This is a genomic window from Pseudomonas sp. 22490 (assembly GCF_052044465.1).
GTDB lineage: Bacteria > Pseudomonadota > Gammaproteobacteria > Pseudomonadales > Pseudomonadaceae > Pseudomonas > Pseudomonas aeruginosa.
The window spans coordinates 111,664-166,587 of the sequence record NZ_JBQENS010000013.1 but is presented as its reverse complement, the minus strand read 5'-3'; the positions used below and the strand labels follow the sequence as shown (position 1 = coordinate 166,587).

Below are 54,924 nucleotides of genomic sequence, written 5' to 3'. Positions count from 1 at the left end.
ACGGCAACCAGGATCAGCCATCACTGGTCTGCCCTCGCATGGAACCGGCCGCGCCCCCGGCGCCCCATGTCCGGCCCCACCCGCTAAGTCCAGAGGACCGAAGATGAACGACTACATCGCCCGGCTGCGCGAGAAATACGACGCCCATTTCGGTTGTGCGCCCGCCATGACCCTGGATTGCCGGGACTTCTGGAGACACTGCGTAGCGGCGCCGGAAATGGCGGTCTTCGCTTATCGCCTGGAAAGCACCCGGCGGCCGCACCATGTGGTGATCACCGCCGGGATGAGCCAGGCACCGATGCATTTCGCGCCCTACATGGGCAAGGCGCGCTGGTCCGCCGAGCTGATCTGCTATCTCGACGAACTGGGCGGCGATGACCTGCGCCACCTGCAATGGCTCGCCGGCCTGCCATTCCACGAGCGCCTCGCCCTGGGACATGGACATGCGGTGGCGTTCGGCTTCCCGCTCTACGAGCAGAGCCTGCTGCGGCACTTCCTTCTCCTCCCGGCGCCGCTGGAGGAGGATGCCTCCCTGTTCGACGGCTTCGCCCTGTCGGCGCATCCGGTCGACCTGCTGTGGGTCGTGCCGTTGACCGAGCAGGAATACCAGGTGAACGTCAAGGAACACCTCGAGGGCATCGCCAGGCTGCTGACCGACGCCGGCCACCCGCTCAGCCTCGACCGGCACCGCCATTGCTACGTCACCGGCCAGTCGCCGGAAGGGCTCGCACGGGTGCTGCACTAGCCCCGCAGGGAAAGACTAATAGCGCGGGCCCTACCTTCGTCAGGAAAGCGATGATGACGTTTTTCAATCGGTTCGATGCCGTTTTCCCCGCTTGCCGATCCGCTCGCCGTCTACGATTCTTGCTGGACGTGAGAACGGCTCCGGAGGGGCGCGCATGAAAACCGTGGCACAACTGTTGAACGCCAAGCAGAACCAGCAGGTGTACACCATCGGAGCGGACGAGATGGTGCTCGACGCCCTGCGCCTGATGGCGGAAAAGAACATCGGCGCGCTGCTGGTGGTGAACCATGGCGAGGTGGTCGGGGTGGTCAGCGAGCGCGACTATGCGCGCAAGATGGTCCTCAAGGGCCGTTCGTCCATCGGTACGCCGATCAGCGCGATTATGAGCGCGCCGGTGGTCAGCGTGGACTCGAAGCAGAGCGTCGACACCTGCATGAACCTGATGACCGATCGCCACCTGCGCCACCTGCCGGTCGTGGAAGACGGCCAGTTGCTCGGCCTGCTGTCCATCGGCGACCTGGTCAAGGCGGCGATCGCCGAGCAGGCCGAGCTGATCCAGCAACTGGAACAGTACATCCGCGGCGACTGAAGCGTACATGCCGGCCCTGCCCTTTTCCCGCCGGCTCACGCGATAATCCGCGGCTGTTCCCGTTGCGAGCCGCCGCCATGTCCTCTCCGCCGAAGATCCGCCGCTACATTCCCGCCGACCGCGATGCCACCCTGGCCATCTGGCTGGAGGCCTCGCGCGTCGGCCACGGTTTCCTCGGCGAAGCCGAGTTGCAGAAGCAGAAGGCACTGGTTCGCGATCATTATCTGGATGCCTCGGAAACCTGGCTGGCGCTGGACGGCGATACGCCGCTGGGCTTCATCGGCCTGCTCGATGCCTTCATCGGCGGCCTTTTCGTCGCTCCGGCGGCCCACGGGCGCGGGATCGGCCGGCAACTGGTGGAGCACGCGGCAACCCTGAAGGGCGCGCTGGAAGTCGAGGTCTACGCCGCCAACCGCGAGGCGCTGGGGTTCTACGCGCGCTGCGGCTTCGTCGAGAGCGGCCGACGCCCGCGTGATGATGAGGGACGCGCGCTGGAGATCGTCCAGTTGCGCCGCGAACACTAGTCGCCCTTGCGGAAAGCGCTCGGCGAGACGCCGCTCAGGCGCTTGAAGAAACGGGTGAAGTAGGCCGGCTCGCTGAAGCCGAGGCGGTCGGCGATCTCGTTCACCGTCATCGCCGTGTAGACCAGGTCGCGCTTGGCCTCCAGCAGCAGGCGCTGGTGCACGATGCCCAGTGCGGTCTGCCCGCTGAGGCGGCGCGCCACGCTGTTCAGGTGTGCCGGGGAGATGCCCAGGCGACGCGCGTACTCGTCGATTCCCAGGTGCTCGCGGAAATGCCGCTCGACCAGTTGCGAAAAGGCCGATAGGTATTCCTGACCACGACCCGGCCGTGCCTCCGCCCGCCGGACCATCACCTGCCGCCCCAGCCACACCGCCAGCACGCCGATCAGCGACTGCAACAACAGCTCGCGCGCTGGCGCTGCGCCAGCATACTCACCGTCTATGGCGTCGAACAGCGTGTCGATATAGCGCCGGTCCGCGCCCACCGGGTACAACCCCGGCGCCTCCAGCGCCTGGCGCTGCGCGCCGAGGTGCGCCTGCAAGCGCGCCAGCAACGGTGCGGCGAGCGTCAGCACGTAGCCGTCGATGCGCTCGGAGAACTGGAAGCCATGGATGCACAACGGCGGTACGAACTGGATGGAAGGCTGCTCGACGCGAGTCGGCTCGCCCTCGACCTGGAGCTGCGCCCAGCCCTTGCGCACGTAGAGCAACTGAGCGAGATCGGCGTGCCGGTGCGGCTTGATCTCCCAGTCGTGCAGACGACTGCGGGCGGGGATCGACTCGCAGTGCAGCAGGTCCGGGGTCGGCCATTCGAGGGGAGCGCCGTAGAGCTTGAACACCGGGACGTCGCGGATGGAGTCCGTCATCGAGCCCTCCGAGCGAAATGGCCGATTGCCGAACAGACTTTATAAAAGTCCAGAAATAGATCGGCAATTTGCCTTCTATAGCACTCCATGGCAAACAAAAATACAGCCACCTCCAGACAAGATCAGCGCCGGCGCATGCGCCGCCGGCCAGCCATAACAGCGAGAGGGCTATCCGCAATGAAGACTCAAGTCGCCATCATCGGCGCCGGTCCGTCCGGCCTCCTGCTCGGCCAGTTGCTGCACAAGGCCGGCATCGACAACGTGATCCTCGAACGCCAGACCCCGGACTACGTGCTCGGCCGCATCCGCGCCGGCGTGCTGGAACAGGGTATGGTCGACCTGCTGCGCGAGGCCGGCGTCGACCGGCGCATGGCGCGCGACGGGCTGGTCCACGAAGGCGTGGAAATCGCCTTCGCCGGGCAGCGCCGGCGCATCGACCTGAAGCGCCTGAGCGGCGGCAAGACGGTGACGGTCTACGGCCAGACCGAGGTCACCCGCGACCTCACGGAGGCCCGCGAAGCCTGCGGCGCCACTACCGTCTACCAGGCCGCCGAGGTGCGCCTGCACGACCTGCAAGGTGAGCGCCCCTACGTGACCTTCGAACGCGACGGCGAACGGCTGCGCCTGGATTGCGACTACATCGCCGGCTGCGATGGCTTCCACGGCATCTCGCGGCAATCGATCCCGGCGGAGCGGCTGAAGGTCTTCGAGCGGGTCTATCCGTTCGGCTGGCTCGGCCTGCTCGCCGACACCCCGCCGGTGAGCCACGAACTGATCTACGCCAACCATCCGCGCGGCTTCGCCCTGTGCAGCCAGCGTTCGGCCACCCGCAGCCGCTACTACGTGCAGGTGCCATTGTCGGAGAAGGTCGAGGACTGGTCCGACGAGCGCTTCTGGACGGAACTGAAGGCGCGACTCCCGTCCGAGGTGGCGGAGAAACTGGTGACCGGACCTTCGCTGGAGAAGAGCATCGCGCCGCTGCGCAGCTTCGTGGTCGAGCCGATGCAGCATGGCCGGCTGTTCCTCGCCGGCGACGCCGCGCACATCGTGCCGCCCACCGGCGCCAAGGGACTGAACCTGGCCGCCAGCGACGTCAGCACGCTCTACCGGCTGCTGCTGAAGGCCTACCGCGAAGGGCGCGGCGAACTGCTGGAACGCTACTCGGCAATCTGCCTGCGGCGGATCTGGAAGGCCGAACGCTTCTCCTGGTGGATGACTTCGGTGCTGCATCGCTTCCCCGACACCGACGCGTTCAGCCAGCGCATCCAGCAGACCGAACTGGAGTATTACCTGGGCTCCGAGGCGGGCCTGGCGACCATCGCCGAGAACTATGTCGGCCTGCCCTACGAGGAAATCGAGTAGGCCGCGCCACCTCGGCGCAACGCCGGGGCACCTTTCCCAAGGCGGGACGCAACGTTGGCGCAGGCGGATATCGACGAAAGACGGCCCACGGATCGATTCTCCCCGGCACCTGTCCTACCCCAGGCGCAGTATGATGCCCGCTGCCTTCGCGTTCCGTCCGCCCCAGGTGCCGTCTTGTCCGATCTCGCCCAGAACCCGCCCGCCGTCCGTACCGTCCTCGCCGGCCTGATGCTGTCGATCTTCCTCAGCGCCCTCGACCAGACCATCGTCGCCGTCTCCCTGCCGGCGATCTCGGCCGACTACGCCGACCTCGACCTGCTGGCCTGGGTGATCTCGGCCTACATGGTGGCGATGACCGTATCGATGCCGATCTACGGCAAGCTCGGCGACCTCTACGGCCGCCGCCGTCTGATGCTCTTCGCCATCGTCGTGTTCACCGCCGCCTCGCTGCTTTGCGGGCTCGCGCAGAGCATGGGCCAACTGGTGCTGGCGCGAGTGCTGCAGGGGATCGGCGCGGGCGGGCTGATGGCGGTGAGCCAGGCGATCATCGGCGACATCGTCCCGCCGCGCGAGCGCGGCCGCTACCAGGGTTACTTCAGCAGCATGTACGCCATCGCCAGCGTCGCCGGCCCGGTGCTCGGCGGCCTGCTCACCGAGTACCTGTCGTGGCGCTGGGTGTTCTGGATCAACCTGCCGATCGGCCTTCTCGCGCTGGCCATCTCGCGGCGGACCCTGGTCGGCCTGCCGGTGCCGCGCCGGCAACCGGTGATCGACTACCTGGGCATCGTGCTGATGGTGGTGGGCCTCACCGCGCTGCTCCTGGCCATCACCCAGATCGGCCAGGGCGCAGCCTGGAGCGACCCGGCGCTGCTCGGCCTGTTCGCCCTGGCGGCGCTCGCCCTGCTGCTGTTCGTCGCCCAGGAGCGGCGCTTCCGCGAACCGCTGGTGCCGATGCAACTGTTCGCCGTCCGCGCCGCCACCCTCAGTTGGCTGGTTGCGTTCTTCGCCAGCTTCCAGGCCATCTCGCTGACCGTGCTGGTGCCGCTGCGCTACCAGAGCGTTACCGGCGCCGGCGCCGACAGCGCCGCGCTGCATTTGCTGCCGCTGGTCATGGGCCTGCCGCTGGGCGCGTACTGCTGCGGGCGGCTGACCGCCAGCCTGGGACGCTACAAGCCGCTGATCCTGCTCGGCGCCGTCCTGTTGCCCTGCGGCATCGCCGGCCTGGCCCTGGTCCCGGTCGGCGACCACTGGCTGTCCGGGCTGTGCATGCTGCTCACCGGGATCGCCATCGGTACCCAGTTCCCGACCAGCCTGGTGGCCGCGCAGAACGCCGTGGAGCAACGCCACATCGGCGTCGCCACCAGCAACGCGACGCTGTTCCGCTCCCTCGGCGGGGCGGTCGGGGTGGCGCTGATGTCGGCGATCCTGCTGGCCCTGCTCAAGCACCTGCGGATCGGCGGCGGGCTCGACCACGGCTTTTCCGAGAGCGCCCTGCTGAGCAGCCTGGACGCCGCCAGCGGGCCGGCCCGGGTGATCCTCCAGCATGTCCTCGCGGATGCCTTCAAGGTGCTCTTCCTGATCAACGCGGCGGTGGCGCTGCTCGGCCTGGCGGTGGCCTCGGCACTGCCCGACATGACCCTGCGCGGCCGCGGCGCGACGCAACCGGCGGCAGGCGAGTGAGCGGACGCCGATAATCGAACGCTTTCGTCCCGTTGGCGACGGCGTCCGGTTTACAAAAGTAACCGTTCGGTACATTTTCCCGGCATCGATGACATCATTGCTGTGGAGGCTGCGCCATGACGCGCACGGTATTGGTCCTGAACGGCCCCAACCTGAATCTGCTCGGCACCCGCGAGCCGCAGACCTACGGCCGGCGGACCCTGGGCGAAATCGCCGCCGAATGCGCGGCCTTCGCCGAAACGCGCGGCTTCGCCGTGGACTTCCGCCAGACCAACCAGGAAGGCCAACTGCTCGACTGGATCCACCAGGCCCGCGGCCGGGTCGCCGGCATCGTCATCAACCCCGCCGCCTGGACCCACACCTCGGTGGCGCTGCGCGACGCCCTGGCCGCGGTGGAACTGCCGGTGGTCGAAGTGCACCTGTCCAACGTCCACCAGCGCGAAGCGTTCCGCCACCACTCCTACGTCTCGCCGGTGGCGCTGGGGGTGATCTGCGGATTCGGCAGCCTCGGCTACCGCCTGGCCCTGGAACATTTCGCCGAGCGTTTCGAGGCGGCCGCATGAGCGCGCTGCGATCGGTTCTCGCCGGCCTGATCGGTGCCGGCATCCAGGCGTCGCGGACCCCTGCCCTGCACGAGCGCGAGGGCGACGCCCAGGGCATCCGCTATCTGTACCGGCTGATCGATCTCGACCCGCTGGGCAAGTCGGCGGACGACCTGGAGTTCCTGCTCGCCGCCGCCAGCGACCTCGGCTTCACCGGGCTGAACGTCACCTTCCCCTGCAAGCAGGCGATCATCCCCCTGCTCGACGAACTCTCCGCCGAGGCGCGCGGCATCGGCGCGGTGAACACCGTGGTGCTGCGCGATGGCCGGCGCATCGGCCACAACACCGACTGCCTGGGCTTCGCCGAGGGCTTTCGGCGCGGCCTGGCCGACGCGCCGCGCCAGCGCGTGGTGCAGATGGGCGCGGGCGGCGCCGGCGCGGCAGTGGCCCATGCCCTGCTCGCCGAGGGCGTCGAGCGGCTGGTCCTGTTCGACGTCGACCCGGCGCGGGCCCAGGCCCTCGCGGACAACCTCAACCAGCACTTCGGCGCGCCACGAGCGCTCGCCGGCAGCGACCTGGCCGGCGCCCTGGGCGACGCCCAGGGATTGGTCAACACCACCCCGGTGGGCATGGCCAAGCTGCCCGGCATGCCGGTGCCGGCGGAACTGTTGCGCGCCGACCTGTGGGTCGCTGAGGTGATCTACTTTCCGCTGGAAACCGAGCTGCTGCGCCAGGCCCGCGCCCTCGGCTGCCGCACACTGGACGGCGGCACCATGGCGGTGTTCCAGGCGGTGAAGGCATTCGAACTGTTCAGCGGGGTGGCGGCCGACGCCGCGCGCATGCAGGCGCACTTCGCCAGCCTGGGCGACTGAGTGGCGCCCCTCTCCCACCAAGGGGAGAGGGGACCGGAGTCAGGCACGGATGTAGCGCAATACCGCCTCGCCAATCATCCGCCGGTGCCGCTGGCGAACCTCGGCGTCGTGCAGGTCGGTGCGAAAGATCCGCGACACGGTGTAGCGATTGGACACCCGGTAGAAGCAGAACGAACTGATCAGCATGTGCACGTCGAGCGCCTCCAGCCCGGCGCGGAACACCCCTTCCGCTTCGCCGCGGCGGAGAATCTCGGCGATGCTCTGGACGATCGAGCTGTTGACGCTCTGCACCAGTTCGCTGCTGGCGATGTGCTCGCCCTTGTGGATGTTCTCGATGCTGATGATGCGCACGAAATCCACGTGCCGGTCGTGGTAGTCGAAGCTGAACTCCACCAGCTTCTCCATCGCCTTGGCCGGCGGCAGCGCGCCCAGCCGCAGGGTGCCCTCGATACCGCGGATGTCGCTGTAGAGCTTCTCCAGCACGGCCTGGTAGAGCTGCTCCTTGCTGCCGAAGTAGTAATAGATCATCCGCTTCGAGGTATGCGTGCGCTCGGCGATGGCGTCCACCCGCGCACCCGAGAGGCCCTGGGCGACGAACTCGTCGATGGCGGCGCGGAGGATGTCCTGGCGGGTCTTCTCGGGATTGTTCTTGCGTCCCTTGCCGCGCGGAGCGGATTCCTCCACGACGGCGGGATCAGGCTTGGACATCGGTGACTCACTCGTGGCCGGCGGGAATTGCGGCCGATTATGCGGGGCCCGCCCGGCTGTAGGAAGAGCACCTGCCGGAGCCCCGACAATTCTCACAGCTTGACCCGGCGCACACCCCGCCGCGCTTGCGCCATCGCCGCCAGGCGCACCGGCACGTTGGCCGCGCCGTAGCCGGCGTAGTCGTGGCGGCGCTGGAGGATCTCGAAGAAGAAGCGCTCCTCGAACGGCTCGGTGAACACATGGAACAGCTCGCCGCCCTGGGCGTCGCGGTCGTAGAGGACGTTGTAGTAGGCCAGTTCGCTGAGGAACTCGTCGTCGAAGTCGAAGCGCGCGGCGAGGTCGTCATAATAGTTCAGCGGGATTTCCAGCAGTGCGACCCCGGCCTCCTTGGCCTGGGCCACGGCGGCGAAGATGTCGGCGCAATCGAAAGCGATGTGGTGCACGCCGGAACCGCGATAGCTGGACAGCGAACGGGCGATGGCGGTGTTGCGGTCCTCGGAAATGTTCAGCGGCAGGCGCACGCTGCCGCAGGGGCTACGCACGGCGCGACTGGTGACCAGGCCATAGGGGTCGGGCAGCACCACCTCGTCATCGGCGCCGAAGTCGAACAGGCTCTTGTAGAACAGCACCCAGCTGTCCAGGCCTTCGGCGGGCAGCGCCAGGGCCACGTGGTCGACGCGCCGCAGGCCGAGGCCGGAGGTGTCGGCGTCGTTCGTCACGAAGTCGCTGTCGTAGATGCTGCGGCCCTCGGTGTGCCGCTCGACCAGATACAGCAGGCTGCCGTCGAGGGCGCGCACCGCCGGGATTTCCCGCTCGTTGGGGCCGAGCAGTCCGCGGTACGGCTGGCCTCCGTACGCACGAGCGCGCTCCAGCGCCTGGCCGGCGTCACGCACGCACAGCGCGGTGGCGCACAAGGACGGTCCGTGGGCCTCGAAGAAACCGTGGGCGAAGGAATAGGGCTCGGCGTTCAGCACCAGGTTGATGTTGCCCTGGCGCAACAGGCTGACATTCTTCGAACGGTGCTCACCGGCCCTGGCGAAGCCCAGTCGTTGCAACCACTGGCCAAGGCGCGCGCCGAGCGTCTCGTCGACGGCGAACTCGAGGAACTCGATGCCGTCGCAGAGGCTCGCCGGCGGCGGCGCGAACAGCTCGTCCACCGCCACGTGCGGCGTCTGGCGTTGCAGGCGCTCGCGGGTCTTCTCCTCGAGGTAGAGCAGCGAGCGCAGGCCGTCGACGGCGTTGGCGCGGGTCGGCGCGGCGCGGAAGCCGTCGTTGAAGACCTCCAGCGACAGCGGACCGCGATAGCCGGACGCGACGACCGGCGCGAGGAAGCCTGCCAGGTCGAAGCCGCCCTGACCCGGGAAGCAGCGGAAGTGCCGGCTCCATTCCAGCACGTCCATTGCCAGCAAGGGCGCGTCGGCCATCTGCACGAAGAAGATCTTTTCCCCCGGAAGATCGGCGATGCCGCGGGGATCGCCGTCCAGCGAGAGGGTGTGGAAGCTGTCGAGGATCAGCCCGAGGTTCGCCTGGTCGGCCCGCCGCACCAGGTCCCAGGCCTGCTCCCAGGTGTTCACCTGGCGCCCCCAGGCCAGCGCCTCGTAGCCGATGCGCAGGCCGCGGACGGCGGCGCGCTCGGCCAGCTGCCAGAGGTCATCGGCCAGCAGCGCCGGTTCGCCGAGGGCATCGGCAGCGACGTTGCTGCACACCAGCACCAGGTCGGTGCCGAGTTCCTGCATCAGGTCGAACTTGCGTTCGGCGCGCTCCAGGTTTCGCCCCAGGCGTTCCCGGCGGCAGCCCTCGAAGTCGCGGAACGGCTGGAACAGCAGGATCTCCAGGCCCAGGTCGGCACACAGCCGGCGTACGTCGCGCGGGCTGCCGTCGTAATGAAGCAGGTCGTTCTCGAAGATTTCCACCCCGTCGAAACCGGCGGCGGCGATGGCCTCGAGCTTTTCCGGCAGGGTGCCGCTCAGGGATACGGTGGCGATCGAACGCTGCATGCTTCGACTCCTCAATGCGCCCTACGGCGCCTGGCGCCGCGCGAGGGCCGGCGGCGGAACGGCGGAGGCGCGGATAGCCCGCGCGGGATGCGCCGGGAAGCCACTTCGGGTCGCTGAGACCGCTCGCCCGGCAAGCCGATTATTGGTTTGCGCCAACTGCCGGGCAACGCAAAATGTACGAACTGGTTAGTATTCCGTTCGAATATCGAACGGAAGCACGATTATCGAATTGACGCTTTTTCGACCAATCGCGCACCATCGCTGCCACCCGTGCAGGCCGTCCCGATCTGCCGGAAGCGCTCCGCGCTTCTTTCCGGGCACCTGCGCAACCCACGCGACATAACAATTTCAAGAATCGGGTACCCGCTCATGTCCATCGCCGACCTCTCCGTCCGCCCTCCATCCCGTCCGCTGGCCGCTCGTCCGGCCCGTCCGCCCCTGGCCCGCTGACACCGGCGCGGCCCCTGGCCCGCCCGCGTGCAACCCAGAACGACAAATCCAGGCCGGGCGCCCAGGCACCGGCCGCCGAAAGGATGGCCCCGTCAATGATCCACTCTTCCAGCTCTCGACTGCTCGCCGCCGACGCCCCGCGGGAATCCCGCGGCGGCAGGATCCGCAACGCCTTCGCCGTCGGCCGGACGCGCTGGGGCATGCTCGCCCTGGTGTTCTTCGCCACCACCCTGAACTACATCGATCGCGCCGCCCTCGGCGTGATGCAGCCGATCCTTGCCGAGAAGATGAGCTGGACGGCAATGGACTACGCCAACATCAACTTCTGGTTCCAGGTCGGCTACGCCATCGGCTTCATCCTCCAGGGCCGCTTCATCGACAAGGTCGGGGTCAAGCGCGCGTTCTTCCTCGCCGTGCTGCTCTGGAGCCTGGCCACCGGCGCCCACGGCCTGGCGACCTCGGCGGCGGGCTTCATGGTCTGTCGCTTCATCCTCGGCCTGACCGAGGCGGCCAACTACCCGGCCTGCGTGAAGACCACCCGCCTGTGGTTCCCCGCCGGGGAACGGGCGGTGGCCACCGGCATCTTCAACGCCGGCACCAATGTCGGCGCAATGGTCACCCCGGCCCTGTTGCCGCTGATCCTCGGCGTCTGGGGCTGGCAGGCGGCGTTCCTCTGCATGTCGGCGCTGGGCCTGGTCTGGCTGGTGTTCTGGTGGCGCAACTACTACAACCCCGAGGAGCATCCGCGGGTGAAGCAGAGCGAGCTGGAATACATCCAGCAGCAGGAGGAGCCGCCCGCCACCCGCGTGCCCTTCTCGCAGATTCTCCGCCGCCGCGGCACCTGGGCCTTCGCCCTGGCCTACTCGATCACCGCGCCGGTGTTCTGGTTCTACCTCTACTGGCTGCCGCCGTTCCTCAACCAGCAGTACGGCCTGGGCATCAGCGTGACGCAGATGGGCATCCCGCTGATCCTGATCTGGTTGACCGCCGACTTCGGCAGCGTCGGCGGCGGCATCCTTTCGTCCTGGCTGATCGGCCGCGGCATGCCGGCGATCCGCGCGCGCCTGCTGTCGATGCTGCTGTTCGCCTGCACCATCGTCGGCGTGGTGTTCGCCGCCAACGCCAGCGGCCTGTGGATCGCCGTGCTGGCCATCGCCCTGGCGGTCGGCGCACACCAGGCGTGGACGGCGAACATCTGGAGCCTGGTGATGGACTACACGCCCAAGCACCTGATGAGCACGGTGTTCGGCTTCGGCGGCATGTGCGCGGCGCTGGGCGGGATGTTCATGACCCAGATCGTCGGCGGCGTACTGACCGCGACGAACAACAACTACGCGGTGCTTTTCACCATGATCCCGGCGATGTACTTCATCGCCCTGACCTGGCTGTACTTCATGGCCCCGCGCCGGATCGAAGCCTGAGTCCAAGCGCCCGGCGCTCGCCGGGCGCCTCCCTGCCTAGAGAACAAGAACGAAGGGACACTCCCATGTCGCACCCGAGCCACGTCCGCGCGCTCTGCGCTTCCCTCTGCCTGGGCGCCGGCCTGCCAGTCCATGCCGGGCACGTCCACGCCGGGCAAGGTTTCCTCGAAGACGCCAAGGCCAGCCTCACCGCGCGCAATTTCCACCTGCACCGCAACTTCGTCGGCGATGCCAGCCAGGGCAAGGCCGAGGAGTGGACGCAGAGCTTCATCCTCGACGCCCGCTCCGGCTTCACCCAGGGCAGCGTCGGCTTCGGCCTCGATGTCCTTGGTCTCTACAGCCTGAAGCTGGATGGCGGCAAGGGAACGGCCGGCACCCAACTGCTGCCGATCCACGACGACGGCCGCCCGGCCGACGACTTCGGACGCCTGGCGGTGGCCGGCAAGCTGCGCGTCTCGAACAGCGAACTGAAGATCGGCGAATGGATGCCGGTGCTGCCGATCCTCCGCTCCGACGATGGCCGCTCGCTGCCGCAGACCTTCCGCGGCGGCCAGCTCAGCGCCAACGAGATCGCCGGCCTGACCCTCTACGCCGGCCAGTTCCGCGGCAACAGCCCGCGCAACGACGCAAGCATGCAGGACATGTCGTTGTTCGGCCGGCCAGCCGCCACTTCCGACCGCTTCGATTTCGCCGGCGGCGAATATCGCTTCAATGGCGAACGCAGCCTGCTCGGCCTGTGGAACGCCGAGCTGAAGGACATCTACCGCCAACAGTACCTGCAACTGCAACACAGCCAGCCGCTCGGCGACTGGCTGCTGGGCGCCAACCTCGGCGGATTCCGTGGCCGCGACGCTGGCAGCGCGCGCGCCGGCAAGCTCGATAACCGCACCGTTTCCGCGCTGTTCTCCGCGCGCTACGGGCTGCATACCCTCTATCTCGGCCTGCAGAAGGTCAGTGGCGACGACGGCTGGATGCGGGTCAACGGCACCAGCGGCGGAACCCTGGCCAACGACAGCTACAACGCCAGCTACGACAATCCCGGCGAGCGCTCCTGGCAACTGCGCTACGACTTCGACTTCGTTGGCCTCGGCCTACCCGGCCTGACCTTCATGACCCGCTACCTGCATGGCGACCATGTGCGCCTGGCCGGAGTCACCGACGACGGCAGCGAATGGGGACGCGAGAGCGAGCTGGGCTACACGCTGCAGAGCGGCGCCTTCAAGCGTCTCAACGTCCGCTGGCGCAACTCCAGCCAGCGCCGCGACTGGGGCAGCAATACCCGCTTCGACGAGAACCGGCTGATCGTCAGCTATCCGCTGAGCCTGTTGTGAAGCCTACGCGCCGACCCCGTTGCGTTCAGCGGCCACGGCGCCAGGCGACCACCAGGCCGCTGGCGCAGATGACGAGGATGCCGAGCAGCGCCCAGGCATCCGGCACGTGGCCGAACACCAGCAGGCCGAGCAGGCCGGCGAAGATGATCTGGCCATAGCTGAACGGCGCCAGGGTCGCCGGCGGCGCATGGCGGAAGGCCTGGGTCAGCAGCAGGTGGCCGCCCATGCCGCAACCGCCCAGGGCGATCATCATCAGGCCGTGGAGAAGACTTGGGGTCTGCCAGAAGAACGGCACCAGCAGGCTCATGATGAGCGTGTTGAAGATGCCGGCGAGGAAGTTGCTGGTGGTCGGGCTGTCGCTGTTGGCGAGCATCCGCGTGAGCAGTTGGTAGAGCCCGAAGCACAGCGCCGAGCCGAGCGGGAACAACGCCGCCGGGGTGAACAGCGCGCCACCGGGACGCACGATGAAGAGCACGCCGATGAAGCCGGTGAGCACCGCCAGCCATTGGCCGAGGCTGACCTTCTCCTTCAGCAGCGGCACGGATAACGCGGTCACCAGCAGCGGTGCCAGGAAGTTCACCGCGGTCGCCTCGGCCAAGGGCAGGTAGCGCAGGCCGGTGGTGAAGAACAGGCTGGTGCCGATCAGGCACAGCGCCCGCGCCAACTGCATGAGCGGACGGCGGCTGCGGATCACCGCGAGGCCGTTGCGCGGCACGAACACGGCGACCATCAACAGGGTGTGCACCAGGTAGCGGGCCCAGACCACCATGACGATCGGGTAGAAACCGGAAAGGAACTTGGACAACCCGTCGTGGCTGGCGAACAGGAACACCGCGGCACAGATCAGCAGGATGCCGCGCAGGGTCTGGTCGCTGGCGGGCAGCGGGGAGGTGGATGCGTTCATCGGAGGGTCCGGGCACCAGGGCAAATCGATAGCAGGCTATTTATTCTGACGGTACCCGCCATCGAGGAAAGAAACGATCGGCTTCAACGTTTGGAAACTATAGAACCCCGTTCCATTATGCAAACGGGCAACCTGCCTGCGCGGTGGCGCTACAGGCGGGCGAGCAGCGCCCGGGTCCGCTCGATCGCCAGCCGCGCCCGCTCCGCGCCATCCACGCCGCGCGCGAGCAGATCCAGCGCGGGCACCTCCAGGCTCAGCGGCAGGTTCTCCGGCAAGGCGCGCAGCAGCGCCAGCAGATCGAGCCCGCCATCGCCAGGGAAGCGCCGTTCCTCGCGGGCCTGGCGAAGGATTTCGTCCATCGACGTCGGACGCGGCCCGACGACATCGCAGAGTTGCGCGTAGCCCAGGCGCGCAGGCGGGATCGCCCGCAGGTCTTCCAGGCTGCTGGCCGAGCGGTCGAAATGGAAGGCGTCCAGCAACAGGCCGGCGTTATCCCGCGCCGCCGCCTCGACCACCCGCGCGGCCTGCCGCAGGTCGCGGATCCCGGTCCAGGGCATGAACTCCAGGTGCGGGTCGAGGCCGAGCGGCCGCGCCAGGTCGCACAACGCGGCGAAATTGTCCGCGCTGCGCCGTTCGTCGTCATCGTTGCCGGCCACCAGCACATAGCGCGCGCCGAACTCGGCGCCGACCTCCAGCACCGCGGCGAACTCGCCGACGCGGGTGTCCGGACGCAGGCGCAGGATCTCCACGTCCAGCGTGCGCACTCCGCTGTCGCGCAGCCGCGCCAGGGTCCGCCGGCGCAGGCCGGCATCGGCCAGCAGCGGATAGTGGTGCTCTTCCACGGCGGCCGGCACCAGGCGCAGGCCGACATGACTGTAGCCGGCGCGGGCGGCAGCCTCGACCATGTCCGGGGGCGACAGCTCGAGCACGGTGAGCGCCGCCAGGGAAAGAATCCTCGATTCCATGCACTACCTCATCGTCAGCGGTTCAGAAACTGGCCGGCGCGCAGGCCCGGCCACTGCGCGCGGCCTCGCGAACCGCCTCGACCAGCGCCAGGGTGCGAGCGGCGTCGGTGGCATCCATCAATGGCGCTTCCTCGCCCCGCGCGACCCGGACGAAGTGCTCTAGCTGGCGTTGCAGGGGATCGCCTGTCGCCACGGCCTCCTCGCTGGCCGCCAGCGGGTCGTGCCAGCCCTGCCGGGCCTCGGCGTAGCGCCAGCGGCGGAGCTGGGGAAGGCTCAGGGCACCCTCGGTGCCGGCCAGCAGGTAGCAGGGTTGCTCGGCCTGGCGCGGATAGACCGGGTTCTCCCCGGCTGCCAGCTCCCAGCTCCAGGGCGCCGCCGCAGCGTCGCAACCGGTCAGGCTGCCCAGGGCGCCATTGGCGAAGCGCAGGAGCAGCGCGATGTTGTCTTCGTTGGGCAGGCCACGGATAGCGTTGCCGGCCAGCGCCTGCACCTCCCGCACTTCCCCGCACAGGTGGCGGAGCAGGTCGAGGTCATGGATCAGGTTGGTCAGCAACATTCCCGCGCCGGGCTCGCGACGCCAGGCCACCTCGAAATAACTGTCGGGCTTCTTCAACTGCCAGAGCGCGGTGACCGACAGCAACCGACCGAGCGCGCCCTCGGCGATCAATTGGCGCGCCCGCACGACCAGCGGATTGTGCCGACGATGGTGACCGACCAGCAGCGGAACGCCAGATCGCCGGGCGACGGCCACCAGCTCGCTCACTTCGTCGAGCTGCACGCCGACCGGTTTTTCCAGCAGCAGCGGCACCCCGGCGGCGAGGCAGTCGAGGGCGGTGGCGACATGCAGGTTGTTCGGATTGGCGACGATCGCCGCTTGCGGCCGGGCTTCTTCCAGCAACCTCCGATGATCGCCGAACCAGGGCACGCCGGCGTCCGCGGCGAACGCCTGGCCCTGCGGATCGGCCACCGCACACAGGCGCGCGCCGGCGATTCGCTGCAAGCGGTGGTAATGCTGGCGGCCCATATTGCCGGCGCCGATGAGGGCGATGCGAAGCGGTGCGTCCAAGGCGGTCCCCAATCGTTGTTTTCTTGTTCGCTTCAAGATTCCAGAACGTCGTTCCAGATTTAGCGAGGGAGATTATTTGAACGAATGGCTGGCCCCGCGCAAGAGCGGTTCGAGACGGCACTACCGCCGGGGCATCCATGGAAGTGCGGAAAGGCCCGCCGCATGCGGGCTCGTGACAGGCAAGAAAGCGTTCGCTATTCGAACGCTGATGTCGGGAAAGGACTGGGGCCGGGCCGGATGGCTCAGCGGAACAGCTCGGACGCCTGGCTGGCGTGGGACAGGTCCTGCGCCGCGGCCAGGAGCAGGGGCGCCAGTTCGTGCATGCGCGCCTCGCCGAAGCGTGCGCTCGGCCCGGCCACGCTGAGCACGCCGAGAGCCCGTCCGTCCTCGGGGTGGCGCACCAGTGCGGCCATCGCCGCCATGCCCGGCGCCGAGCATTCGATCTGCCAGGCATAGCCGTGCTCGCGGGCGCGCTTCAGGTAGCGCAGCAGCTCGCTCCTGGAGCGCGGCGCGTTGGGACCGAAGTCCCGCGCCGCCCCTACGCCCTGGCGCTCCACCAGCGCCAGCGCCGCCTTGTCGCTCAGGCTGGCCAGCCAGGCGTGCCCGGATGCGGTGTAGAACAGCGGCGCCTCGCGCCCCATGTCGGGGTCGTAGCGTAGCCCGGAGGTGGCGCCCTGGGACTTGGCGATCCAGGTCTGGCGATCGCCTTCGATCACCCCCAGGCGCACCAGTTCGCCGGTCTCCCGGGCGAGCCCGTCGAGCACCGGCTGGACCAGGTCGACCACCCCGCTGGAAGCGAGGAAGCGGAAGCCCAGCGCGGCCAGGCGGGTGCTGAGGCGGTAGCGGCTGGTGTCGTCGTCCTGGCGCACGTAGCCGAGCCGGATCAGCTCGGCGAGCATGCGGTGCGCGGCGCTCTTGGGGATATCCAGGCGGTCCGCCAGTTGTTGCAGGGGCAGGCCACGGGCATCGCTGGCGAGGAGTTCGAGCAAGCCGAGGGCGCGTTCGATGAGGCTACCGGCCATGGAGGGGCGTTCCTGAGTCGAGGAAAGGCAGGATTCTAGAATCTGGTTCCGGATTTTCACAGCCTGGCGAAGGTCGAGATTTCACAGGGTTTCGTTCGATCAGCGAACCGATAAACGATTATCGGATTGCCACTCCCCATGGCCCTCCGTAATGTGTCTGCACCCCGGCAGGCCGAGCGCCTCCGCTACAAAAACAACAGGGGAATCCCGACATGCCGCAGCACGCCTTGCCTTCCGCCGCCTGCACCTGAGCCACGCGTCCGACCCTCGTCCCACGCCCTCACTCTCGCCGCGGAACCCGTCCCATGAACAGCCCCAGCCTGCCCGCCGTCGAACGACTCGACGTGCAAGCCTTCATCAATGCCCAGCCGCTTTCGCCGTACCAATGGCGGATCGTCCTGCTGTGCTTCCTGATCGTCTTCCTCGATGGCCTCGACACCGCCGCGATGGGCTTCATCGCTCCGGCGCTGACCCAGGACTGGGGCATCGACCGCGCCAGCCTCGGGCCGGTGATGAGCGCCGCGCTGATCGGCATGGTCTTCGGCGCCCTCGGTTCCGGACCGCTGGCCGACCGCTACGGACGCAAGCTGGTATTGGTCGCGGCGGTCTTCCTCTTCGGCCTGTTCAGCCTGGCCTCGGCCTACAGCACCAACGTCGAGCAACTGCTGGCGCTGCGCTTCCTCACCGGCCTCGGCCTCGGCGCGGCGATGCCCAACGCCACCACCCTGCTTTCCGAATACACCCCCGAGCGCCTCAAGTCGCTGCTGGTGACCAGCATGTTCTGTGGCTTCAACCTGGGCATGGCCTGCGGCGGATTCGTCTCGGCGAAGCTGATCCCGCTGTTCGGCTGGCACAGCCTGCTGCTGCTCGGCGGCCTGCTACCGCTGGTCCTGGCGGTAGTCCTGCTGTTCCGCCTGCCGGAATCGGCGCGCTACCTGGTGGTGCGCAACCGCGGCAGCGAGCGGGTACGCCAGGTGCTGGCCCCCATCGCCCCGGCGCAGGTGGCGCTGGCACGGAGTTTCCACGTCCCCGAGCAGCAGACGGTGCAGGCCCGCAACGTGTTCGCGGTGATCTTTTCCGGTACCTACAGCGCCGGCACCCTGCTGCTCTGGCTGACCTACTTCATGGGCCTGGTGATCGTCTACCTGCTCACCAGCTGGCTGCCGACCCTGATGCGCGATAGCGGCGCGAGCCTGGAGCAGGCCGCGTTCATCGGCGCGCTGTTCCAGTTCGGCGGGGTGCTCAGCGCCGTAGCGGTGGGCTGGGCGATGGATCGCTTCAACCCGCACAAGGTGATCGGCCTGTTCTACCTGCTGGCGGGGGTGTTCGCCTGGTGCGTCGGCCAGAGCCTCGGCCAGGTCACCCTGCTGGCGACCCTGGTGCTGCTGGCCGGCATGTGCATCAACGGCGCGCAGTCGGCGATGCCGTCGCTGGCGGCGCGCTTCTATCCGACCCAGGGGCGGGCCACGGGGGTCTCCTGGATGCTCGGTATCGGCCGCTTCGGCGCCATCCTCGGCGCCTGGATCGGCGCCACCCTGCTGGGCCTGGGCTGGAACTTCGAACAGGTGCTGACCGCCCTGGTGCTGCCGGCTGCACTGGCCACCGCCGCGGTGCTGCTGAAGGGGTTGGTCAGTCACGCGGATGCGGGGTGAAACTGCCCCATCGCGTAGGACGCATAACCGCTTGCGGTTATCCGCCGCCGGGCTTCGGTGTATCGGCGGATAACGCCGATGGCGTTATTCGCCCTACCCCAGGGGTCGGCATCGCGTAGGGCGCATAACCGCTCGCGGTTATCCACCGCCGGGCTTCGGTGTATCGGCGAATAACGCCGATGGCGTTATTCGCCCCACCCCAGGGCTGCGACATCGCGTAGGGCGCATAACCGCTCGCGGTTATCCGCCGCCGGGCTTCGGTGTATCGGCGGATAACGCCGGTGGCGTTGTTCGCCCTACCCCAGGGTTGGCGGCATCGCGTAGGGCGACGGCGCTTCGCTTCAGAAGGTGAATTCCATATTCAACGTCGGCGTCGAGGTGCGGCTGCCGGTGCCACCGTCGACGCCGAACTTGTTGTGCCAATACTCGTAGCCGACGCCGAGCCACAGGTTCGGCTGGCGCTTGTCGCCTGGCAGGGCGGCGACCATCAGGGCGGTGCGGACCAGGGTTTCCGCCGCGGTGTCCTTGTCGTTGTAGTCCTCGCCCTTCTCTCCCACGTAGTTGACGAAACCCTGGAACTTCGCCGCATGGTTGCCGACCTTGAACGGCCGCATCCAGGTCAGGTTGAGCATGTAGGTGGTGTCGAAGGTGTGGTCGGGATGGCGCGCGCCGGGCACGCCGAAGTGGTTCTTCTCGCGGTAGTAGAGCAGGCTCAGGTCGAGCACGCCGGGACCGTTGAACTTGAGGGTCGGGCCGAACACCAGGGCGCGCTTCTTGGCCGAAGCCAGGTTGTTGTTGCGGCTGGCGTCGAAGCCCAGGGTGAAGGCGTAGTCCTTGACCAGGCCGGTGCCCAGCGGCCGGTCGAACACCCGCGAAGCGTAGAGCTGGTGGCGGTAGACCGCATAGACTTCGCTGCCACCATGGTCGGTGCCCTTGCGCGGGTCGCGGTTGTCGGAAAGGAACACATCGAGATTGAAGAAATTGCTGCCGTAGCGATAGCCGTCGGCGTGGGTGAAGCTGTAGATGCGCTTGGCGAACTTGTCCGGGTTGTTCGGGTTGGTGAATTGCTGGCCGTAACGGAAACCGACGCTGTTGCTCATCCATTCCAGCGCCATGCTCTCCCCGGCGCCGACGAGCGCGATCAGGGCGGCGGCGCCCTGCATCATCTTCTTCATGCTGTGTGTCCTGCTGGTTGCTTGTTGTTCTTGTGGCGACTCAGCCCCCGGTTTCGCGCCGGGGTCGCGGGGCAGTATCGGCACTTCGCCGCGCTGACCAAAGAACAGAATATCGAACATGCCGATGCCGAAACGGCATCAGCGGACGGGCAAGCTCGGGCAAGCCGTCTGGCATCGGCGCGAGCGCCGCTCAGGCCTCGTTCAGGCGCGCTTCCTCGCGCTCGCGCAGGCGCACTTCCTCGGCGATCTGCCGGGCCAGGGCGCCCACCGCCACCGGCAGGTAACGGCCGGTACGCACGTAGAGGCCGAGGTCGCTGTGGATGCCGCCATTGTCTTTCAGCGGCAGGAAACGCAGCTCGCCCTGGGCGATGTCGGCCTCGATCCCCAGGCGGGTCTGGAAGGCGACGCCGAGCCCGCGCCGCGCCAGTTGTCGCGACAGCTCCAGGGAGCTGCTCTCCAGCACCGCCCGGCGCGGTTCGCGCAAACGGCGCTGGAGCGGCGCCAGCAGGTGATGGATGGACAGCTCGCTCTTGGCCATGATCAGGCCATGTTCGACGCAATCGGCGAAGGCGATGGCCTGGTGTCGCGCCAACGGGTGCTGCGGGGAGACGATGGCACCGAGGCGGAAATGGCCGACGCTGACCTGTTGCAGGTCGGCGCTGCGCGGCAGGGCGAAGGCCAGGCCGAGGTCGACCGCGCCGCTGCTCACCGCCTCGGGTATCGCCTGGGAACCGAGCAGGGTGACGCCGACGGTGATGTCCGGGTAGCGTTCGCGCATCGCCTTGAGCACGCAGGGCAGCAGATCGCTGGTCACCGCCTCGATGGTGGCGATCTCCACATGGCCGGTGCGCAGGCCTTGCAGCGCGTCCAGTTCGGAACGCACGCGCTCCATGTCCTGCAGGACCACGGTGACGTGGCGCGCGAAGATCTCCCCGGCTCCGGTCAGGCGCAGGCCGCCGGGCAGGCGGTCGAACAGCGGCGCGCCGATCTCGTCCTCCAGCTTGAGGATCTGCCGGTTCACCGCCGACGAGGCGACGTTCAGGCGTCGCGCGGCTTCGCGGATCGAATGGCAGCGGCGAACCATGTCGAAGTAGTGGATCGCGGGCGCGTGGATATGCAGCTTGCGGCTCATGGCGGACCGAAGGGATGACGGAGCTGTCGACCTTCCGGGAAACGCCGGCGAATGGCAAGGGGAAGCGCCGCCTCGGCGGATAACGCCTGCGACGCCATTCGCCCTACCGCTAGCGCCGCCGGCGACCTACCGGGACGCCTGCTGCGACTCCACGCCAAGCTCGTCCCACACCGATTCGGCCAGGTGGAAGGTCGCGTTGGCCGCGGGAATACCGCAGTAGATGGCGCTCTGCATGATCACTTCCTTGATCTCGTCGCGGCTCACCCCGTTGTTCTTCGCCGCGCGCAGATGCAGCTTGAGTTCCTCGTTGCGGTTCATGCCGATCAGCATGGCGATGGTGACCAGGCTGCGGGTGTGTCGCGGCAGCCCCGGACGGGTCCAGATGTCGCCCCAGGCGTGGCGGGTGATCATCTCCTGGAACTCTTCGTTGAACGGCGTCAGGTTGGCCAGGCTGCGCTCGACATGGGCGTCGCCGAGCACCGCGCGGCGCACTTGCATGCCGGCTTCGTAGCGTTGTTTCTCGTCCATCGGCGGCTCCTCAGGCGGACAGCAGGAAATCGACCAGGCGGCGGCTGAAGGCGTCGCCCGCTTCGACGTTGGACAGGTGCGCGGCGGCGAACTCGACCAACTGCGCGTCGGCGATGCGCGCCTGCATGAAGCGGGCGTTGTCCGGAGTGGTCACGGCATCGTGGCTGCCGGCGACGATCAGCGTCGGCGCCTGGACCAGCCCGAGCTGCTCGCGGAAATCGGCGTCGCGTACCGCAGCGCAGTTGGCCGCGTAGCCCTGCGGCGAGGTGGCCGCGAGCATCGCGACGATGTGCTCGACCTGCGCCGGTTCGCGCTCGGCGAAGCCCGCGGTGAACCAGCGCGCCACCGAGGCGTCGCGCAGGTCACGCATGGCCTGCTCGCCGCCTTTCAGGACGGTATCGATGCGGGTGTTCCAGACCTCGTCGCTGGCAATCTTCGCCGCGGTGTTGCACAGCACCAGCCGGCCGAGCCGCTCGCCGGCGTGGATGCCCAGCCACTGGCCGATCAGGCCGCCCATGGACAGCCCGCAGAAATGCACGCGCGGCAGCTCGAGGGCATCGAGCAGGGCAAGCACGTCGGCGCCGAGCTGGCCGATGGCGTACGGTCCGGGGGTGACCAGCGAGGCGCCGTGGCCGCGGGTGTCGTAGCGCAGCACGCGGAAATGGGCGGTGAGTGCGGGGATCTGCGTGTCCCACATGCCCAGGTCGGTGCCCAGCGAGTTTGACAACAGCAGGACCGGCGCGCCGGCCGGTCCTTCCAGGGAGTAGTTCAGGTCGCCGTCGGCGAGGCGTACGGTTGGCACGAAGGGATCTCCAGTCAGGCGGGATGGGGTTCGAAGCCCAGGGCATGGTGTTCGGCGAGCGCGCGCTCGACCCAGGCGCGGGCCTGGCCGAGGTAATGGGCGGGATCGAGCAGGCGGTCCAGTTCGTCGCCGGACAACTCGGCGCTCACCCGCGCCTCTTCGCCGAGCACCGCGCGCAACTCGCGGCGCTGCTCGACGGCGCGGCGGCAGCACTGTTCCACCAGATGGTGCGCGGCTTCGCGGCCGATACGGCGGGCCAGGGCGATGCTCACCGCCTCGGCGAGCACCAGGCCGTGGGTCAGGCCAAGGTTGCGGCGCATCCGCTGGGCGTCCACCTCCAGGCCTTCGAGCAGGCCGATCGCCTGTTGCAGCGCGCCGGCAACCAGGCAACAGAGTTCCGGCAGGGTTTCCCACTCGGCGTGCCAGAGACCGAGGCTGCGCTCGTGTTCCTGCGGCATCGCCGCGAACAGGGTCGAGACCAGCCCCGGCGCACGGGTGGCGGCGGCGATCAGCACCGCGCTGCTCACCGGGTTGCGCTTGTGCGGCATGGTCGAGGAACCGCCGCGCCCGGCGCCGGCCGGCTCGAAGACCTCGCCGGCCTCGGTCTGCATCAGCAGGCTGACATCGCGACCGAACTTGCCGAGGCTACCGGCCACCAGGCCGAGCACGCTGGCGAATTCCACCAGGCGGTCGCGCTGGGTGTGCCAGGGTTGTTCGGGCAAAGCCAGGCCCAGCTCCTCGGCCAGCGCCGCGGCCACCGGCAGGGCCTGTTCGCCGAGCGCGGCGAGCGTCCCCGAGGCGCCGCCGAATTGCAGCACCAGCAGGCGCGGGCGCAACTCGCGCAGGCGCTGGCGGTGCCGGGTCAAGGCACCGAGCAGGCCGGCGAGCTTCATGCCCAGGGTCACCGGGGTGGCGTGCTGCAACCAGGTGCGCCCGGCCAGCGGCGTGTCGGCATGCCGTTCGGCCTGGTCCGCCAGGACCTCGGCAAGACGTTGCAGATCCTGCTCGAGCAAGGCCAGCGCACGGCGCAGTTGCAGCACCAGGCCGCTGTCCATGGCGTCCTGGCTGGTGGCGCCGAGATGCACGTAGCGCTCGGCCTCGGCGTCGCCAGCCGCCACCTGGCGGCCCAGCGCCTTGACCAGCGGGATCGCCGAGTTGCCGGCAGTGGCGACCGCCTCGGCCAGCGCCAGCGGGTCGTACAGTTCGGCGCGGCAGGCCGCCTCGATCGGCGCCACCGCCGTCGCGGGAACCACCCCGGTGCGCGCCTCGGCGCGGGCCAGGGCGGCCTCGAAGTCGAGCATGCCTTGCAGGCGGCCGCGGTCGGAGAACACCGCGCGCATCGGCGCCGCCGTGAAATAGGCATCGAACAACTGGTTGGCGGGTACGTCGCTCATCGGTTTTCCTTTTCCCGGCCCGTCAGGGCTCGTCGTTCAGGTAGCTGACCTTGCGCAGGTCCGGCAGGCTCACGCAGACCAGCAGCGCCAGCAGGCACATGGCTGAAACATACCAGTAGAAGACGTTCTCCATCCCTACCGACTTCAGCCCCAGGGCGACGTACTCGGCCGAGCCGCCGAAGATCGCGTTGCCCACCGCGTAGGACACTCCGACGCCGAGGGCGCGCACCTCCGGCGGGAACATCTCGGCCTTGATCAGGCCGCTGATGGAGGTGTACAGGCTGACGATGGCCAGCGCCAGGATGATCAGGAAGAAGGCCATGTAGGGACTGCTCACGGTCTTCAGCGCGAGCAGGATCGGCAGGGTGCAGAGCGTGCCCAGGGTGCCGAACCAGAGCATCGAGGTCTTGCGCCCGATGCGATCGGAAAGCATGCCGAACAGCGGTTGCATCAGCATGTACGCCAGCAGGGCGAAGGTCATCACCGCGCTGGCGGTCTTGGCGCTCATCCCGGCGGTGTTGACCAGGTACTTCTGCATGTAGGTGGTGAAGGTGTAGAAGATCAGCGAGCCGCCGGCGGTGAAGCCGAGCACGGTGAAGAAGGCCCGCTTGTGCTTGAACAGCTCGGCGAAGGTGCCGGATTCCTTGCGCTCCAGGGTCGACTTCGAAGCGGTCTCGTTCAGCGAGCGCCGCAGCCAGAGGGCGATCACCGCGGTGATCGCGCCGATCACGAAGGGAATCCGCCAGCCCCAGGCGCGCAGTTCGTCTTCGCTCAGCAACTGCTGCAGGATCACCACCACCAGCACCGCCAGCAACTGTCCGCCGATCAGGGTGACGTACTGGAACGAGGCGAAGAAGCCGCGCTGGCCCTTGAGCGCCACCTCGCTCATGTAGGTCGCGCTGGTGCCGTACTCGCCGCCCACCGACAGGCCCTGGAACATCCGCGCCAGCAACAGCAGCGCCGGCGCCAGGGTGCCGATGCTGGCGTAGGTGGGCATGCAGGCGATCGCCAGGGAGCCGGCGCACATCATCACCACCGAGATCAGCATGGCGGTCTTGCGCCCGTGCTTGTCGGCGATGCGGCCGAACATCCAGCCGCCGATGGGGCGCATGAGGAAGCCGGCGGCGAAGACCCCGGCGGTGTTCAGCAACTGCACCGTGGGGTTGTCGGAGGGGAAGAAGGCCGGTGCGAAGTAGATCGCGCAGAAGGCGTAGACGTAGAAGTCGAACCATTCCACGAGGTTGCCGGAGGAGGCGCCGACGATGGCGAAGATGCGCTTGCGGCGTTCTTCGTTGCTGTACTGGTGAACAGGGGCAGTCATGCTGTTGTTCTCTCGACAGGGTCCGTTTCATCCTGACCGTGCGACGGAGCGTCCTGTTCCGCTGCACACGCGCCGCGCCGCCGCCGAAACATGGGCAGCGCCGCGCGACGCGCGCTCTTGATACCGGGCGGGCGACCCGGTTGTGCCAGTCAGACCCGCTCGATGGCCAGCGCCAGGCCTTGGCCGACGCCTACGCACATGGTCGCCAGGCCGCGCCGGCCGCCGCTCTTCTCAAGTTGATGGAGCGCGGTGAGGACCAGCCGCGCACCGCTCATCCCCAGCGGGTGGCCGAGGGCGATGGCACCGCCGTTCGGGTTGACCTTCTCACTGTCGTCGGCCACGCCCAGTTCGCGCAGGCAGGCCAGGCCCTGGCTGGCGAAGGCTTCGTTGAGTTCGATCACGTCGAAGGCGTCGATCGCCAGGTCCAGGCGCCGCAGCAGCTTGCGCACCGCCGGCACCGGGCCGATGCCCATGATCCGTGGGGCGACGCCGGCGCTGGCCATGCCCAGCACCCGCGCGCGCGGAGTCAGGCCGTGCTTCTCCACTGCCTCGGCGGAGGCCAGGACCAGCGCGGCGGCGCCGTCGTTGACCCCGGACGCGTTGCCGGCGGTGACGGTCTTCTCCGGCCCGTTGACCGGCTTGAGCCGGGCCAGCGCCTCCAGGGTGGTGTCGGGACGCGGATGCTCGTCGTGCTCGACCAGGGTGTCGCCCTTGCGCCCGCGAATCGTCACCGGGACGATTTCCTCGGCGAAGAAACCGGCCTCCTGCGCCCTGCCGGCGCGCTGCTGGCTGCGCAGGGCGAAGGCATCCTGGTCAGCACGCGACACGCGATAGTCGTCGGCGACGTTGTCGGCGGTCTGCGGCATCGGGTCGATGCCGTACTGCTCCTTCATCAGCGGATTGACGAAGCGCCAGCCGATGGTGGTGTCCTCGATCTTCTGGCCGCGCCCGAAGGCGCTATCGGCCTTGCCCATCACGTACGGCGCGCGCGACATCGACTCGACGCCGCCGGCGATGGCCAGCTCCATCTCGCCGCAGGCGATGGCGCGGAACGCCGTGCCGATGGCGTCCATCCCCGAGGCGCAGAGGCGGTTGAGGGTGACGCCGGGCACGCTCTCCGGCAAACCGGCCAGCAGCAGCGCCATGCGCGCCACGTTACGGTTGTCCTCGCCGGCCTGGTTGGCGCAGCCGAGGAACACCTCGTCCAACGCCGACCAGTCGACCCCCGGGTTGCGCTCGACCAGGGCCTTCAGCGGCACCGCCGCGAGGTCGTCGGCGCGCACCGCGGAAAGACTGCCGCCGAAACGGCCGATCGGCGTGCGCACGGCATCGCAGATGAATACCTCGCGGCTCATTCGTCGCTCCCCTTCTGTCCATGGGCGGCCGCGGTGCGCGCCTCGAGGTCGCGCAGCGCGGCGAGTTCGACCTCGCTCGGCGCGGGCGTCTCGTCGACCCGCTCGGCGAAGCGGATCGCCCAGCCGGTGGCCTCGACCACCTGCTCGCGGGTCACGCCCGGATGCAGCGAAGTGACCACGAACTCGTTGCTGCCGGCTTCCGGCTCCATGATGCACAGGTCGGTGATGATCGCCACCGGCCCCTTGCCCGGCAGGCCCAGGCGCTGGCGCGAGTCGCCGCCCTCGCCATGGCCGACCGAGGTGACGAAGGCCAGCTTGTCGACGAAGGTGCGGTGCGACTGCTTGAGGATGATCAGCACTTCTTTGGCGCTGCCGGCGATTTCCGGCGCGCCGCCGGCTCCCGGCAGGCGCACCTTGGGCTGGCGGTAGTCGCCGATCACGGTGGTGTTGATGTTGCCGAAGCGGTCGACCTGGGCCGCGCCGAGGAAGCCGACGTCGATCCGTCCGCCCTGCAGCCAGTAGCGGAAGATCTCGCCGGTGGGGACCACGGTATCGGCGGTCTCGGCCAACTCGCCGTCGCCGATGGACAGCGGCAGGACGCTGGGCTTGGCGCCGATCGGCCCGGACTCGTAGATCAGCACGACGTCCGGCGAGGAAGTCAGGCGCGCCAGGTTGGCGGCCTTCGACGGCAGGCCGATGCCGACGAAGCACACCGCGCCGTTGTGCAGGCGGCGGGCGGCGGCCACGGTCATCATCTCGTTGGTGCTGTAGCTGCTCATCGCTTGCCCTCCGCGAGCTTGGCCTGGAAGGCGCCGAAATCCTCGGTCCCCCGGATGTATTCGTCGATCCACGCGGTGAAGCTTTCGCGGTCGCGGGCGATCGGGTCCCAGTCCTGGTAGAAGCGGTTGTCGCGCTCGTAGTAGCCGTGGGCATAGGACGGATGCGCGCCGCCGGGCACCAGGCACACGGCGCTGAGCGCCCAGCTCGGCAGGACGCAGGCGTTCATCGGGGCGTCCAGTTCGTCGACGATCTCCTCGACGGTGACGATGCAGCGCTTCGCCGCCAGGGCGGCTTCCTTCTGCACGCCGAGGATGCCCCAGAGCAGCACGTTGCCCTTGCGGTCGGCCTTCTGCGCGTGGATCACGCTGACGTCCGGACGCACCGAGGGCACCGCCGCCAGCACTTCGCCGGTGAACGGGCAGGTGACGCTGCGGATCAGCGGGTTGACCTTCGGCAGGTCGGAGCCGGCGTAGGCGCGCAGCACCGCGAAGGGCAGCCCGGAGGCGCCGGCGACATAGGCGTTGGCGAGGTCGGCGTGGCTGTGTTCCTCGATCTCCAGCGGTTGCGGCCAGCCCTTCTCCACCGCGTCGCGCAGGCGGTGCAGCGAACCGACACCGGGGTTGCCGCCCCAGGAGAACACCAGCTTCTTCGCGCAGCCTGCACCGATCAGCAGGTCGTAGACCAGGTCGGGAGTCATGCGGATCAGCGTCAGGTCTTTCCTGCCCTGGCGGATCAGCTCGTGGCCGGCGGCCGTCGGGATCAGGTGAGTGAAGCCTTCGAGGGCGACGCTGTCGCCATCGTGGACGAAGCGTCGCACCGCTTCGCGCAGGGAGAGGATTTCAGCCATCGGTCGGGTCTCGTCTTGTTGTGCGCTGCCTGGACGGCACGTGACGAGAACCTTACGCCGGGGTCCGAGGGCTCACAATCCGATAATCGATTAACAGTTCGATAATCGAACAGAACGTTAGCAAGCATCCGATCGACCGAAGCCGCCGCCTCATTCGTCGCTGTGGATCACCACCAGCAATTCCGCCTGGGTCTCCCCCAGGGAGCGGATGCGGTGCGGCTTCTGTGCGTTGAAATGCAGGGCGTCGCCGCGCTCGAGGATGATCCGCTGGTTCATGAAGTCGACCTCGACCTGGCCCTCATGGACGAAGATGAACTCTTCGCCGAGGTGCTCCTTGAACGTCGAGTGACTGAAATCGCGCGGGGGGTGGACGATGAACGGCAACAGCGCGCGGGCGCCGATCTGCTGCGCGAGGGAGGCGTAGGCCGGGCCGTCGTCGCCGCTGGACAGCGACTTGCGCTGGTCGCGACGAACGATGCTGTAGCCGTCGACACCGTCGCTTTCCTCGGAGAACAGCTCCTCCACCTGCACGTTCAACGCCTTCGCCAGCTTCAGCGCGGCGGCAATGGACGGCGTGTTCAGCCCGCGCTCGACCTTGGACAGGTAGCTCTTGGTCAGGCCGGTCTTCTCGGCCAGGGTCTCCAGCGTGACCCCGAGTTTTTTTCTCAGCAATTTCAAGCGCATGGACATTGAGGACAGCCTTCTCCCGATGGCGATGAAACTTTTCTCTTGCTAATGACACTTTGTGTCATATAACTTGATCCGTGTCATTTACAGCCGGGTCGTTGCGTGGCGCGCAACTGCCTGGCGTTTCCCCCGACTCGCTCCGTCAAAGGAACCTCGCATGGCTACGACACTGGAATTACCCAAGGATCAACTGATCCAGCACGCGCTGAAGCAGATGAAAAGCAGCCTCGGCGATAATACGTGGACTGACCGGCAAAAGCTGGCCCTGACCTGCCGGATTCTCTTCGAGGCCGGCCACGACTCCGGGCTCGCCGGGCAGATCACCTCGCGCGGCCCGGAGGCGGGGACCTACTACACCCAGCAACTGGGCCTGGGCTTCGACGAGATCAGCGCCGGCAACCTGCTGCTGGTCGACGAAGACCTCAACGTCCTCCACGGGCACGGCATGGCGAATCCGGCCAATCGCTTCCACAGCTGGGTCTATCGCGCCCGCCCGGACGTCAACTGCATCATCCACACCCACCCGCTGCACATCGCCGCGCTGTCGACCCTGGAAGTACCGCTGCAGGTCTCGCACATGGACCTTTGCCCGCTATACGAAGACTGCGCCTTCCTCAAGGACTGGCCGGGCGTGCCGGTAGGCAACGAGGAAGGCGAGATCATCTCCGCCGCCCTCGGCGACAAGCGCGCCATCCTGCTCTCCCATCACGGCCTGCTGGCCACCGGTGCGAGCATCGAGGAGGCCTGCGTGATCGCGGTGCTGCTCGAGCGCGCGGCGAAGATGCAGTTGCTGGCGATGGCCGCCGGGGAGATCAAGCCGATCCCGCCGGCCCTGGCGCGCGAGGCCCACGACTGGATCTCCAACCCGAAGCGCCACGGCGCCGCATTCAACTACTACGCCCGGCGCTGCCTGCCGCGCAACAGCGACTGCCTGAGCTGAACGACCTTTCCCACCAGGTCCGTCCTGGCATTTCCCACTCAATGTCACGGGTACATCCAATGTCCGCATCCATCCACGGCATCATCGGCTACACCATCACCCCCTTCGCCGCCGACGGAGGTCTCGACCTGCCGGCCCTCGGCCGCTCCATCGAGCGCCTGATCGACGGCGGCGTGCACGCCATCGCCCCGCTCGGCAGCACCGGCGAAGGCGCCTACCTGAGCGACCCGGAATGGGACGAGGTGGTCGACTTCACCCTGAAGACCGTCGCCCATCGCGTGCCGACCATCGTCAGCGTCTCCGACCTGACCACCGCCAAGACCGTGCGCCGCGCGCAGTTCGCCGAATCCCTCGGCGCCGAGGCGGTGATGGTCCTGCCGATCTCCTACTGGAAGCTCAACGAGGCGGAAGTGTTCCAGCACTACCGCGCGGTGGGCGAAGCCATCGGCGTGCCGGTGATGCTCTACAACAACCCGGGCACCAGCGGCATCGACATGTCGGTGGAACTGATCCTGCGCATCGTCCGCGAAGTGGACAACGTGACCATGGTCAAGGAGAGCACCGGCGACATCCAGCGCATGCACAAGCTGCGCCTGCTCGGCGAAGGCCGGGTGCCCTTCTACAACGGCTGCAACCCGCTGGCGCTGGATGCCTTCGTGGCCGGCGCGAAAGGCTGGTGCAGCGCCGCGCCGAACCTGATCCCGACGCTCAACGGCCAGCTCTACCAGGCGGTGCTCGACGGCGACCTGGAGGAGGCCCGCGCGCTGTTCTACCGGCAGTTGCCGCTGCTCGACTTCATCCTCCGCCGGGGCCTGCCGACCACCATCAAGGCCGGCCTGGGCCTCTCCGGCCTGGAGGTGGGGGCGCCGCGCCTTCCGGTGCAGGCGCTGGATACCGAGGGCTGTCGGTATCTGCAGGGGTTGTTGGAAGAGCTGCGCTGATCACCCCGTCAGCGCTTTGACCCGACGGGCCCGGACGACTTGGGGCCCGTCGTTTTTTTTGCCGACGCGCAGCGCGCTCAGCGCGCCGCCCAGGCATTGAAACGCTGTTCCAGCTCCTCGCCGTGGTCCACCCAGAACTCGGCATCCACCGCCCGCGCGCCTTCGAGGTTGGCCGGCGCGGTCGGCAGCGCCTCCTGCACCGTCTTCGGCAGCAACGCCAGGGTGCCCTTGTGTACCGGCCCGTAGGGGATCTGCTCGGAGAACACCTTCTGCGTCTGCGGCTGGCTGGCGAAGGCGATGAATTTCTCCGCCAGCGCCTTGTTCGGCGTGCCCTTCACCACCGCCCAGTACTCCGGATCGTAGAGACTGCCGGGCCAGACGATGGCCAGTTTCACCCCCTCCTTCTGCGCAGCGGCGATGCGCCCGTTGTAGGCCGCGCTCATCACCACGTCGCCGGCCGCCAGCCATTGCGGCGGCTGGGCGCCGGCCTCCCACCACTGGATGTTCGGCTTGAGCTGGTCGAGCTTGGCGAAGGCGCGGCTGACCCCCTCCGGGGTGGCAAGTACCTTGTAGAGGTCCTCCGCCTTCACCCCGTCGGCCAGCAACGCCACTTCCAGGGTGTACTTGGCGCCCTTGCGCAGGCCACGCTTGCCGGGGAACTCGCGGACGTTCCAGAAATCCGCCCAGGACTGCGGCGCCCTGGCCAGCTTCGTCGAGTCGTAGGCCATCACCATCGACCAGACGTAGGTGGCCACCCCGCACTCGCTGAAAGTGCCGGGGACGAACTGCGCGGGGTCGCCGAAACGCGCCGGGTCGAGGCGTTCGAACAGCCCCTCGTCGCAGCCGCGGAGCAGTTCGGGGCTCTCCACCTCGACCACGTCCCAGCTGACCTTGCCGACGTCGACCATGGCCTTCACCTTGGCCATTTCGCCGTTGTATTCGCCGGCGACCACCTGCCCGCCGCCGCTTCGCTCGAATGGCTTGAAATAGGCCTGTTCCTGGGCGGCCTTGGTCGCGCCGCCGAAGGAGATCACCGTCAGGCTCTGGCTCTGCGCCTGGGCCGCCGCGGCGAACGCCAGGCCGAACAGGGACAACCGGGAAAACACGTGTGCGTACTGGTGCAAGGACTTGAACATGGAACACTCCCACAGCCGATTGGCATTGTTGTGATGTTGCTGAGGCAGTTGCCGGCCAGAGGCCGAAACGGTTCCGCGCGCGGTCGCCAGGCGCCGCATCGTCGTTATGGGGGGACGCTCCGTGTCGCAGGCGACCCGGCCGAGGCCGGGCCGCCGGGGCGCGTCAGAGCACGCCGATCTCGCGCGCGGTGCGATCCACCGCGATACGGGTCTTGTCGATCAGTTCGTCGATCTCGGCACGCCCGGCCACCAGCGCCGGGGCCATGATCATGCGGCCGAGGGTGGAGCGGATGATCACGCCCTCCTCGAAGCCGATGGTGCGGCAGCGCCAGGCCAGATCGTTCTCGTTGGCGAAGCGCTTGCGGGTCGCCTTGTCCTCGGCGAACTGCAGCGCGGCGACGAAGCCGGCGCCCTGGACCTCGCCGACCAGCGGATGGTCGCCGAAGACCTCGCGCAGGCAGCGTTGCAGGTAGGGTCCGGTCTCCTCCCTGACCCGCGTGACCACGCCCTCGTCGCGCAGCGCCTTGAGGTTGGCGATGGCCACCGCCGCCGCCACCGGGTGGCCGGAATAGGTCAGGCCGTGGGCGAACACCCCGCCCTGCTCCACCAGCACCTCGGCGATGCGCTTGCCGAGTACCAGGCCGCCCATGGGGATGTAGCCGGACGTCAGGCCCTTGGCGATGGACAGGGTGTCCGGCTGGAAGCCGAAGTGTTCGTGGGCGAACCATTCGCCGGTGCGGCCGAAGCCGCCGATCACTTCGTCGGCGCACAGCAGCACGTCGTACTGCCGGCAGATGCGCTGGATCTCCGGCCAATAGCTTTGCGGCGGGAAGATCATGCCGCCGGCGCCCTGGAAGGGCTCGGCGACGAAGGCGGCGACGTTCTCCGCGCCCAGTTCGAGGATATTCTCCTCCAGTTGCAGCGCCGCGCGGCGACCGAACTCGGCCGGGCTCAGCTCGCCGCCGTTGGCGTACCAGTAGGGTTCGTCGATGTGGGCGAAGTCCGGCAGCATGCCGCCCATCTCGTGCATGAACTTCATCCCGCCGAGCGCGGTGCTGCCCAGGGTCGAGCCGTGGTAGCCGTTCCAGCGGCCGATCATGATCTTCTTCTGCGGCTTGCCGAGGATCTGCCAGTAGCGCCGCACGGTACGGATCAGCACCTCGTTGGCCTCGGAGCCGGAGTTGGTGTAGATCGCGTGGCTGTAGTGGTCCGGCAGCAGGCTGAAGAGCATCTCGGAAAGCTCCACCACCGCCGGGTGGGTGGTGTGGAAGAACATGTTGTAGTACGGCAGTTGTTCCAGCTGGCGGCTGGCGGCGGCGGCGAGGTCCTGGCGGCCGTAGCCGAGGTTGGTGCACCAGAGGCCGGACATGCCGTCCAGGTAGCGCTTGCCGTCGTTGTCCCAGAGCTGCAGGCCATCGCCGCGGACCATCACCCGCGGGCCTTCGCGGTTCAGCGCCTTCTGGTCGAGGAAGGCGTGGATGTGGTGCGCGGCGTCCAGTTGCTGGTAGTCGCGGGTGTCGCGCTGCGGGTTGAGCTGAGCGGTCATCGTCTGTGTTCTCCTTGTTCCCTTGGCGCGTCAGGCCGAAGGGGATTGCAGGGGATCGAGGGCGACGGACTTGCCCTGGGCAGTCTCACCGGCCGTCTCGAGCGGTTCGGGTACGAAGAGGGGCTTGCGCATCACGCCCTTGATCCACACCACCGCCACCAGCGAGACCACGCCGAGCACCACGCCGGCGCTGGCGAAGATCCGTCCGGTCATTTCCGGGGTCGGCGAGACGTGGACCACCGCGTAGATCATCCCGGCGATGCCGAACAGTTGCGGCAGCGGGTAGAACGGCGTGCGGAACGGACGGGCGATGTGCGGATAGCGACGGCGCAGGGCCAGCACGTCGACGTGGGCGATGATGTAGGCCAGCAGCCAGGCCAGCGCGGCGGCGAGCAGCAGCAGGTTGATCGAGTCCGGGTCCTGGCCGAGGATCAGGATCGGCAGGCCGGTGATCGCGGCGACGAACAGCACCGCCACCCAGGGCGTGCGCGCCCGCCGGCTGAGCTGCTTGAATTGCGGGAAGGCCTGGCCGTTCTGCGCCATCCCGTAGAGCATCCGCGGGATCGCCGCCAGCGACGAGTTGAGGGTGCTGCAGGTGGCGGTGATCGCGGCGATCACCAGGAACAGCTGGCCGTACTCGCCGAACACGCGGTTGGCGAAGAGGAAGTGTGGCAGCGGGTCGCCGGCCAGTTCCGCCTGCGGGATGCACAGCAGCGCACCGAAGCAGTAGAGGGCGATGGTCAGGAAGATGATGCTCAGGCCGAGGATCATCGAACGCGGGATGTTGCGCTCCGGACGCCGCGTCTCCTCCACCAGCGGGCAGACGAACTCGGCGCCGACGAAGCCCCACACGGCCATCGCGGTGAGCGCCAGGGCGCTTACCCCCAGCGGGTTCCAGCCGCTCGCCAGGGCGGTCTGCGCGGAAGCGTGGTCGCTGCTCACCGCACCCAGGCCGAGCACCAGCAGGACGATCATCATCAGCAGCGCCAGCGCGCTCTGCAGGCGCGCGAAGATGTCGATGCCGAGCAGGTTGAGCAGGGTGAACAGGCCGAGCACGCCGTAGGCCACCAGCATCGGCGGCAGCGCGCCGGGGTAGACCTTGCCGATGATCAGGTCGAGCAGCAGCAGTTCCGCCGAGAGGGCGAACATCGCCACCACCACGTAGCCGGAAAAGGTCGCCAGGATCGCCGGGAAATGCCCGATGGCCACCTCGGTGTAGCTGCTCAGGCTACCGGCGCGGGGAATCATCAGGGCCAGCTCGGAAAAGGAAAAGGCGTAGCTCAGCGCCAGCAGGTAGGCCACTCCCAGCGGCACGATGAAGCCCAGGCCGGCCGTCCCGGCGCCTTGCAGCATCAGTACCATCACGCCCTGGGAAACCACCAGGCCGATGGCCACCGCCAGCAGCGGTCCCAGCCCGAGCACGCGGCGCAGGGCCGGCTCACGCACGTTCGGCGTGTCGTTCATTCGATCGTCCTCTTGTTGTCGTTATCGGCATCGAGTCGTGTCGCGTCCGTCGCGTCTTCAGCGCAACTGGAACCAGGTCGTCTTCAACTGGGTGTACTTGTCGAAGGAATGCAGCGACAGGTCGCGACCGAAGCCGGACTGCTTGCCGCCGCCGAAAGGCACCGCGACGTCCAGCGCGTCCACGGTATTCACCGACACCGTTCCGGCATTCAAGCGCCGCGCCACCCGGTGTGCACGGTGCAGGTCGTCGCTCCACAGCGAGGCTGCGAGGCCGTAGCGGCTGTCGTTGGCCAGGCGTATGGCCTCGTCCTCGGAGTCGAAGGCGCTGATCGCCAGCACCGGACCGAAGATTTCCTCGCGGGCCAGCTGCATGTCCGGGCGTACGTCGCCGAACAGGGTCGGTTCGATGAAGTTGTCCGAACCGTTGATCGTCAACTGCCGGCCACCGCCGAGCAGGGTCGCGCCCTCGCCTTGCGCCCGCTCGATGGCGGCGAGAATCCCGGCGGTCTGCCGGCGGTCGACGATGGCGCCGGCGCGGCTGGCCGGGTCCAGCGGATCGCCCGGCTGCCAGTCGCGGGCCTTGGCCAGCAGGCGCTCGACGAACTCGTCGTGGATCGAACGCTCCACCAGCAAGCGCGAGTTCGCCGAACAGACCTCGCCCTGGTTGAAGAAAATGCCGAAGGCGGCCTTTTCCGCCGCCAGGTCAAGATCGCGGCAATCGGCGAACACCAGGTTCGGACTCTTGCCGCCGCACTCCAGCCAGACCTGCTTGAGGTTGGATTGCGCGGAATACTGCATGAAGTACTTGCCGACCTCGGTGGAGCCGGTGAACACCAGTGCGTCCACCTCCGGGTGCAAGCCGAGGGCCTTGCCGGCCTGCTCGCCGAGGCCCGGCACCACGTTCAGCACGCCTTCCGGCACCCCCGCCTCCAGGGCCAGCTCGGCCAGGCGCAGGGCGGAGAACGGCGACTGCTCGGCCGGCTTGAGCACCACCGAGTTGCCGGCGGCCAGGGCCGGGGCGAGCTTCCAGGCGGCCATGTCGAGCGGGAAGTTCCACGGCACCACCGCGCCGATCACCCCCAGCGGCACGCGGGTAATGGTGGCCAGGGTCTGCTGGGCGGTCGGCGCGACCTGGTCGTAGAGCTTGTCGAGGCTTTCCGCATACCAGGCGAAGACGTGGGCGGCGCCGGGTACATCGATGTTCCAGGCGTCCATCACCGGCTTGCCCATGTTCAGCGAGTCGAGCAGCGCCAGCTCTTCGCGATGGGCCAGCATCAGCTCGGCCAGGCGCAGCAGCACGCGCTTGCGCTCGACCGGGGCGAGACGCGCCCAGGGGCCTTCGTCGAAGGCGCGGCGGGCGGCGGCCACTGCCGCGTCGACGTCGGCCGCATCGCAGGCCGCGACCCGCGCCAGCAGGCGATTGCTCGCCGGATCGATGGCGTCGAAGGTAGCGCCGCTGGCGGCTGGACGCTGGCGGCCGCCGATCAGGGCCTGGTCGATGAAGCGCTGTGTCGCGGCGCGCCGTTGCCAATCGCTGAGTTCGAACACCCCACCTTCTCCTTGTTATCTCGCCGGTCTGCGCCGGTCGTGGTTCTGCACGCATGGCCCGGACCGCCGGGAGGCGGACCGCTGTCCATGGGGTCGATGGGGAAGGATGGTCGCGCAAGCCGCGGCGAAGGAAAATTATTAAAAATGTCCTCGGGACATAAGAAAAAGCTGGCCAGGCGTGCCCCGGCAAAGTGCGTCGTGCTGGGTTATCGTGCAGGCGGGCAATCGTCGTCGCGGCCAGCGCCGCGACGCTCGGCAGCGGCCTGCAACTTGCTTGCAGCGCGGCGGACACAACAATCGAGGCGCGCACGCCCGGCCCGGGGAGGATGATGCGCCGATGAGGTCTTGCAGTGGCGTCCTATACCTTGCGGCAACTCAAGTATTTCGTGACCACCGTGGAATGCGGCAGCGTGGCCGAGGCCTCGCGCAAGCTGTACATCGCCCAGCCGTCGATCTCCACGGCGGTGAAGGGTCTGGAGGAAAGCTTCGGCGTGCAGCTGTTCATCCGCCATCACGCCCAGGGCGTGTCGCTGACCCCCGCCGGCGCGCGCTTCTACCGCAAGGCCCAGGAACTGCTGCGGATGGCCCACGAGTTCGAGCAGAACGCCCTGGCCGACAACGACGTGATCGCCGGGCAGATCGACATCGGCTGCTTCGAGACGGTCGCCCCGCTCTACCTGCCGGGCCTGATCGCCGGCTTTCGCCAGGCCTATCCGGGGGTGGAGATCCGCATACGCGACGGCGAGCAGCAGGAACTGGTGCAAGGCCTCACCTCCGGGCGCTTCGACCTGGCCTTCCTCTACGAGCACGACCTCGACTCGACCATCGAGACCGAGCCGCTGATGCCGCCGCAACGACCCCACGCGCTGCTCCCCGAAGGGCACCGCTTCGCCGGGCAGGCGCAAGTGTCGCTGCGCGACCTGTGCCTGGAACCGATGATCCTGCTCGACGTGCAGCCCAGCCGCACCTATTTCGTCAGCCTGTTCGAGGAACTCGGCCTGACGCCGAACATCGCCTTCAGCTCGCCGTCCATCGAGATGGTGCGCGGCATGGTCGGCCAGGGCTTCGGCTTCTCCCTGCTGGTCACCCGCCCGCATTCGGAATGCACCTACGACGGCAAGAAGGTGGTCATGGTCGACCTCGCCGAGCCGGTGTCCACCTCCGGGCTCGCCGCCGCCTGGCTGAAGCGCGCGCAACTGACCAAGCCGGCACGATTGTTCGTCGACTACTGCCGGGAGCAACTGGGCAAGCTCGCCGAGCGCCGGCACTGATCCTCAGCTTTCCGACATTCCAAGAGGAATTTTCTTCCTGACAAAGACGAATCCGATGACTGTGGCAAAAAGCCTCCGTTGCTAGGGTGGCCGGCGCTCCGGACCACCCCGGTCCGGCAGGTCACCGGCAGCAAGGGCACCATCCGCTGAGTTCCGTTAGCCTATCGGCGGCTCAGGCTGCCGAAGCGGGATTCCATCCGGTCAGTGCAACTCCGCCTTCCCCAAGGCGTCTCCAGGCCGTCATGCTCCGCCACGCGCTAGGACATGACGGCCCTTTTTACCCCTCCCGCGCCGCCTCAGGCACAATCCCCCGACGCCACCGGCCAGGGGAACGCGGATGCTGATCGACGAAGAAATCACCCTCAAGAAGCTGGAAACCTTCCTCGCCTTCATGCGCACCGGCAACCTGGCGCGCGCGGCGGCGGAACTGGGCACCAGCAACGTCAGCGTGCACCGCGCCATCCACTCGCTGGAAAGCGCCCTGCGCTGCCCGCTGTTCAAGCACGAGGGACGCAACCTGACCCCGCTGGAAAGTGCCTACGTGCTCGAGGAGCGCGCGCAGAAGCTGGTCCAGGAGGTGCTCGACACGGTGCGCCTGACCCGCGAGGCGGCCGGCTTCTCCGCCGAGCGTTTCAAGCTCGGCGCGCTCTATTCGCTGACGGTGAAGACCGTGCCGCAACTGATCATGGGCCTCAAGCTGCGACGCAGCGCGCTGAACATCGACCTGATCCTCGGCTCCAACGTCGATCTGTTCTACCAGCTGAAGAACATGGAGCTGGATGCCATCCTGGTGTCGCTCAACGACAGCGTCAGCGATCCCGACTGCGAGCACCTGCCGCTGTTCTCCGATGACATCTTCCTCGCCGTGCCGGTGGACTCGCCCTACGCCAGGCTCGCCGAGATCGATCTCAGCACCCTGCGCGACACGCCCTTCGTCACGCTCACCCAGGGCTTCGCCACCCATCAGGACGGCACCCGGGTGTTCCAGCAGGCCGGCTTCGAACCGCAGATCGCGATGCAGGTGAACGACATCTTCACCCTCCTCAGCATGGTCAGCTCGGGGGTCGGCCATGCGCTGCTGCCCAAACGCATCGAGGCGGTCTACGAGAACCGCGTGCGGCTGATCCCGCTGCAACCGCGCTATCGCCTGCAGCAGCACATCGGCGTGGTGTTCCTCAAGGCCAAGGAGCGCGACCCGAACCTGCTGGCGTTGCTCGCAGAGTGCCGGATGTACAGCCTGCGCCTGGAGCAGGAGGCGGCGGGATAGCGGACGGAAGTCCACATTACCGCTGGCCCGCTGACCTCTCCCCAACCCTCGCCCTTCAGGGAGAGGGTGCCCGGACGAGCCCGCTCACCCAACCAGGCCACGCACGCTGAAATACAGCAGCGACGGCCCCAGCAGGCAACCGATGGCGGTATAGAACGCCGCGGTCAGGCAACCGTAGGGCACCAGCTTCGGGTCGGTGGCGGCGAGGCCGCCGGCGACGCCGCTGGAGGTGCCCATGAGACCACCGAAGATCACCGCCGTACGTGGATTGTTCAGGCCGATGTAGGGCGCGACGAAAGGCGTCAGGACCATCACCAGGATCGCCTTCACCAGCCCGGCGGCGATGCTCAGCGCCATCACCTCGGAGCTGGCCCCCAGGGCGGCGCCGGTCACCGGTCCGACGATGTAGGTGACCGCGCCGGCGCCGATGGTGGTCAGGCTGACCGCATCGGTATAGCCGAACGCCATGGCCACCGCGACCCCGGCGACGAACGACGATCCGACCCCGAGGAACAGCGACACCACCCCGGAAACCCCTGCCCGACGCAGTTCCTCGACATTCACCCCGAAGGCCGTGGCGACGATGGCGAAGTCGCGCAGCATGGCGCCACCCAGCAGGCCGATACCGGACATCAGGGGCACGTCCACCAATCCTTTCTGCCCGCCGGTGGCGACGCCGCCGACGTAGGACAGCACCAGGCCGAGGAAGATCGCGATCGCCGAGCCGTGCAGGCGCCCGCGGGTGAGGCGCGCCGACAACCAGTAGGACACCGCCATGGTCACGCCGATGATGGCGAAGCCGCTGATCAGGCCGTAGCCATTGATGACTTTGTTCAGGGACTCGAACATGGCGCTCACCCCTGCACGCTGGTGCGCGGTTTCAATGGCGGGGCGCCTTCGGCTTTCTTCCGGCCGAAGCGGTCGAGCAGCGGGACCAGGGCGAAGGCCACGGCGACCGCGGCGATGCCGGCGAGGATAGCGGCCGGCCCGCCGCTCAGCGCGCCGAGGACATTCTGCTGGGCGGCCATGGCGACCACGATGGGAATGTAGACCGCGCTCCAGAACTCCACGCCCTGCTCGGTCTTCGCCGAGAGCAGGCCACGCTTGCCCAGGTAGCTGCCGACGAAGATCAGCAGCAGCATGGCGATGCCGACGCCACCGACGTTGGCCGGCACGCCGAGCATCACGCCAAGGATCTCGCCGATGAACAGCCCGGCGAGGGTACACAGAGACAGCAGTGCGACACCGTAGATAATCATTATTGTTGTCCTCGGTTGCGGATCGATGTTGTTGTTTTTATGCCTCGAACGAACGCTTATCGGGTTCTCTTTTCCTCCTCGCGCAACAGCGCGTCCAGGGTATCCGCCCGGGAGCCTTCGAAGGCCGGCGTGGCGCAGCCGAACAGAGGCCGCGCCAGACCGCTGAGGACCCGTCCCGGCGGCAGCTCGAGATGCAGGCGGGCACCGCGCTCGTAGGCGCTGCGCAATGTCGCCAGCCACTCGACGCGGCGCGCCATGTTGCCGGCGAGATCGTCGGCCAGCGCGGCCGGTTCGGCGACCAGGCGCGCCCGGCTGCTGCTCAGGTAGGGCACGCGCGGCCGATGCAGGCGGATGCCGGCGAAGGCTTCGGCCAGGCGCGCGGCCGGTTCGTCGAGCAGCGCACAGTGCGACGGTACGCTCACCGCCAGGCGCTTCGCCGCGCTGGCGCCGGCGGCACGGGCGCGTTCGGCGAGGGCGGCCAGAGCCGCTTCGCTGCCGGCCACCACCAGTTGCCGCTCGGCGTTGACGTTGGCCAGGTAGAGCGGCGGGTGCTCGCGCCGCACCGCCAGGATCAGCGCTTCCAGTTGCGCCTGTTCGAGACCGAGGATGGCGCTCATCCCGTAGCCCTCGGGCCAGGCGGCCTGCATCAGTTCGCCACGCAGCGCCACCAGACGCAGCGCGTCGTCGAAGTCCAGCGCGCCGGCTACCACCGCCGCCGGATAGGCGCCGATGGACAGCCCGGCGACCAGCCCCGGCCGATGCCCGCGCGTCTCCAGCAGGCGGCTGGCGGCGACCCCGGCGATCAGCAGGCACAACTGCACCGCGCGGGTGCCGTGCAAGGCCTCGGCGCTCTCCAGTTCGGCCGGCGCCTGGCCGAGACAGTCCGCCGCCTGCTCCAGGCAGGCGCGCACCGGCGGTTCGTCGGGCAAGGCCGCGAGCATGCCGGGACGTTGGGCGCCCTGGCCGGGATAGGCGAACAGCACGCTCATGCCTCGACCTCCGCGATCCGCCAGGGGTCTTCCAGCAACAGCGGCGCCTCGCTGCCTTTCGCCAGCACCCGGGGCCGACCCTCGGCCCATTCGCGCAGGGCCACGCCGCCCGCCGGGGTCTGCAGTTGCAGGTCGATCCGGCAGGGACACTGCTCGAAGCACTGCAGCAGGCGCAGCGCGTCATCGCGCGGGAACGGGCGCGGGGTGCGCAGCAGCAGGTCGAGGTCGCTGTCCGGATGCAGCACGGCGACCCCGCTGGCCAGCTCGAAACCGGCGCCGCCGGTCACGCCCCAGGCCAGTCCCAGCGCGTTCAGCGGCGCACGCAGGTCGCGCAAGGCACGCCAGGCCGGCAGATCGCGCAGCATCGCCGGCTCGCGCTGGCCCAGCGCTTCCGGGCGCAAGCGCCGGGTGATTGCCGCCAACGGCATCCAGCCGGCCCAGCGCTGCTCCCGCGCCAGGCCGCGCACGCCGATGGCCACCCGCGCAGGATCTGCCGGCGCACGGCGCACCACCACCGGCCAGCCGGCCTTCAGTGCCGCGCAGACCCAGGCCGGAGCATTCTCCGGCAAATGCGCCGGCGCCATGCCCAGGAGCAAGTCATGGGGTTCCGGCCCTGCCCTGCGACGCATCGGATCAGGAGCGAGCCGTCGCCGGCTGGAGCCCCGCTGTGAGCTGTTCGCGATGACCACGGCTCGCTCCTGAATTCACCACTGCTCGCGCAGCAGCCGGCGCACCCGCGCCGACGCCTCGCGGTTGGCCGCGCCGAGGCGGCCGCCGAGGTCGCGCGGGCCGCCGAGGATATCGGCCAGGGCCTCGCCCAGGCAGGTGCGGACCCGCACCAGGTCCGCCGTCGACGGCACCTCGACGGTCTCCACCGGAAGGGTCCTCCAGAGCAGGCCGAGCGACGCGTAGCTGTCGATGTCGTAGGCCATCGGCGGCACCTTCGCCGCCAACGCCTCCAGTTCCTCGACGCTGCGCAGGGTGATCCGCGCGGCGGCGGCCTTGCCCATGGCGTGGACCATCACCCCCGGATCGTGCAAGGCGATCAGGCGGTTGGCCTGGTAGCCGTGGGCGAGGAACGCACCGGACATCGCCTTGCCCACCAGCAGGCCGATCAGCGGATGCCCGGCGAGTCGGGCGCGGGCGTAGGCATCCACCGCCCCGGCCAGCGCCTGGTGGATACCCAGGGCCTCCTCGCGGCGGCCGTAGGCCTGGCTCGGCACGTCGACGATGGCCAGCAGCGCGCGCTTGCGCGGCGCCTCGCGGTCGGCCTCCAGCGCCTCGTCGACGGCGGCGGCCAGGCCCCAGCCCTCGAGCAGCCCGACCTCGCCCTGGCGAGCGCGCGGGAACGGATTGTCGGGATCGGGCACGACGGCCAGGAAACGCACCGGATAGCCGTCCAGCTCGGCATCGGCGACGCGCAACGAAGCAGGATCGCCGGGACGCGGCGCGAGGCTACCGGCCAGCGCCTGGAACCAGGCCAGGCCACGGGAAGTGAACGGTTGGCTCATGTTGCATCTCCTTGGCCCAGCCCCTGGTACAGCCGGCGCACGCCGGCGGCATCCGGTTGCTCGGCGGTATCGAGGTCGCCCAGCCGCCGCAGGTAATCCTCGGCGCGGCGGCAGCGCGGCCGTGCCGGCAGGCCCTTGGCGAAATACGCGAGTACCGAGGTGCGTACCTCATCGAGGTCGTCGGCCAGGTAGGCGTCGGCGAGACCGCTGGCGAAGCGCTGCTCGCCGCCGGTGAGGCTCCAGATGAACGGCCGGTCGCGCGAGTCGTATTCAGCGATGCCGGCCTCCTGTTCGATCACCTGCGGACCGTTCAATCCGAGGCGCGCCTCGCGGGTCACCAGCACGTAGCTGCACAGCCCGGCGGCGATGGACATGCCGCCGAAGCAGCCGACCGGCCCGGCGATCACCGCCACCACCGGCTGGTAGCGCTGCAGATCGACGATGGCCGCCTGGATCTCGGCGATCGCCGCCAGTCCGAGGTTGGCTTCCTGCAGGCGCACGCCACCGGTTTCCAGCAACAGCAGGGCCCGGGTCGGAACGCCGTTGCGGTTGTCCTCGGCGGCCAGCTCCAGCGCGCCGGCGATCTTCGCTCCGCTGACTTCGCCAAGGCTGCCGCCCTGGAAGGCACCTTCGATGGCGGCGAGCACCGCCGGCTGGCCGTCGAGCAGGCCACGAGCGACCACTACCCCATCGTCGGCCTGGGGCACGATGCCCTGTCGTTCCAGCCAGGGTGACTGCACGCCGGCGAAGGGATCGAGCAACTCGCGGAAGCTGCCCGCGTCAAGCAGGGCCCGGGCGCGTTGGCGCGCTCCCAGTTCGGTGAAGCTGCGCAGCGCCAGCAGGCGGGCGACGTCAGTCATGGCCAGCCTCCTCCAGTGCCTGCTCCAGGCGCAGGCGGACCACCCCGGGAGTGGCGCCGAAATCGTGGATGCGGATCGACGCGGCCGGCGCCGTGGACGCCGCGAAGACCCGCGCGAAGAGTTGTTGCCAGCGCGGGCCGCTGCCGTTTACCGAGGTCACCACCTGGATGCTCAGCGCGCCTCCGGCGGCCGGCTCGAGCAGCACCTCCAGGTCGCCGGAGCCGACACAGCCGGCCAGGGCGCGACCGCGCGCCGGAGCGCCGGCGGGAAATTCGAAGGTCAGGGTTTCCATCTCAGAGACTCCCAGCCCACCCACCGGACACGGCGGGCAGGCGATCGAGGAAAAGACAGGCGGCCAGCAGGTCGGCGGCGCCGCCGGGCGAAGCGTTCAGCGCCAGCAGGCGGCGGTCCAGCTCGCACAGGCGGCGACGACCGGCGAGACTGGCGCTGCCGCCGGCGGCGAGCACCGCGCGGGCGCCATCCTGCATCGCGGCGAGGCCGACGCGGCCGGCGCGGTGCAGCACGCAGGTATCGTCGAGGATGCTCATGATCGCCAGCAGCGCATCGAGCCTGGCGTTCTGCTCGCCAGCGCCGCCTTCGCGGCTGCGCCATAGCTGCGGCAGGCCGTGGCGCACTGCGCGGGGGAAGCCGAGACGCGCCTCCTCGCGGGCGCCGCCGACGCCGTAGCGCCGACGGACGCGCTCGCCGTGGCTGTCGCCGATGGCGGCCGCCGGATCGTCGAGCAGGGCGATGCGTCCTGCGCGCGCGGCCACTTCGCCGGCCTGCGTGCGGCGCGGTTCGAGAGCGGCGGCCGCGACCAGCAGGCCGAGCGCCCAGATCGCTCCGCGATGGGTGTTCACGCCTTCGGTGGTACGCAGCATCGCCGCCTCGCCGTCGCGCCCCAGTTGGCCAAGGACGCCGCGCAGGCGCGCATCGATGCGCCCATGCCGCTGGGCGGCGTCGGCCATTTCCTTGAAACACGGCCACAGGCTCAGCGCCGAGGCCTGCATCAGGCCCAGGTGCAGGTCGGCATGCGCGCCATTGCCGCGGCGGTCCACCAGGGCCGGCTTGGGCGACAGTTCGGCTTCGTCGATGAGGGCGTCCACCGCCAGGTCGGCCAGGCATTCGCCGAGGTCGGCACACGGCGTCGCCGCGAGGTTCGCGATGGCGTTCATCACCAGCTCCTGAAACGCGCCGGCGGCTGGTACAGCCCGCCGGACCACTCGACCAGCTCGGCGATGCTCTTCGCCGCCAGCAGCTCGCGCGAGGCGTCGGTGCGGCGGATGCCGAGGTCCTCGGGCAGCGCGATCAGCCCTTCGCGGCGCATCCGCAGGGTCTCGCGCGGATCGTGGCGCAGGCCGATCGGACTGATCCCCGCCACCGCCGCGATCATCGCCTGGCGCTCCTCCAGCGAGCGCGCCTTGTACAGGTAGGCGATGCCTTCCTCGGTGAGCACATGGGTGACGTCGTCGCCATAGATCATCACCGGCGCCAGCGGCATGCCGGTCTCGCGCGCCACCTCCAGCGCGTCGAGGCGCTCGACGAAGGTCGGCTTGCCGCCGTCCTGGAAGGTCTCGACCATCTGCACCACCAGCTTCCTGCCGCGCTCCAGCAAGGCCTCGGGTTCGCCCCGCATGTCCAGCCAGGCCGGCGTCGAGTGGCGCCGGCCGCGCGGGTCGTGGCCCATGTTCGGGGCGCCGCCGAAACCGGCCAGGCGTCCGCGGGTGACGGTGGAGGAATGGCCGTCGCCGTCGACCTGGAGGGTAGCGCCGATGAACAGGTCGACGGCGTATTGTCCTGCCAGTTGGCAGAACATCCGATTGGAACGCAGCGAGCCGTCGCGACCGGTGAAGAACACGTCGGGACGCTGGGCGATGTAGCCCTCCATGCCCAGCTCGGTGCCGAAGCAGTGCACGCTCTCGACCCAGCCGCTCTCGATGGCGGGGATAAGGGTCGGGTGCGGGTTGAGGGTCCAGTGTCGGCAGATCTTGCCCTTCAGGCCGAGGGACTCGCCGTAGGTCGGCAGGATCAGCTCGATGGCCGCGGTGTTGAAGCCGATGCCGTGGTTCAGCGACTGCACGTTGTGCCGCTGGTAGATGCCGCGGATCGCCATCATCGCCATCAGCACGTGGACCGGCTTGATGTGGCGCGGGTCGCGGGTGAACAGCGGCTCGATGTAGAACGGCTGGTCGGCCTCGACCACGAAGTCCACCCAGGACGCCGGGATATCCACTCGCGGCAGGTCGCGCGGGTCGTCGACGATACGGTTGACCTGGACGATGACGATGCCGTCGCTGAACGCGGTGGGCTCCACCAGCGCCGGGGTGTCTTCCGTGCTCGGCCCGGTGTACACGTTGCCTTCGCGGTCGGCGACGAAACCGGCGACCAGCGCCACGTTGGGGATCAGGTCGACCACCAGCCGCGCGTACAGCTCGATGTAGGTGTGGATCGCGCCAATCTCCAGCAGGCCGTCTTCGAGCAACTGGCCGATGCGCAAGCTCTGCGGGCCGGAGAAGGAGAAGTCGAGCTTGCGCGCGATGCCCAGTTCGAACAGGTCGAGATGCTCCGGGCGGCCGACGCTGGGCATGATCATGTGCAGGTCGTGCAGCTTGCCGGGATCGACCCGCGCCAGCGAACGGGAGAGGAAATCCGCCTGCTTCTGGTTGTTGCCTTCCAGCACCACCCGATCGCCCGGCGCGATCAGCGCCTCCAGCGCGGCGACCAGGCCTTCGCGCGGCAGCACCGCGCCGTCAGCCAGGCCGCGCACGCGCTCGAGGCGCCGCTGCTTTTCCTGGCGGCGCCGCGACCACTGCGGCGGGGGAGAGATCGGTGTCGTCATGTCGGCTCCAGGTTTCACGCTGTCGTGAGGAGCCACGTTAGGCAGGCCGCCAGGCCTGTTCAATCAAGCAGCCGCCATGATCGTTACGCTTGGGTTAACGATGCAGCGCTGGCGCTGCGTTCAGGACGTCACGGCGTCCGGAAACTCTTCGCGCAGGGCCTCGCCCAGCCAGCCGATGAACCACTCGACGTCCGCCGAGGGCGTGCCGGGCGGGGTCAGCACCTGGTAGCACTCCAGTGCCGCCTCGGCGGCCAGGGGCCGCACCAGAGCGCCGCTGCGCAGTTCCTGGCGGACCAGCACCTCGTTGGCCAGGGCGATGCCGAGACCCTCCTCGGCCCGCGCCAGGGCATGGTCGTTGCTCAGGTAGAGCACCGCCGGACGGACCTCGACGTCGACCCCGATGGCGGAGAACCAGAGGTTCCACCACTCGCCGTCGTCGACATGGATGAGCTTGTGCGCGACCAGTTGCTCCGCCGACTCCAGCGGCCCGGCGGCGGCCAGGTAGGCCGGCGAACACACCGGGAACACCTTGGGCCGGATCAGCAGCGCGCGCGGGTTGGCGTACTGGCCCGGCAGGCCATAGACGATACCGAGGTCGGCGCTGCGCTCCTCCACGTGGTCGAAGGTGGGATTGGGTTCGAGGGCGATCTTCAGCCCCGGCCGCTGTGCGCAGAGGGTTTCCAGGCGCGACGTCAGCCAGCGCCGGGAGAACGCCGGCACCGCCATGATCCGCAGCCAGCGCGCGCCACTGAGCTGGCCGCCGGCCTCGGCGATCTGCTGCAACGCGGTGGACACCGCGGCGTAGTACTGCCGCCCGGCCGGGGTCAACAGCACGCCACGCGAAGTACGTTCGAACAGACGCGCGCCGAGCCAGTCTTCCAGCAGCCGGACATGCCGGCCGACCGCCGGCTGGGTTACGTGCAGGGCTTTCGCCGCCGCCACGTAGCTACCCAGGCGGGCGGCGGCCTCGAAGGCGCGCACAGCGTTCAACGGGGGCAAACGGGGGATCGACATGGGCCTTGCGAACCTCGCTAGATGTTAATTTTTTTAACACCTTATATAAAAAAATTGAGCTTTCGACAGCCGCCCCTTTTCCGCATCATCCGCTCCAGCCATCGGCGACCACAAGCCGGCGCTACCCTTCCGCCACCTCGCGGAAGCCTACTTTCCAGCCCTGCCATAAGAACAACAACCATCGTCGCGCCGCATTGCGGCACGCACGAAGGGGAATCGGAGGTAAGTCCATGAGTGCCCTGCATTCGCTGCGTACCCATGCAGTGTCCATCCGCGCGGTACGCAAGGTGTACGGCGATCCCGAGAGCGGCCCGGTGGCACTGAAGCGCGTCGACCTGGATATCCGCGACAATGAGTTCTTCACCCTCCTCGGCCCGTCTGGCTGCGGCAAGACCACCCTGCTGCGGATGATCGCCGGCTTCGAGTTTCCCACGGAGGGCGAGATCCTCCTCTACGGCGAGAACATCGCCGCGCGACCGCCCTTCGAGCGCCCGGTGAACACCGTGTTCCAGCACTATGCGCTGTTCCCGCACATGAGCATCGCCGAGAACCTCGCCTTCGGCCTCGAATCGCGCCCACTGGGACGCAGCCTGGGCAAGGCGGAGATCGCCGAGCGGGTCCGCGAGATGCTCGCCCTGGTGCAGATGGAACGTTTCGCCGATCGCCGTCCCGGGCAGCTTTCAGGAGGCCAGCAGCAACGCGTGGCACTGGCCCGTGCGCTGGCGCCGCAACCGCGGGTGCTGCTGCTCGACGAACCGCTCTCGGCCCTCGACCTGAAGCTGCGCCAGGCGATGCGCGAGGAACTCAAGGCGATCCAAGCGAAGACCGGGATCACCTTCATTTTCGTCACCCACGACCAGGAGGAGGCGCTGACCATGTCCGATCGCATCGCCGTGCTCTCCGAGGGCCAGGTGCAACAGGTCGGACCGCCGGAAGAGATCTACGAGCGCCCCGGCAACCGCTTTGTCGCCGACTTCATTGGCGAGACCAATTTCATCGAAGCCGAGCTGCTCCAGCGCGACGGCCCGCTGGCGCTGTACCGCGGTCCCGGCGGTGAAGCGTTCGAGGCCGCCGCGCGCGACGGCCTGGCAGCCGGAGCCCGGGTCTGCCTGTCGATCCGCCCGGAACGCCTGGACCTGCTGGCGGCCAACACCGGCGGCGGCCTGCCCTGCACGGTGGAAAGCCAAGTCTACCTCGGCACCGACCTGCAATACCGGGTGCGCCTGGCCGACGGCAGCCTGCTGACGGTGCGCACACCGAACGGCACGGCACGGCGCTTCGCCACCGGCGAAGCTGCCTGCCTGGCCGTGGCCAAAGACAGCGCCAGCGTCCTGCTGGATTGATCCCCTTCGGCAACGGACCCCAGCCATGCATCCGATCCCTTCCCCCGGCGCAGCCTTGCAGCGTCGCCAGGCCCTGCGCAGCTTCCTCGGCGTCACGCCGGCGCTGGTCGCCATCGGCCTGTTCCTGGTGTTGCCCATCCTCATCGTCGCCGCCTATTCGCTGATGGAGGCCAACCCCTATGGCGGGGTCGACCGGGCCTTCAGCGGCGAGGCGTACGTATCCCTGCTCTTCGAACGGCAGATGGACGACAGCCTGGCCTTCGCCGACTCCTACCTGACAATCGCCCTGCGCTCGCTCGGCATCGCCGCGCTGACCACCCTCATCACCCTGTCGCTCGGCTTCCCGGTGGCGGTCTGGCTGGCCATGCAGCCGCCGCGTCGGCGCGGCCTGCTGATCTTCCTGATCACCGTGCCGTTCTGGGCCAACCTGCTGATCCGCACCTACGCCTGGATTCTCCTGCTGCGCGGCAGCGGAGTGATCAACAACGGCCTGCTCGGCCTCGGCCTGGTCGACCACCCGTTGCCGCTGCTCTACAGCGACGGCGCGGTGCTGCTCGGCCTGGTCTACACCTACGCGCCCTTCGTGGTACTGCCGATCTACGCGACCCTGGAGAAAATGGACATGCGCCTGCTGGAAGCCGCCCAGGACCTCTACGCCGGCCGCCTGCGCACGCTACGCAAGGTGGTCCTGCCGACCGCCCGGCCGGGCATCCTGGCCGGCGCCATCCTGACCTTCGTGCCCTGCCTGGGCGCGATGATCGCCCCAGAACTGCTTGGCGGCGGCACCCGCATGATGCTTGGCAACCTGATTTTCCGGCAGTTCGCCGACGCCCGGAACTGGCCGTTCGGCGCCGCCCTGTCGCTGGTGCTGATGGCCGCGGTGATGCTGATCCTGACCGTCTACGCCTGGCGCGCCGAACGTCTCGCACGGGGGATGGGCCGATGATCGCGCGCCTGTGGAAAGGCAGCCGCCATAACGTCCAGGACTTCCCCGGCTTCGGTGCCTTCAGCTTGTTGTTCTACCTGTACCTGTACGCGCCGATCCTGGTGCTGGTGGTGTACTCCTTCAACGCCAACCAGTCGGCCACCGTCTGGACCGGCTTCAGCCTCGACTGGTACCGCGCCGCCTTCGCCAACCAGGCGCTGCGCCAGGCCGCCGGCAACAGCCTGCTGATCGCCGTGTGCGCCAGCGCCGCGGCCACCGCGATCGCCACCCTGGCCGCCCTCGGCACCTCGCGTGGGGCGAAGTTCAGGGGCCTGCGCCTGTCGATGGGAGCGATCATGCTGCCCCTGGTGCTGCCGGAAATCGTGGTCGGGGTCGCCACCCTGGCGCTGTTTTCCACCGTCGGGCTGTCTCTCGGCTACGGCAACCTGATCATCGCCCACACGGTGTTCTGCATCCCGTTCGCCTACCTGCCGATCCGTGCCCGCCTGGATGACATGGACCTTTCCCTGGAGCAGGCCGCCGCCGACCTCTACGCCGGTCCGTGGCGGACCCTGCGCAAGGTGACGCTGCCGCTGCTGGCGCCGGGCATCTTCTCCGGCCTGATGCTCGCCTTCATCGTCTCGCTGGACAACTTCGTGATCTCGATGATGGTCTCGCAGGCCGGCACCACCACCCTGCCGATCTTCATCTTCGGACTGCTGCGGATGGGCGTCACGCCCGACGTCAACGCCGTGTCGACGTTGATCCTCGGCGTCTCCGTGATCTTCGTCAGCCTTTCCTACCTGCTCGGCAAGCCACGCGCCTGAGCCCTACGTCGGAGAAATCCCCATGCATCAACGGATCGCAAGCATCGGCCTCGGCCTCACCCTGGCCCTGGGCGGCAGCGCCCAGGCCGCCGGGCAACTCAACGTGGTCAGCTGGAGCGGCTACTTCTCGCCGCAGTTGCTGGAGAAATTCGAGAAGGAAAGCGGCATCCGCGTCACGGTGGACTCCTATGACTCCAACGAAACCCTGCTGGCCAAGCTCAAGCAGGGCGGCGCCGGCTACGACGTGGCGATTCCTTCGCAGCAGTTCGTTCCGATCCTGGTCAAGGAAGCATTGCTCGAGCGCTTCGACCCGGCCGCCGAGCCGTACTACGCCAACCTGCTCGACAACCTGAAGAAGCCCGCCTGGGACCCGGAGGGCGCCTACAGCGTGCCCTTCATCTGGGGCACCACCAGCGTGGTGCTGGATGGCGCGCGCTACGCCGGCCCGGCCGACAGCTACGCGGTGCTCTACCAGCCGCCGGAAGAGCTGCGCGGGCGGATCAACATGTTCGACTCGGTGAGCGAGGTGGTCGACATGGCCAGCCTGTACCTGGGCATCCCGCTCTGTAGCGCGGACCCGAAGCAGATGCAGCGCGTCCTCGAACTGCTCAAGGCGCAGAAACCCTTCGTCAAGACCTACAGCTCCAAGGCCGGCTCGATCCGCGAGAACCTCGCCGCGGGCGAGGTGGACATGTCGATGTTCTGGGGCGGCTCGTCGATGCGTGCGCGCGAACTCAAGCCGAGCCTGAAGTACCTGTATCCGAAGGAAGGCGTGCTGGCCTGGGTGGACAACCTGGTGATCCCGCGCGGCAGCCGCAACCCGGACAACGCGCGGCGCTTCATCGCCTTCCTCGCCCAGCCGGAGAACGCCGCGCTGACCCAGAACTTCCTCAAGCACCAGAGCCCGGTGAAGGGCGTCGAGCCCTACCTCGACGCCAGTCTCAAGGACGCCCCGGAGCTGCACGTCCCCGCCGGTACCCGCGTGGTGTTCAGCCAGACCTGCGGCGAAGACGCGATCCGCCTCGCCGACCGCCTGTGGACCAACCTGATGCGCTGAGCGCAGCGCCGTTTCGCGCCCCTGGCACAGGGGCGCCCCTTCTCGACTGCCAAGGCCCGACCCCGATGAAGCCCAACCCTCCGATCAACGAGCTGGTCCTGCTCCAGGCCCACCAGCTTGCCGAACGCATCCGCCTGCGCCAGGTGTCCTGCCGCGAGGTGATGCAGGCCTACCTGGCGCATATCGAGCGCTTCAACCCACGGGTCAACGCCCTGGTCAGCCTGCTGCCGGCGGAACGCCTGCTGGAAGAGGCGGACGCGCGCGACGGCGAACTCGCCCGTGGCGAATGGCGTGGCTGGATGCACGGTCTGCCACATGCCATCAAGGACCTGTCGCTGACCCGTGGCATCCGCACCACCCTCGGCTCGCCGCTGTACCGCGACTACATTCCCGAGCGCGACGGGATCATGGTGGAGCGGATCAGGGCCGCCGGCGCGATTCTCATCGGCAAGACCAATACCCCCGAGTTCGGCCTCGGCTCGCAGACCTACAACCCGCTGTTCGGCGCCACCGCCTGCGCCTACGACGAACGCCTCAGCGCCGGCGGCAGCAGCGGCGGAGCCGCCGCTGCCCTCGCGCTGCACCTGGTACCGGTGGCCGACGGCAGCGACATGATGGGCTCGCTGCGCAACCCGGCGGCCTTCAACAACGTCATCGGCTTCCGCCCTTCCCAAGGCCGCGTACCGTTCGACGACAGCGCCGACCTGTTCTTCGACCAGCTCGGCTACGAAGGCCCGATGGGCCGCAGCGTGCGCGACACCGCCCTGCTGCTCTCGGTGCAGGCTGGCGCCGATCGCCGCGCGCCGCTATCCATCGCCGAACCCGGCGCGCGGTTCGCCGCTCCGCTGGAGCGCGATTTCGAAGGCATCCGGCTGGGCTGGCTGGGCGACCTCGATGGCTACCTGCCTATGCAGGACGGCATCCTCCAACTGTGCCAGCGCGCGCTAGGCGATTTCCGCAGCCTCGGCTGCGAGATCGAAGAAGCGAACCTCGGCTTCGCCCCGGAGCGCCTCTGGGAATGCTGGCGCACCTTGCGCCACTGGCTGGTGGCCGGCTCGCTCGGCGGCGTGCATGCCGATCCGGCGAAGCGTGCCCTGCTGAAGCCGGAAGCGCTCTGGGAGGTGGAGAACGGGCTGCGCCTGGGCGCCGACGCGGTCTTTCGCGCGTCGGTCATCCGCAGCGACTGGTATCGCGCCATCGGCCGGCTGTTCGAGCGCTACGACTACCTGTTGCTGCCCAGCGCGCAGGTATTTCCCTTCGCCAAGGAAACCCCCTGGCCGCGCAGCATCGAAGGCGTGGCAATGGACACCTACCACCGCTGGATGGAAGTGGTGGTTCCCGGCAGCCTGTCCGGCTGCCCGGTGGCCAATGTGCAGGCGGGCTTCAATGCCGAGGGACTGCCGATGGGCCTGCAAATCATCGGTCCGCACCAGGCCGACTTCGCGGTACTGCAACTGGCCCACGCCTACGAGCGGGCCAGCCGCTGGTTCGAGCGCCAGCCGTCGCCGCTGCTGGCGAACTGAAGTGGTCTCAGGCGCGGCGGCGAGCCTGGCTGTCGATCAGGTACTGCAAGCGGAACAGGTGTCGGTAGCCGGCCTCCCAGGCGCCGTGGCCGGACTTCACGTTGATGTGCCCGGCCTCGGGCAGGATCACCGTCTCCGCGCCCCAGGCGCGGGCCAGGTGCATGGCGCGCTGCGGGCTGCAGGCCTGGTCGTTGTCGGAACCCACCAGCACGCTGGGGAACGGCAACGGCTCGCGGCTGATCGGCGCGAAGTTGCGCAGCGCCTCGGCGCAGCTCTCGCGCTCGACGTCGGCCGGCGCCACCAGCAGGGCGCCGCGTACCTGGTCGCGCACCCGGCGCTCGCCCTGGGCCGCCCACAGCGCCACTGTCACACAACCCAGGCTGTGCGCGATCAGCACCACCGGCCCGGGCTGGCGGCGGATCTCGGCGTCCAGCTCGGCGATCCAGTCGGCGCGCAGCGGGGTGATCCAGTCCTGTTGCTCGACCCGTGAGGCATTGGGCAGCGCGCGCTGCCAGTGACTTTGCCAATGGGCGTCTTCCGAGCCGTACCAACCGGGCACCAACACATAACGGACGCGTTCGCTGTGCATGGAGAACCCTCCAGAAAAATTCATCACCAGGGAAGTGTAAGGGCGCAGCCTTTTTTCTCTAAGGAATAAAAAGCAATTTTAATATTCTATTAATACATATATGCCAATCGAGTTGATCCAGCGCAAGCCGAAGCCACTTTTCCGCGGCAACGCCTGGGCGGCGCAAGCCATCGGCGGTATACCTGAGCGCAGGCATCAGGTATCGGGACAGGATCATGGCCAAGAAATTTCCTCTCCATCCCAGCCATCCGGAGCGCATCTGCTGGGGTTGCGACCGCTATTGCTCGGCGGAATCTATGGGCTGCGGCAACGGCGCCAGCCGCACCCAGCATCCCAGCGAACTGTTCGGCGAGGACTGGGCCGGTGAATGGGAAGTCGAAGGAACGGAGGACGCCAAGGAGCAGGAGGCGCCGGCACGCCAGGCCTGAGCGCCCAGGCGTGGGACGTGCGAGCGCCGGACAGGGTGCGCGACGCATTCGCGAGCCCGGCCTCGGCGGATACGCCCGAGGAGCGTCCATCCGGAATAAAAAAAAGACCGCTCTCCCCTGCCCGGATCGGAGCGGTCGAAACCGTTGCCCGCCCGGCCTGCGCCGGACGGCGTGGATTCGCTTCAGCGTGCGGTGATCACCGCCAGCCTGGTGATCCCGGCGCGCTCGATGGAAGCCATGGCCTTCGCCACCTGGCCGTAGTTCACCCCTTCGTCGGCCTGCAACTGCACGCGGACCTCGGCGTCCTTCGCCTTGGCCGCGGCCAGGTTGCTCTCCAGCAGCTCCGGCTGGATCTCGTCCTTGTTGACGAACAGCTTGCCGGCGCCATCGATGCTCACCACCAGGGGATCCTTCTGCTCCGGCGGGGCCACCGATTCGGTCTTCGGCAGGTTGATCGGGATCGAGTTGGTCAGCAGCGGCGCGGTGACGATGAACACCACCAGCAGCACCAGCATCACGTCGACCAGCGGGGTGACGTTGATTTCGGAAAGGACTTCGTCGCTGTCCTGGGTCGAGAAGGCCATGTCAGGACGCCTCCTTCACGTTGCGCGAGGGGTTGCCGGCCTGGCGCGCGGCGGTGGGATGGACGATGACGCGGAACGCGCTCTTCTGCGCCAGGCTGTAGAAGTCGTGGGCGAAGTCGTCGAGGTCGGCGGCGGTCAGCTTCAGGCGCCGCAGGAAGTAGTTGTAGACCAGCACCGCCGGCACCGCGACGGCGATTCCCACGCCGGTGGCGATCAGCGCGCTGCCGATCGGCCCGGCCACGGTCTCCAGGCTCGCCGAGCCGGCCGCGCTGATCCCCTTGAGCGCCTCCATGATGCCCCAGACGGTGCCGAACAGACCGATGAAGGGCGAGGTCGAGCCGATCGAGGC

The 54,924-nt window shown here is 68.3% G+C and carries 54 protein-coding genes (1 of these 54 only partly in view); 20 read left to right on the top strand and 34 right to left on the bottom strand.

The features are described 5' to 3' along the window. The first annotated feature begins 103 nt into the window (after nucleotides 1-103). From ACTJJX_RS16780 to ACTJJX_RS16770, 3 genes are all read left to right on the top strand, one after another. Nucleotides 104-745, top strand: coding sequence for a suppressor of fused domain protein (locus ACTJJX_RS16780; RefSeq protein ID WP_003118118.1), 642 nt, complete (start codon nucleotides 104-106; stop codon nucleotides 743-745). A gap of 154 nt (nucleotides 746-899) precedes the next feature. After that, entirely contained in the window at nucleotides 900-1,334 is a 435-nt protein-coding gene (locus ACTJJX_RS16775) for a CBS domain-containing protein (RefSeq protein WP_003112686.1), read from the top strand. Between the two features lie 77 nt (nucleotides 1,335-1,411). After that, nucleotides 1,412-1,858: a GNAT family N-acetyltransferase gene (locus ACTJJX_RS16770; RefSeq protein WP_016852339.1), complete on the top strand. Its 447-nt coding sequence runs from the start codon at nucleotides 1,412-1,414 to the stop codon at nucleotides 1,856-1,858. Here the strand turns inward: ACTJJX_RS16770 and ACTJJX_RS16765 are convergent. Beyond that, entirely contained in the window at nucleotides 1,855-2,721 is an 867-nt protein-coding gene (locus tag ACTJJX_RS16765; protein WP_003123837.1) for a helix-turn-helix domain-containing protein, read from the bottom strand. The two genes, ACTJJX_RS16770 and ACTJJX_RS16765, sit on opposite strands and share 4 nt — an antisense overlap. A 177-nt stretch (nucleotides 2,722-2,898) precedes the next feature. Between ACTJJX_RS16765 and pobA the strand changes: the two genes are divergently transcribed. The 4 genes from pobA (at nucleotide 2,899) to ACTJJX_RS16745 (ending at nucleotide 7,177) form a co-directional block, all read left to right on the top strand. Then, nucleotides 2,899-4,083: a 4-hydroxybenzoate 3-monooxygenase gene (gene pobA / locus ACTJJX_RS16760; RefSeq protein ID WP_016852338.1), complete on the top strand. Its 1,185-nt coding sequence runs from the start codon at nucleotides 2,899-2,901 to the stop codon at nucleotides 4,081-4,083. Nucleotides 4,084-4,257: 174 nt separating this feature from the next. After that, entirely contained in the window at nucleotides 4,258-5,763 is a 1,506-nt protein-coding gene (locus ACTJJX_RS16755) for an MDR family MFS transporter (protein WP_016852337.1), read from the top strand. 116 nt (nucleotides 5,764-5,879) lie between these two features. Further along, on the top strand, nucleotides 5,880-6,326 hold the full coding sequence (aroQ, locus tag ACTJJX_RS16750) for a type II 3-dehydroquinate dehydratase (protein ID WP_003084089.1): 447 nt from the start codon (nucleotides 5,880-5,882) through the stop codon (nucleotides 6,324-6,326). After that, nucleotides 6,323-7,177 carry a shikimate dehydrogenase gene (locus ACTJJX_RS16745; RefSeq protein WP_016852336.1) on the top strand — a complete coding sequence of 285 codons (855 nt, stop codon included), beginning with the start codon at nucleotides 6,323-6,325 and terminating at the stop codon, nucleotides 7,175-7,177. The genes aroQ and ACTJJX_RS16745 overlap by 4 nt, the downstream gene beginning before the upstream one ends. Nucleotides 7,178-7,216: 39 nt before the next feature. Here ACTJJX_RS16745 and ACTJJX_RS16740 read toward each other — a convergent pair whose 3' ends face one another. Both ACTJJX_RS16740 and quiC read right to left on the bottom strand, forming a co-directional pair. After that, on the bottom strand, nucleotides 7,217-7,885 hold the full coding sequence (locus tag ACTJJX_RS16740) for a TetR/AcrR family transcriptional regulator (protein ID WP_003101858.1): 669 nt from the start codon (nucleotides 7,883-7,885) through the stop codon (nucleotides 7,217-7,219). 92 nt (nucleotides 7,886-7,977) lie between these two features. Continuing rightward, complete coding sequence (gene quiC, locus ACTJJX_RS16735; protein ID WP_016852335.1) at nucleotides 7,978-9,882, bottom strand: 3-dehydroshikimate dehydratase QuiC; 1,905 nt, start codon at nucleotides 9,880-9,882, stop codon at nucleotides 7,978-7,980. Nucleotides 9,883-10,427: 545 nt separating this feature from the next. Between quiC and ACTJJX_RS16730 the strand changes: the two genes are divergently transcribed. Then, nucleotides 10,428-11,753 (top strand): MFS transporter, encoded by a 1,326-nt coding sequence (locus tag ACTJJX_RS16730; protein WP_003101861.1) that lies wholly within the window; start codon nucleotides 10,428-10,430, stop codon nucleotides 11,751-11,753. 65 nt (nucleotides 11,754-11,818) lie between these two features. Beyond that, nucleotides 11,819-13,084 (top strand): OprD family porin, encoded by a 1,266-nt coding sequence (locus ACTJJX_RS16725; RefSeq protein WP_003101864.1) that lies wholly within the window; start codon nucleotides 11,819-11,821, stop codon nucleotides 13,082-13,084. A gap of 25 nt (nucleotides 13,085-13,109) precedes the next feature. Here ACTJJX_RS16725 and ACTJJX_RS16720 read toward each other — a convergent pair whose 3' ends face one another. From ACTJJX_RS16720 to ACTJJX_RS16705, 4 genes are all read right to left on the bottom strand, one after another. Then, on the bottom strand, nucleotides 13,110-13,988 hold the full coding sequence (locus tag ACTJJX_RS16720; protein ID WP_003101866.1) for a DMT family transporter: 879 nt from the start codon (nucleotides 13,986-13,988) through the stop codon (nucleotides 13,110-13,112). A 149-nt stretch (nucleotides 13,989-14,137) separates the two neighbouring features. Beyond that, complete coding sequence (locus ACTJJX_RS16715) at nucleotides 14,138-14,953, bottom strand: sugar phosphate isomerase/epimerase family protein (protein ID WP_016852334.1); 816 nt, start codon at nucleotides 14,951-14,953, stop codon at nucleotides 14,138-14,140. A gap of 22 nt (nucleotides 14,954-14,975) precedes the next feature. Further along, nucleotides 14,976-16,019 carry a Gfo/Idh/MocA family protein gene (locus ACTJJX_RS16710; RefSeq protein WP_004346805.1) on the bottom strand — a complete coding sequence of 348 codons (1,044 nt, stop codon included), beginning with the start codon at nucleotides 16,017-16,019 and terminating at the stop codon, nucleotides 14,976-14,978. A gap of 242 nt (nucleotides 16,020-16,261) precedes the next feature. Continuing rightward, nucleotides 16,262-17,041, bottom strand: a complete 780-nt coding sequence (locus ACTJJX_RS16705; RefSeq protein ID WP_003101874.1) for an IclR family transcriptional regulator — start codon at nucleotides 17,039-17,041, stop codon at nucleotides 16,262-16,264. A gap of 305 nt (nucleotides 17,042-17,346) precedes the next feature. Between ACTJJX_RS16705 and ACTJJX_RS16700 the strand changes: the two genes are divergently transcribed. Beyond that, complete coding sequence (locus ACTJJX_RS16700; RefSeq protein ID WP_003101875.1) at nucleotides 17,347-18,693, top strand: 4-hydroxybenzoate transporter PcaK; 1,347 nt, start codon at nucleotides 17,347-17,349, stop codon at nucleotides 18,691-18,693. A 341-nt stretch (nucleotides 18,694-19,034) separates the two neighbouring features. On the opposite strand, the gene ACTJJX_RS16695 is transcribed toward ACTJJX_RS16700, so the two are convergent. From ACTJJX_RS16695 to ACTJJX_RS16650, 10 genes are all read right to left on the bottom strand, one after another. Further along, complete coding sequence (locus tag ACTJJX_RS16695; RefSeq protein ID WP_003101885.1) at nucleotides 19,035-19,868, bottom strand: hypothetical protein; 834 nt, start codon at nucleotides 19,866-19,868, stop codon at nucleotides 19,035-19,037. A gap of 190 nt (nucleotides 19,869-20,058) precedes the next feature. Then, nucleotides 20,059-21,000 carry a LysR family transcriptional regulator gene (locus ACTJJX_RS16690; protein WP_016852333.1) on the bottom strand — a complete coding sequence of 314 codons (942 nt, stop codon included), beginning with the start codon at nucleotides 20,998-21,000 and terminating at the stop codon, nucleotides 20,059-20,061. Nucleotides 21,001-21,126: 126 nt separating this feature from the next. Beyond that, nucleotides 21,127-21,528: a 4-carboxymuconolactone decarboxylase gene (gene pcaC / locus ACTJJX_RS16685; protein WP_003084072.1), complete on the bottom strand. Its 402-nt coding sequence runs from the start codon at nucleotides 21,526-21,528 to the stop codon at nucleotides 21,127-21,129. Nucleotides 21,529-21,538: 10 nt separating this feature from the next. Beyond that, on the bottom strand, nucleotides 21,539-22,330 hold the full coding sequence (gene pcaD, locus ACTJJX_RS16680) for a 3-oxoadipate enol-lactonase (protein WP_003161006.1): 792 nt from the start codon (nucleotides 22,328-22,330) through the stop codon (nucleotides 21,539-21,541). Nucleotides 22,331-22,344: 14 nt separating this feature from the next. Next, on the bottom strand, nucleotides 22,345-23,724 hold the full coding sequence (locus ACTJJX_RS16675; RefSeq protein WP_003145060.1) for a 3-carboxy-cis,cis-muconate cycloisomerase: 1,380 nt from the start codon (nucleotides 23,722-23,724) through the stop codon (nucleotides 22,345-22,347). 22 nt (nucleotides 23,725-23,746) lie between these two features. Next, nucleotides 23,747-25,045 carry an MFS family transporter gene (locus tag ACTJJX_RS16670; RefSeq protein WP_003101889.1) on the bottom strand — a complete coding sequence of 433 codons (1,299 nt, stop codon included), beginning with the start codon at nucleotides 25,043-25,045 and terminating at the stop codon, nucleotides 23,747-23,749. A gap of 149 nt (nucleotides 25,046-25,194) precedes the next feature. After that, nucleotides 25,195-26,400 carry a 3-oxoadipyl-CoA thiolase gene (gene pcaF, locus ACTJJX_RS16665; RefSeq protein ID WP_003101891.1) on the bottom strand — a complete coding sequence of 402 codons (1,206 nt, stop codon included), beginning with the start codon at nucleotides 26,398-26,400 and terminating at the stop codon, nucleotides 25,195-25,197. Beyond that, nucleotides 26,397-27,179: a CoA-transferase subunit beta gene (locus ACTJJX_RS16660; protein WP_016852332.1), complete on the bottom strand. Its 783-nt coding sequence runs from the start codon at nucleotides 27,177-27,179 to the stop codon at nucleotides 26,397-26,399. Before ACTJJX_RS16660 ends, pcaF begins: the two co-directional genes overlap by 4 nt. Then, complete coding sequence (locus tag ACTJJX_RS16655) at nucleotides 27,176-28,027, bottom strand: CoA transferase subunit A (protein WP_003084060.1); 852 nt, start codon at nucleotides 28,025-28,027, stop codon at nucleotides 27,176-27,178. The genes ACTJJX_RS16660 and ACTJJX_RS16655 overlap by 4 nt, the downstream gene beginning before the upstream one ends. Nucleotides 28,028-28,177: 150 nt before the next feature. Next, nucleotides 28,178-28,717 (bottom strand): helix-turn-helix domain-containing protein, encoded by a 540-nt coding sequence (locus ACTJJX_RS16650; RefSeq protein ID WP_003112674.1) that lies wholly within the window; start codon nucleotides 28,715-28,717, stop codon nucleotides 28,178-28,180. Nucleotides 28,718-28,871: 154 nt separating this feature from the next. Here ACTJJX_RS16650 and ACTJJX_RS16645 point away from each other — a divergent pair, with 154 nt between their 5' ends. Next, the gene (locus ACTJJX_RS16645; RefSeq protein ID WP_016852331.1) at nucleotides 28,872-29,654 is read left to right on the top strand and encodes an aldolase; all 783 of its coding nucleotides are present in this window, start codon (nucleotides 28,872-28,874) and stop codon (nucleotides 29,652-29,654) included. Nucleotides 29,655-29,713: 59 nt separating this feature from the next. Further along, nucleotides 29,714-30,595, top strand: a complete 882-nt coding sequence (locus ACTJJX_RS16640) for a dihydrodipicolinate synthase family protein (protein WP_016852330.1) — start codon at nucleotides 29,714-29,716, stop codon at nucleotides 30,593-30,595. 77 nt (nucleotides 30,596-30,672) lie between these two features. Here ACTJJX_RS16640 and ACTJJX_RS16635 read toward each other — a convergent pair whose 3' ends face one another. The 4 genes from ACTJJX_RS16635 to ACTJJX_RS16620 form a co-directional block, all read right to left on the bottom strand. Continuing rightward, entirely contained in the window at nucleotides 30,673-31,731 is a 1,059-nt protein-coding gene (locus ACTJJX_RS16635; RefSeq protein WP_003101898.1) for an ABC transporter substrate-binding protein, read from the bottom strand. Between the two features lie 163 nt (nucleotides 31,732-31,894). Continuing rightward, on the bottom strand, nucleotides 31,895-33,277 hold the full coding sequence (locus ACTJJX_RS16630; protein ID WP_016852329.1) for an aspartate aminotransferase family protein: 1,383 nt from the start codon (nucleotides 33,275-33,277) through the stop codon (nucleotides 31,895-31,897). A gap of 30 nt (nucleotides 33,278-33,307) precedes the next feature. Next, entirely contained in the window at nucleotides 33,308-34,741 is a 1,434-nt protein-coding gene (locus tag ACTJJX_RS16625) for an APC family permease (protein ID WP_003084045.1), read from the bottom strand. 57 nt (nucleotides 34,742-34,798) lie between these two features. Next, nucleotides 34,799-36,289: an aldehyde dehydrogenase gene (locus ACTJJX_RS16620; RefSeq protein ID WP_003112672.1), complete on the bottom strand. Its 1,491-nt coding sequence runs from the start codon at nucleotides 36,287-36,289 to the stop codon at nucleotides 34,799-34,801. A 350-nt stretch (nucleotides 36,290-36,639) separates the two neighbouring features. Here ACTJJX_RS16620 and ACTJJX_RS16615 point away from each other — a divergent pair, with 350 nt between their 5' ends. Together ACTJJX_RS16615 and ACTJJX_RS16610 are read left to right on the top strand one after the other, a co-directional pair. Further along, nucleotides 36,640-37,560, top strand: a complete 921-nt coding sequence (locus ACTJJX_RS16615; protein ID WP_003084035.1) for a LysR substrate-binding domain-containing protein — start codon at nucleotides 36,640-36,642, stop codon at nucleotides 37,558-37,560. Between the two features lie 337 nt (nucleotides 37,561-37,897). Then, nucleotides 37,898-38,827 (top strand): LysR family transcriptional regulator, encoded by a 930-nt coding sequence (locus ACTJJX_RS16610; protein WP_003084019.1) that lies wholly within the window; start codon nucleotides 37,898-37,900, stop codon nucleotides 38,825-38,827. Nucleotides 38,828-38,911: 84 nt separating this feature from the next. Here the strand turns inward: ACTJJX_RS16610 and madM are convergent, their stop codons facing one another. The 10 genes from madM to ACTJJX_RS16560 form a co-directional block, all read right to left on the bottom strand. After that, entirely contained in the window at nucleotides 38,912-39,676 is a 765-nt protein-coding gene (madM, locus tag ACTJJX_RS16605) for a malonate transporter subunit MadM (RefSeq protein WP_003084016.1), read from the bottom strand. Nucleotides 39,677-39,681: 5 nt separating this feature from the next. After that, entirely contained in the window at nucleotides 39,682-40,086 is a 405-nt protein-coding gene (gene madL, locus ACTJJX_RS16600) for a malonate transporter subunit MadL (protein ID WP_003161012.1), read from the bottom strand. Nucleotides 40,087-40,142: 56 nt separating this feature from the next. After that, nucleotides 40,143-41,075: a malonate decarboxylase subunit epsilon gene (mdcH, locus tag ACTJJX_RS16595; protein ID WP_003161013.1), complete on the bottom strand. Its 933-nt coding sequence runs from the start codon at nucleotides 41,073-41,075 to the stop codon at nucleotides 40,143-40,145. Further along, nucleotides 41,072-41,764 (bottom strand): malonate decarboxylase holo-ACP synthase, encoded by a 693-nt coding sequence (locus ACTJJX_RS16590; RefSeq protein WP_003118606.1) that lies wholly within the window; start codon nucleotides 41,762-41,764, stop codon nucleotides 41,072-41,074. Before ACTJJX_RS16590 ends, mdcH begins: the two co-directional genes overlap by 4 nt. A 15-nt stretch (nucleotides 41,765-41,779) precedes the next feature. After that, nucleotides 41,780-42,586: a biotin-independent malonate decarboxylase subunit gamma gene (gene mdcE, locus ACTJJX_RS16585; RefSeq protein ID WP_003133103.1), complete on the bottom strand. Its 807-nt coding sequence runs from the start codon at nucleotides 42,584-42,586 to the stop codon at nucleotides 41,780-41,782. Continuing rightward, entirely contained in the window at nucleotides 42,583-43,446 is an 864-nt protein-coding gene (locus ACTJJX_RS16580) for a biotin-independent malonate decarboxylase subunit beta (RefSeq protein WP_003084003.1), read from the bottom strand. Before ACTJJX_RS16580 ends, mdcE begins: the two co-directional genes overlap by 4 nt. Further along, on the bottom strand, nucleotides 43,439-43,738 hold the full coding sequence (locus tag ACTJJX_RS16575; protein WP_003084001.1) for a malonate decarboxylase subunit delta: 300 nt from the start codon (nucleotides 43,736-43,738) through the stop codon (nucleotides 43,439-43,441). The genes ACTJJX_RS16580 and ACTJJX_RS16575 overlap by 8 nt, the downstream gene beginning before the upstream one ends. Before the next feature lies 1 nt (nucleotide 43,739). Next, entirely contained in the window at nucleotides 43,740-44,621 is an 882-nt protein-coding gene (locus ACTJJX_RS16570; RefSeq protein ID WP_003145068.1) for a triphosphoribosyl-dephospho-CoA synthase, read from the bottom strand. Further along, nucleotides 44,621-46,285 (bottom strand): malonate decarboxylase subunit alpha, encoded by a 1,665-nt coding sequence (gene mdcA / locus ACTJJX_RS16565; protein WP_016852328.1) that lies wholly within the window; start codon nucleotides 46,283-46,285, stop codon nucleotides 44,621-44,623. The genes ACTJJX_RS16570 and mdcA overlap by 1 nt, the downstream gene beginning before the upstream one ends. 120 nt (nucleotides 46,286-46,405) lie before the next feature. Then, nucleotides 46,406-47,299, bottom strand: a complete 894-nt coding sequence (locus ACTJJX_RS16560; RefSeq protein WP_003106182.1) for a LysR substrate-binding domain-containing protein — start codon at nucleotides 47,297-47,299, stop codon at nucleotides 46,406-46,408. Nucleotides 47,300-47,529: 230 nt separating this feature from the next. On the opposite strand from ACTJJX_RS16560, the gene ACTJJX_RS16555 reads away from it, so the two are divergent. The 5 genes from ACTJJX_RS16555 to ACTJJX_RS16535 all read left to right on the top strand — a co-directional run bounded on the left by ACTJJX_RS16555 (nucleotide 47,530) and on the right by ACTJJX_RS16535 (nucleotide 52,974). Then, a complete protein-coding gene (locus ACTJJX_RS16555) occupies nucleotides 47,530-48,642 on the top strand; it encodes an ABC transporter ATP-binding protein (protein ID WP_003106181.1) in 1,113 nt (370 codons plus the stop codon). 25 nt (nucleotides 48,643-48,667) lie between these two features. After that, a complete protein-coding gene (locus ACTJJX_RS16550; protein ID WP_003106180.1) occupies nucleotides 48,668-49,588 on the top strand; it encodes an ABC transporter permease in 921 nt (306 codons plus the stop codon). Beyond that, the gene (locus tag ACTJJX_RS16545) at nucleotides 49,585-50,394 is read left to right on the top strand and encodes an ABC transporter permease (protein ID WP_003106179.1); all 810 of its coding nucleotides are present in this window, start codon (nucleotides 49,585-49,587) and stop codon (nucleotides 50,392-50,394) included. The genes ACTJJX_RS16550 and ACTJJX_RS16545 overlap by 4 nt, the downstream gene beginning before the upstream one ends. Nucleotides 50,395-50,416: 22 nt before the next feature. After that, nucleotides 50,417-51,451, top strand: a complete 1,035-nt coding sequence (locus ACTJJX_RS16540; RefSeq protein WP_003106178.1) for an ABC transporter substrate-binding protein — start codon at nucleotides 50,417-50,419, stop codon at nucleotides 51,449-51,451. A gap of 65 nt (nucleotides 51,452-51,516) precedes the next feature. Next, nucleotides 51,517-52,974, top strand: coding sequence for an amidase (locus tag ACTJJX_RS16535; protein ID WP_004346843.1), 1,458 nt, complete (start codon nucleotides 51,517-51,519; stop codon nucleotides 52,972-52,974). Between the two features lie 7 nt (nucleotides 52,975-52,981). Here ACTJJX_RS16535 and ACTJJX_RS16530 read toward each other — a convergent pair whose 3' ends face one another. After that, the gene (locus ACTJJX_RS16530; RefSeq protein WP_016852327.1) at nucleotides 52,982-53,563 is read right to left on the bottom strand and encodes an alpha/beta hydrolase; all 582 of its coding nucleotides are present in this window, start codon (nucleotides 53,561-53,563) and stop codon (nucleotides 52,982-52,984) included. A 215-nt stretch (nucleotides 53,564-53,778) separates the two neighbouring features. Here ACTJJX_RS16530 and ACTJJX_RS16525 point away from each other — a divergent pair, with 215 nt between their 5' ends. After that, entirely contained in the window at nucleotides 53,779-53,991 is a 213-nt protein-coding gene (locus tag ACTJJX_RS16525; protein WP_003111981.1) for a DUF3079 domain-containing protein, read from the top strand. A gap of 182 nt (nucleotides 53,992-54,173) precedes the next feature. Here the strand turns inward: ACTJJX_RS16525 and ACTJJX_RS16520 are convergent, their stop codons facing one another. After that, entirely contained in the window at nucleotides 54,174-54,575 is a 402-nt protein-coding gene (locus tag ACTJJX_RS16520) for an ExbD/TolR family protein (RefSeq protein ID WP_003106175.1), read from the bottom strand. A gap of 1 nt (nucleotide 54,576) precedes the next feature. Then, on the bottom strand, nucleotides 54,577-54,924 hold the end of the coding sequence (locus ACTJJX_RS16515; RefSeq protein ID WP_003123822.1) for a MotA/TolQ/ExbB proton channel family protein. It continues 372 nt past the right edge of the window; only the last 348 of its 720 coding nucleotides appear in the window; its start codon lies beyond the right edge, outside the window — the gene reads right to left on this strand; it ends in the stop codon at nucleotides 54,577-54,579.

Bases quoted from the DNA above. Each gene is read 5' to 3' on its own strand.
- ACTJJX_RS16650 (WP_003112674.1), bottom strand. From the start codon at position 28,717: ATGTCCATGCGCTTGAAATTGCTGAGAAAAAAACTCGGGGTCACGCTG.
- aroQ (WP_003084089.1), top strand. From the start codon at position 5,880: ATGACGCGCACGGTATTGGTCCTGAACGGCCCCAACCTGAATCTGCTC.
- ACTJJX_RS16775 (WP_003112686.1), top strand. From the start codon at position 900: ATGAAAACCGTGGCACAACTGTTGAACGCCAAGCAGAACCAGCAGGTG.
- ACTJJX_RS16560 (WP_003106182.1), bottom strand. From the start codon at position 47,299: ATGTCGATCCCCCGTTTGCCCCCGTTGAACGCTGTGCGCGCCTTCGAG.
- ACTJJX_RS16630 (WP_016852329.1), bottom strand. From the start codon at position 33,277: ATGACCGCTCAGCTCAACCCGCAGCGCGACACCCGCGACTACCAGCAA.
- ACTJJX_RS16725 (WP_003101864.1), top strand. From the start codon at position 11,819: ATGTCGCACCCGAGCCACGTCCGCGCGCTCTGCGCTTCCCTCTGCCTG.
- ACTJJX_RS16780 (WP_003118118.1), top strand. From the start codon at position 104: ATGAACGACTACATCGCCCGGCTGCGCGAGAAATACGACGCCCATTTC.
- ACTJJX_RS16715 (WP_016852334.1), bottom strand. From the start codon at position 14,953: ATGGAATCGAGGATTCTTTCCCTGGCGGCGCTCACCGTGCTCGAGCTG.
- madM (WP_003084016.1), bottom strand. From the start codon at position 39,676: ATGTTCGAGTCCCTGAACAAAGTCATCAATGGCTACGGCCTGATCAGC.
- mdcA (WP_016852328.1), bottom strand. From the start codon at position 46,285: ATGACGACACCGATCTCTCCCCCGCCGCAGTGGTCGCGGCGCCGCCAG.
- ACTJJX_RS16690 (WP_016852333.1), bottom strand. From the start codon at position 21,000: ATGAGCCGCAAGCTGCATATCCACGCGCCCGCGATCCACTACTTCGAC.
- ACTJJX_RS16545 (WP_003106179.1), top strand. From the start codon at position 49,585: ATGATCGCGCGCCTGTGGAAAGGCAGCCGCCATAACGTCCAGGACTTC.
- ACTJJX_RS16540 (WP_003106178.1), top strand. From the start codon at position 50,417: ATGCATCAACGGATCGCAAGCATCGGCCTCGGCCTCACCCTGGCCCTG.
- ACTJJX_RS16740 (WP_003101858.1), bottom strand. From the start codon at position 7,885: ATGTCCAAGCCTGATCCCGCCGTCGTGGAGGAATCCGCTCCGCGCGGC.
- ACTJJX_RS16655 (WP_003084060.1), bottom strand. From the start codon at position 28,027: ATGGCTGAAATCCTCTCCCTGCGCGAAGCGGTGCGACGCTTCGTCCAC.
- ACTJJX_RS16720 (WP_003101866.1), bottom strand. From the start codon at position 13,988: ATGAACGCATCCACCTCCCCGCTGCCCGCCAGCGACCAGACCCTGCGC.
- ACTJJX_RS16695 (WP_003101885.1), bottom strand. From the start codon at position 19,868: ATGAAGAAGATGATGCAGGGCGCCGCCGCCCTGATCGCGCTCGTCGGC.
- ACTJJX_RS16575 (WP_003084001.1), bottom strand. From the start codon at position 43,738: ATGGAAACCCTGACCTTCGAATTTCCCGCCGGCGCTCCGGCGCGCGGT.
- ACTJJX_RS16635 (WP_003101898.1), bottom strand. From the start codon at position 31,731: ATGTTCAAGTCCTTGCACCAGTACGCACACGTGTTTTCCCGGTTGTCC.
- mdcH (WP_003161013.1), bottom strand. From the start codon at position 41,075: ATGAGCGTGCTGTTCGCCTATCCCGGCCAGGGCGCCCAACGTCCCGGC.
- ACTJJX_RS16745 (WP_016852336.1), top strand. From the start codon at position 6,323: ATGAGCGCGCTGCGATCGGTTCTCGCCGGCCTGATCGGTGCCGGCATC.
- ACTJJX_RS16660 (WP_016852332.1), bottom strand. From the start codon at position 27,179: ATGAGCAGCTACAGCACCAACGAGATGATGACCGTGGCCGCCGCCCGC.
- ACTJJX_RS16570 (WP_003145068.1), bottom strand. From the start codon at position 44,621: ATGAACGCCATCGCGAACCTCGCGGCGACGCCGTGTGCCGACCTCGGC.
- ACTJJX_RS16625 (WP_003084045.1), bottom strand. From the start codon at position 34,741: ATGAACGACACGCCGAACGTGCGTGAGCCGGCCCTGCGCCGCGTGCTC.
- ACTJJX_RS16645 (WP_016852331.1), top strand. From the start codon at position 28,872: ATGGCTACGACACTGGAATTACCCAAGGATCAACTGATCCAGCACGCG.
- ACTJJX_RS16550 (WP_003106180.1), top strand. From the start codon at position 48,668: ATGCATCCGATCCCTTCCCCCGGCGCAGCCTTGCAGCGTCGCCAGGCC.
- ACTJJX_RS16670 (WP_003101889.1), bottom strand. From the start codon at position 25,045: ATGACTGCCCCTGTTCACCAGTACAGCAACGAAGAACGCCGCAAGCGC.
- madL (WP_003161012.1), bottom strand. From the start codon at position 40,086: ATGATTATCTACGGTGTCGCACTGCTGTCTCTGTGTACCCTCGCCGGG.
- ACTJJX_RS16525 (WP_003111981.1), top strand. From the start codon at position 53,779: ATGGCCAAGAAATTTCCTCTCCATCCCAGCCATCCGGAGCGCATCTGC.
- ACTJJX_RS16700 (WP_003101875.1), top strand. From the start codon at position 17,347: ATGAACAGCCCCAGCCTGCCCGCCGTCGAACGACTCGACGTGCAAGCC.
- ACTJJX_RS16640 (WP_016852330.1), top strand. From the start codon at position 29,714: ATGTCCGCATCCATCCACGGCATCATCGGCTACACCATCACCCCCTTC.
- ACTJJX_RS16730 (WP_003101861.1), top strand. From the start codon at position 10,428: ATGATCCACTCTTCCAGCTCTCGACTGCTCGCCGCCGACGCCCCGCGG.
- ACTJJX_RS16765 (WP_003123837.1), bottom strand. From the start codon at position 2,721: ATGACGGACTCCATCCGCGACGTCCCGGTGTTCAAGCTCTACGGCGCT.
- pobA (WP_016852338.1), top strand. From the start codon at position 2,899: ATGAAGACTCAAGTCGCCATCATCGGCGCCGGTCCGTCCGGCCTCCTG.
- quiC (WP_016852335.1), bottom strand. From the start codon at position 9,882: ATGCAGCGTTCGATCGCCACCGTATCCCTGAGCGGCACCCTGCCGGAA.
- ACTJJX_RS16770 (WP_016852339.1), top strand. From the start codon at position 1,412: ATGTCCTCTCCGCCGAAGATCCGCCGCTACATTCCCGCCGACCGCGAT.
- ACTJJX_RS16520 (WP_003106175.1), bottom strand. From the start codon at position 54,575: ATGGCCTTCTCGACCCAGGACAGCGACGAAGTCCTTTCCGAAATCAAC.
- pcaC (WP_003084072.1), bottom strand. From the start codon at position 21,528: ATGGACGAGAAACAACGCTACGAAGCCGGCATGCAAGTGCGCCGCGCG.
- ACTJJX_RS16610 (WP_003084019.1), top strand. From the start codon at position 37,898: ATGCTGATCGACGAAGAAATCACCCTCAAGAAGCTGGAAACCTTCCTC.
- ACTJJX_RS16675 (WP_003145060.1), bottom strand. From the start codon at position 23,724: ATGAGCGACGTACCCGCCAACCAGTTGTTCGATGCCTATTTCACGGCG.
- ACTJJX_RS16535 (WP_004346843.1), top strand. From the start codon at position 51,517: ATGAAGCCCAACCCTCCGATCAACGAGCTGGTCCTGCTCCAGGCCCAC.
- ACTJJX_RS16530 (WP_016852327.1), bottom strand. From the start codon at position 53,563: ATGCACAGCGAACGCGTCCGTTATGTGTTGGTGCCCGGTTGGTACGGC.
- pcaF (WP_003101891.1), bottom strand. From the start codon at position 26,400: ATGAGCCGCGAGGTATTCATCTGCGATGCCGTGCGCACGCCGATCGGC.
- ACTJJX_RS16705 (WP_003101874.1), bottom strand. From the start codon at position 17,041: ATGGCCGGTAGCCTCATCGAACGCGCCCTCGGCTTGCTCGAACTCCTC.
- ACTJJX_RS16580 (WP_003084003.1), bottom strand. From the start codon at position 43,446: ATGACTGACGTCGCCCGCCTGCTGGCGCTGCGCAGCTTCACCGAACTG.
- ACTJJX_RS16555 (WP_003106181.1), top strand. From the start codon at position 47,530: ATGAGTGCCCTGCATTCGCTGCGTACCCATGCAGTGTCCATCCGCGCG.
- mdcE (WP_003133103.1), bottom strand. From the start codon at position 42,586: ATGAGCCAACCGTTCACTTCCCGTGGCCTGGCCTGGTTCCAGGCGCTG.